Origin of the sequence: Rhizobium sp. 2MFCol3.1, from assembly GCF_000377565.1 — a bacterium.
Lineage (GTDB): Bacteria > Pseudomonadota > Alphaproteobacteria > Rhizobiales > Rhizobiaceae > Rhizobium.
Genome location: NZ_KB898357.1, coordinates 112,041 through 166,669, shown reverse-complemented (window position 1 = coordinate 166,669; position 54,629 = coordinate 112,041). Strand labels below are relative to the sequence as shown.

Here is a 54,629-nt window from a genome sequence, read left to right as displayed (position 1 = left end):
CCAGCCATGGCCGGCGGCGTCGAGCCGGGCGATCGCCTGCACGGCCTCGCGCGCCTGATAGCGCTGACGATCTGCCGGGCTTGGCGAGGGGTAGCTGACATTGATCGTCTTGCGGCCGAGCTTCTCGCCGGCAAGCTGGCCGTAGAAGGTGGTCGGATAGCCCGCGGCCTTGGCGTAGAACTCGGCGGCCTTGCCGGCGCCGCCAGCCTCGGCCGAGCGTCCCATCCAGTAGTAGGCGCGCGATACGGAAATCGGGCCGTTGGAGAAGTCGAGGATCTTGCGGAAATGCGTCTGGGCCGTTGTCGGGTCCTGCAGCCCGCGCAGCGCGTACCAGCCGGCATGGAATTCTGCCTCGACGATGTCGGTCGGCGTCGTCGCGGCGTATTTCGAGACGATGCCATATGCAATCTTGAACTGTCCCTGATCGACCAGCCCACGGCTGACGATCCGCTGCTCATTCCACCATTCGCCGGCGTTGACGAGTTCCTCTCGGTCGCGCGGCATCTGCTGCAGAAGCTTGGCGGCCTCCGGATACTTCTCCTGCTTGCGCAGATATTCGATGCGCGCGAAGAGATAGCCGGGATCGCCGTTCCACTTGCCATCGACACCGGCAAGAAGCGCGCCCGCGTTCGCCGCCTTGTTGGCGACGGCTTCCCACGCCTTGTAGAGCGATTGCGCCTGCCCGAGATCGCCGAAGCGCTTGGCCTGCGCCGTGCGGTTGCGATACATCAGGTATTCCATGCGCGCCTTGTGGTCGGCAACGGTGAGCAAGCCTGCGAACTCGGCAAGGATCTTGTCTTCCGTCGCCTTGTCCAGCGTCTCGCCGCGCCAGACCTTGCGCATATATTTCGCCGCCTGCTGCTGCTTGCCGGTGGCGACAAGCGCGCGCGACAGGATCATCGCGCCTGACGTCGTTTCCGGCGCGGTTTCGCCGAAGGCCGCGAGAACGGCCGAGGGCGAGGGGTTTTCGTCATAGAGCGCACGTTCGGAGTATATCCTGAGCTTTGCGAGCCCGGGCCAGCCCTTCAATTCCTGGGCAGCGGTAGCGATCTCGACCGAGGGTACGCCCTTTTGTCCGGAGACGGCGATCGCCCAGGTCAGAATGTGCCGGTCGAGCGTGCCCTGCGCCATGCCGTCGCGGATCGAAATCGCCTGCATCGGGTCCTTGGCGGAAAGCGCATCGAGGCCGCTCTTCAGGTCGCTGTTGACGGGGGCGATTGCCTGGCTTCGCGGTATCGCGCCTGTCGTCATCGATTCCGGCAGCGAGGTTTGCGGCATGTAGCCGATCGGCCGGACGTCGGGAACGGGCGCGTCTTCGCCTGGGAGCTGCGCGGCAAATGTGCCCCATGCGGCGGCCGTCAGGCCGAGCGCGGACAGGATCAGAACAGCTCTCTTCATCAGGGATACTCGCAATGGAAACGCGTCCCTACATTTGCTGGGACGCATATTAACGAAACCTTACCGAAGCCCTTCAATTTCATTCACATTTGCGATCGGAATTTGTTGCAACGAAGCTCTGTACGCTTGTCGGACCCTTTTTGCCGCACTATGGTGCGCTCCTTCGTATTCAAGGAATGCGGCCGAAGCATGGATTGCGGTCGTAAGGAGTTCTGCATGTTCCAGGGATCCATTCCCGCACTCGTCACGCCTTTCACCGATGCTGGCCTTGTGGATGAAGCGGCCTTCGCCGCCCATGTCGACTGGCAGATCAAGGAAGGCAGCAGCGGTCTCGTTCCAGTCGGAACGACCGGCGAATCCCCGACCCTGTCGCATGCCGAACACAAACGCGTGGTCGAACTCTGTATCGAGGCGGCCGCCAAGCGCGTTCCCGTCATGGCAGGTGCCGGCTCCAACAACACCCGCGAAGCCGTCGAACTCGCTCAGCACGCCGAAAAGGCCGGTGCCGACGCGGTTCTCGTCGTCACGCCCTATTACAACAAGCCGACGCAGAAGGGCCTCTACGCCCATTTTGCAGCGGTCGCGGAAGCCATCAAGCTGCCGATCTACATCTACAATATCCCGGGCCGTTCGGTCATCGACATGTCGCCGGAAACCATGGGCGCCCTTGCGAAGACATACGGCAACATCGTCGGCGTCAAGGATGCCACCGGCAAAATCGAGCGCGTATCCGAGCAGCGCATCACCTGCGGCAAGGATTTCCGCCAGCTCTCCGGCGAAGACGCAACGGCGCTCGGCTTCAATGCCCATGGCGGCGTCGGCTGCATTTCGGTGACCGCCAATGTCGCCCCGCGCCTCTGTGCCGAGTTCCAGGCCGCGACGCTGGCTGGCGATTTCGCGAAAGCGCTCGAATGTCAGGACCGCCTGATGCCGCTGCACAAGGCGATCTTCCTGGAGCCGGGCCTCTGTGGCGCCAAGTACGGCCTCTCGAAGATCCGCGGCATGAACCGCGCGGTCCGCTCGCCGTTGGTCTCCTCGCTGGAGGCAAGCACGGAAGCGGCACTCGACGCGGCGCTGCGCCACGCCGGCCTTCTGAACTGATCGCCTGCTGAACCGATAAAACGCGCGGCCTTCACAAAGATGGGCCGCGCCTCTACATAGAGCCGAGAAGTGCGGGCGCGGATATCGCGCCCCCGAGCAATTGGAATTTGTCATGGCCCCCAAAGGCAGCCAGCGCGTCGTCAAGAAGATCGTCGCCGAAAACCGCAAGGCGCGCTACAACTACGAGATCGTCGATACCTACGAGGCTGGCTTGGTGCTGATGGGCACCGAGGTCAAGTCGCTGCGCGAGGGCAAGGCCAATATCGCCGAATCCTACGCATCGGACGAGGGCGGCGAGATCTGGCTGATCAATTCCTATCTTCCGGAATATCTGCAGGCCAACCGCTTCAACCACGAGCCGCGCCGCCGCCGCAAGCTCTTGCTTTCGGGCCGCGAGATCAACCGCCTGCGCGCAGGCATCAATCGCGAAGGCATGACGCTCATCCCGTTGAAGATCTATTTCAACGATCGCGGCCGCGCGAAGATGGAACTGGCGCTCGCCAAGGGCAAGAAGCTTCACGACAAGCGCGAGTCTGAAAAAGAGCGCGATTGGAATCGGCAGAAGAGCCGGCTTCTCAAGGATAATGGCTGATCAAATAGCGGCCTGAATCAAAACCGCGGCAAATGCCGCGGTTTTCTTTTGGAGCTTTGGTTGCTCGCGTCAGCTTTCGAAGTCGCTGGATGCCGCAGGCTCGACCGGACGGGCAGGGCGCTCGGATGGGTCGCGGCCGATTTCGCTCTTCAGGGACAAGAGGTCGATGAAGTGATCCGCCTGGCGGCGCAGATCGTCGGCGATCATTGGCGGCTGTGTCGCCATCGTCGAGATGATCGAGACCTTCCGGCCCTTGCGCTGCAGTGCCTCGACCAGCGTCGTGAAATCGCCGTCGCCGGAGAAGATCACCAGGTGATCGACGGTTTCCGATTGCTCCATGGCATCGATCGCGAGCTCGATATCCATGTTGCCCTTGATCTTGCGGCGGCCCATGGAGTCGGTGAATTCCTTGGCCGGCTTGGTCACGACCTTGTAGCCGTTGTAATCCAGCCAGTCGATCAGCGGGCGGATCGAGGAATATTCCTGGTCCTCGATCAGGGCCGTGTAATAATAGGCGCGCAGCAGATATCCGCGCTTCTGGAAGGCTTTCAGAAGTTTTCTGTAGTCGATATCAAAGCCGAGACTCTTGGACGCCGCGTAGAGATTGGCGCCATCAATGAAAAGTGCAATTTTTTCTCGCGGGTCGAACATCGCGTACCAATCCACTTTGAGTAATCTAATATGCGGCTGCAGATAGCCCATGAAAACAATGGGTTATCTGAAAAATTCAGAACAATTCTTACTTTATGAACTATTCATATAAGTCAGATTTAGGGCAGGATTCGGCATATTCCAAGCAACTTTTAGTGGAAACCTCTAAAATTAGAAAGTTCCCACAGGCTCGAACGGCTCCTTCACTAAAAACTTGAATTCGCCTGCTTTTAATTGTATCGCCGTGCTAATCCCGAGATCCCGACCGTAAAGGACAGGCAATGGCCCGTGTCACAGTAGAAGATTGCATTGACAAAGTTGAGAACCGCTTCGAGCTGGTTCTGCTTGCCAGCCACCGTGCCCGGCTGATTTCCCAGGGCGCCTCGATCACCATCGATCGCGACAACGACAAGAACCCGGTCGTCGCCCTTCGCGAGATCGCCGACGAGATGCTGTCTCCCGACGACCTGAAGGAAGACCTGATCCATTCGCTGCAGAAGCACGTCGAAGTCGACGAGCCCGAGCCCGATCCGGCAAGCCTCATCACCACCGCGGCTGCTGCCGATGGCGAAGAGCAGGAAGACGCTCCAGAGACGATCACCTTCGACCAGATGTCGGAAGAAGAGCTTCTGGCCGGTATCGAGGGCCTCGTGCCGCCGGAAAAGAGCGACGATTACTAATCGTCAATCTTGCGCCATTATTGCTTCGGCATATGATTGAGTATCACGTGCGCCAATCTGTGATTGGCGCGCTTTTCTTTTGTGATGGAGTGGTTTCGGCATGATGCGGCAGTACGAGCTCGTGGAGCGGGTTCAGAAATACAAGCCCGACGCCAACGAAGCCCTGCTCAACAAAGCCTATGTCTATGCCATGCAGAAGCATGGGCAGCAGAAGCGGGCAAGCGGCGATCCCTATATCTCCCACCCGCTCGAAGTCGCCGCCATCCTCACGGACATGCATCTCGACGAGTCGACGATCGCCGTCGCTCTGTTGCATGACACCATAGAAGACACGACCGCGACCCGCGCCGAGATCGATGAACTCTTCGGCGAAGACATCGGCCGCCTGGTCGAGGGTCTCACGAAGATCAAGAAGCTCGATCTCGTCACCAAGAAGGCCAAGCAGGCCGAAAACCTGCGCAAGCTGCTGCTTGCCATCTCCGACGATGTGCGCGTCCTCTTGGTCAAGCTGGCCGACCGCCTGCACAACATGCGCACCCTCGACCACATGTCGCCGGAAAAGCGCGCCCGCATTTCCGAAGAGACGATGGATATCTACGCGCCGCTCGCCGGCCGCATGGGTATGCAGGATATGCGCGAGGAGCTGGAGGACCTGTCCTTCCGCCACATCAACCCCGAGGCCTACGACACGGTCACCAAGCGGCTCGAGGAGCTGTCTCGGCGCAATGAGGGCCTGGTCAAGAAGATCGAGACCGAGCTGCGCGACCTGCTTGTCGCCAACGGCCTGACCAACGCCTACGTCAAGGGGCGCCAGAAGAAGCCTTATTCCGTCTTTCGCAAGATGCAGTCGAAGTCGCTCTCCTTCGAGCAGCTGTCGGATGTCTATGGCTTCCGCATCATCGTCGACGATATTCCGTCCTGCTACCGTGGTCTCGGCATCGTCCATACCCGCTGGCGCGTCGTCCCCGGCCGCTTCAAGGATTATATCTCGACGCCAAAGCAGAACGATTATCGTTCGCTTCATACCACCATCGTCGGCCCGTCGAGCCAGCGCATCGAGCTGCAGATCCGCACCAAGCGCATGCACGAGATCGCCGAGTTCGGTATCGCCGCCCACACGCTTTACAAGGACGGCGCCACCAATGCCGATGGCGACATTCTCTCGCGCGAATCCAACGCCTATTCCTGGCTCCGCCACACGATCGAGGCGCTGGCCGAAGGTGATAGCCCGGAAGAGTTTCTGGAGCACACCAAGCTCGAGCTGTTCCAAGACCAGGTCTTCTGCTTCACGCCGAAAGGAAAGCTGATTGCGCTTCCGCGCGGCGCGACCCCGATCGACTTCGCCTATGCGGTGCACACAAACATCGGCGACACCACGGTTGGCGCCAAGATCAACGGCCGCATCATGCCGCTCGTCACCCGCCTTGCGAATGGCGACGAGGTCGAGATCATCCGCTCCGGCGTGCAGGTGCCGCCGGCGGCCTGGGAAGAGATCGTTGTGACCGGCAAGGCGCGCGCCGCCATCCGCCGCGCCACCCGCATGGCCATCCGCAAGCAATATGCCGGCCTCGGCCACCGCATTCTCGAGCGCACCTTCGATCGCGCCGGCAAGGTTTTCTCCCGCGAGGCGATGAAGCCGGCGCTGCACCGCCTCGGCCAGAAGGATGTCGAGGACGCGATTGCCTCGGTCGGCCGCGGCGAAATGTCGTCGCTCGACGTACTGCGCGCCGTCTATCCCGATCACCAGGAAGAGCGCATCACCTCTAAGCCCTCGGGCGATGATGGTTGGTTCAATGTTCGCAGCGCCACCGGCATGATCTTCAAGATTCCGGATAAGGGCAAGGCAACCGAGCATGCGCCAAATGGACTTGAGGCGCTCGGCGATGCCGAGGCCGTGCCGATCCGTGGTATCTCGAGCAATATCGACGTGCAGTTCGCGCCGACAGGCGCTGTGCCCGGCGACCGCATCGTCGGTATCACCAACACGACGGAGAACGCCAAGGGCATCACGATCTATCCGATCCAGTCGCCCGTGCTGCAGCGGTTCGACGAGCAGCCCGATCGCTGGATCGACGTGCGTTGGGATCTCGATGAGGCCAACAAGTCGCGCTTCATGGCCCGCATACTGGTGAATGCGCTGAACGAACCCGGCACGCTCGCAAAGCTCGCCCGCACCGTGGCCGATGTCGACGTCAACATCCGCGTCTTCAACACGGTTCGCGTCGCGACCGACTTCACGGAGATGGCGCTTGATGTCGAGGTTTGGGATCTTCGCCAGTTGAATCAATTGCTTGCGCAGCTGAATGAGCTGGATTGCGTTGCGACCGTGCGTCGGCTTTACGAGTAAAGCGGGCGCATCTGCACCTGGTTTGCACAATATGTGATCGTTTTATGGTCAAATTGTCGCAGATGAGGGGCTAGATATGCGTTCGGCGCATGGCTGACTGAGAGTTAGAGCGTTGGTAAAAACGCGCAGCACCGCCTATCTTCTGGTCATCAACAAGTGACCGAAAGAAAGAGGCATCCAAATGTTTACACCGATCAAGAAGTTCGCTCGTGCCCTGCGCGCTCCGAGCGCTGAAGAACGCGAAACCGCATACCTGAACGGCTCGTTCGACCGTATCGATCTCGAATACCGCCAGCGTCAGGTTGACCGTGGTCTCTTCCGTAGCCGTTAATCGGTTACTGGATTTGCAAGTGGGAAGGGGCGTTTGAGTTACGCCCCGGTAGATACTCAGTCGGCGCACATCAAATAGCGACTGAGGAGGTCTGGCGCTCTTGTCAGGCCTGTGCGGCATGCACTACATACGCGCCATGTTATTTCGTCGTCGGAAACCCGCTGGATTTCGTGAAAAGCTGCGTGAGCTGCTTTGGCCGCGAAAGGGATTCTTGAGGCCGCCGCGCTATCTCGTGATGCGCGTGCTTCGCCTTAGGGCATCGCCACATGCGGTGGCTGTTGGCGTCGCGGCCGGGATTTTCGTGTCCTGGACCCCGTTCATCGGCGTCCATTTCATCATGGCCTTCGTCATCACCTATCTGTTGTCAGGCAATATGGTCGCCGCCGCTCTTGGCTGCGCGGCCTTCGGCAATCCGCTGACCTATCCTTTCATCTGGGGAACGACCTGGGAAATCGGGCACCTGCTCCTTAGCCGCAAGGACACGATGCAGGGCAATGCGGTCGATCTTCCCGCACTTTTCCACGAACTGCACTTCAGCGAGCTTTGGCGCCCGGTGTTGGAGCCGATGCTGATCGGTTCACTGCCGCCGGCAGCCGTCACCGCCGTGGCCATCTATTTCGCGACATTCTACACGGTGAGGGGCTTCCAGGGGCGCCGCCGTGCCCGTCTGCTGGAGCGTGCCCGTCTGCGTGTCGCTGAGCCCGTTTCGCTTGAGGAAACAGTATGATCATCGGTATCGGCAGCGATCTCATCGATATCAGGCGCGTGGAGAAGTCGCTGGAGCGATTTGGCGAGCGCTTCACCAATCGCTGCTTCACCGAGATCGAACAGCAGAAATCCGACCGCCGCGCCAACCGCGCTGCCTCCTACGCCAAGCGCTTCGCTGCCAAGGAGGCCTGCTCCAAGGCTTTGGGAACGGGTATCGCCCAGGGTGTCTTCTGGAGGGACATGGGCGTCGTCAATCTCCCGAGCGGCAAGCCGACGATGAAACTGACCGGCGGCGCCGATGAGATTTTGCAGAAGATGTTGCCCTCAGGGCACCGCGCCGCCATCCATTTGACAATTACAGATGATTATCCCTTGGCTCAGGCCTTCGTCATCATCGAGGCCCTGCCGCTGAGCGACTGACCGCTGAGCAACAGACTGTTACATGTCCCGCTTTTAATGTTGGTGGCATTGCCGCAATCAGCCGAAGCCGCTACACAGAACCGATTAAAGACTTGCGCCCTTTTGGCGCTCTGAAGGAATAGAACTGCGTGTCCGAAAAAGTTCAAGCCAAGCCGAACGCCCTCTGGGAGAACATCAAGGTCATCGTCCAGGCACTCGTCTTGGCGATGGTCATCCGCACGATCCTGTTCCAGCCATTCACCATTCCCTCGGGCTCGATGATGCCGACGCTGCTCGTCGGCGACTATATCTTCGTCAACAAGTTCGCTTACGGCTATTCGAAATACTCGCTGCCGTTCTCGCCGAACCTGTTCAGCGGCCGCATCTTCGCCAGCGAGCCGAAGCGCGGCGACGTCGTCGTCTTCCGCTTCCCGCCGAATCCTGAGGTCGATTACATCAAGCGCCTCGTCGGTCTCCCGGGCGACCACATCCAGGTGACGGACGGCGTGCTCTACGTGAACGGCAAGGCTGTTCCGAAGGTGCCGGATGGTACGTTCAACTCCGATTACGCGCAGGATCCGGGCCAGGACGTTCCGGTGTTCCGCGAAACCCTCGACAACGGCGTGACCTACGACACGCTAGACCAGTCTCCGGTATCGCGCGGCGACAACACCCGCGAGTTCATCGTTCCGGAAGGTCATTACTTCATGATGGGCGACAATCGCGACAACTCGCTCGACAGCCGCTTCGACGTCGGTTTCGTGCCGGCCGAAAATCTGGTTGGCCGCGCCAGCGTCATCTTCTTCTCGCTCGGCAACGACACCTCCTTCCGCGAAATCTGGAAGTGGCCTTCCAACATGCGTTGGGATCGACTGTTCAAGGGCGTTGAATGACCAAGTCGCCGACGCTTTCGGCGGCTGACCGAACAAAGCTCGAGGCGCTGATCGGCCATGTCTTTGCCGAGAAGGAGCGCCTCGACCGTGCACTGACGCATGCAAGCGCCCGCACTCAGAAGGGTGCGAATTATGAACGGCTTGAGTTTCTTGGCGACCGGGTGCTTGGCCTGTGTGTCGCCGAGATGCTTTTCAGGACCTTCGGCACTGCCACGGAAGGCGAACTCTCTGTCCGCCTGAACCAGCTGGTCAGCGCCGATACCTGCGCCGAAGTCGCCGACGAGCTTGGCCTGCATCTCTACATTCGCACCGGTGCCGACGTTAAGAAGCTTACCGGCAAGCGCATGATGAATGTTCGCGCCGACGTCGTCGAAAGCCTGATCGCCGCAATCTATCTCGACGCCGGCCTTGAGGTCGCGCGCCACTTCATCGTGAAGTATTGGGAGAAGCGGGCGGTGCGCGCCGATGGCGCGAGGCGCGACGCCAAGACCGAACTGCAGGAATGGTCGCATGCCAAATTCGGCGTGACGCCAAACTACCGGGTTGAAGAACGCACCGGACCGGATCATGATCCGCGCTTCACGGTGACGGTCGAAGTCGCCGGCGTGAAGCCGGAAACGGGCGTCGAGCGCTCCAAGCGAGCCGCCGAGCAGGTGGCTGCAACGAAAATGCTCGAACGCGAAGGCATTTGGCAGAAATCGTCTGCCGGAAATTGACGGGAACAATGACCGAAGAACACGACATCGCGGATAGCGCCGCTGAACCCGCTGGCCCGACGCATTCCGGCTTCGTCGCCCTGATCGGGCCGACCAATGCCGGCAAGTCGACCTTGCTGAACCGCCTGGTTGGCGCCAAGGTCTCGATCGTCAGCCACAAGGTGCAGACGACGCGCGCGGTCATTCGTGGCATCGCCACCCACGACAACGCGCAGATCGTCTTCATGGACACGCCTGGCATCTTCAAGCCGCGCCGCCGGCTCGATCGCGCCATGGTGACCTCCGCCTGGGGCGGCGCCAAGGATGCCGACATCATCATGCTCCTGATCGACAGCGAGCGTGGCCTGCGCGGCGATGCCGAGAAGATCCTCGAGAGCCTGAAGGATGTGCCGCAGCGCAAGATCCTCGCTCTCAACAAGATCGACCGCGTCAAGCGCGAGGATCTGCTGGCGCTGGCCTCTGCAGCCAACGAATACGTCGCTTTCGACCAGACCTTCATGATCTCGGCTGAAAACGGTTCGGGCTGTGACGACGTCATGGATTATCTCGCCAAGACGCTGCCCGAGGGCCCCTGGTATTATCCGGAAGACCAGATTTCCGATCTGCCCATGCGTCAGCTGGCGGCCGAAATCACCCGCGAGAAGCTTTTCCTGCGCCTGCATCAGGAGCTTCCCTACGCCTCGCACGTCGAGACGGAGAAGTGGGAAGAGCGCAAGGATGGCTCCGTTCGCATCGAACAGGTGATCTACGTCGAGCGCGATAGCCAGAAGAAGATCGCTCTCGGCAAGAATGGCGAAGCGATCAAGGCGATCTCCACCGCATCGCGCAAGGAACTGTCGGAAATCCTCGAGCAGACCGTGCACCTCTTCCTCTTTGTGAAGGTGCGCGAGAACTGGGGCGACGATCCCGAGCGCTTCCGCGAAATGGGCTTGGAATTCCCGCGCCAGTAAGCGGCCCCAATTATGGCGCAAGTCCTTCGTTTCCTTGGAAAAATTCAAGGGTCGACGGAACAAAGTTGCAAGTGATGAGTTCTTAGAAAGCGGCGTCTCGATTTCGGGGCGCCGCTTTTTCTGGATTATGGGATCCGCATGGCGACATCACGGCCGACGCATTCGTTCAAGACACCCTGCGAACAGTGTCCCTTGCGGCCGCTGCCGCATTTCCGCGAATTCACCGGCGACGAGCTGGGCTTCATTTCCAAGTTCAAGAAGGGCGAGTTGGCGGCCGATGCAGGCGCCACGATCCTGGTCGAAGGCGCCCACAGCGCCCACCTATTCACGGTGCTGTCCGGCTGGGGCTTTCGCTACAAGACGCTGGAAGACGGCCGGCGCCAGATCCTGAACTACATCATGCCCGGCGATCTGATCGGCCTTCAGGGCACCATCATGGGCGAGATGCAGCATTCGATCGAGGCGCTGTCGCCGGTTTCGCTCTGCGTCTTCGAGCGCGACAAGCTGATGACGCTCTACAACAAGCATCCATCGTTGGCCTTCGACATCACCTGGATGGCGGCGCAGGAAGAGCGGATCCTCGACGAACACCTCTTGAGCATCGGCCGCCGAACGGCGCTGGAGCGCGCCGCCTACCTGATCGCCTTCCTCTATCAGCGCGGCAAGCAGCTCAATCTCTTCAACGGTCACAGCGCCATCCCAATCACCCAGCAGCACATCGCCGACACGCTCGGCCTTTCGATCGTGCACACCAACAAGACCTTGAAAAAGCTCGCTTCGCGCAATCTCATCCGCTGGCAGGAACGCGCCTGCGAGGTGCTGGATGGCGAAACGCTCGCCAAAATTGCTGCGTGGGATGGGCTCGACGAAAGGGTGCGCCCCTTCCTCTAAGGCGTTCTATCTATGTCTTTTTTAAATGCAAATTCCAGGGCCGGACCCTAATGTCCAGCACGAGCCATTCTTGTGTCGAGATTCGCTAATATCGACCGGGACTGAAAAAGCGGCTATGCAAGCATAGGCGGCGTGAAATTCTCGGCTGAGGCCGTAGGTTGTCAGGGGTAGAAATGCGATTTTGGGATACATGGTGCGTCGATAGCGGCGCCCGGAAGAGGGCTTTCTGATCATGGTCGCAAGACGTGTTCTGGTTCTCGAGGATAGCTTGATCATCGCGATGGAGGCGGAAGACATTCTGCGTGCCGTCGGCGTCGAGACCATCGATATTTGCAACAGCGTCGAGCAGGCCAATGAGGCGATCCAGGCCGATAGCTATGATTTCGCCCTGCTTGACGTCAATCTCGGCGAGGTCATGAGCTTCGATTTCGCCCGCCGGCTGGTCGCCGCCGAAATCCCCTTCGGCTTCGTCAGCGGCTACTCCGACACGCTGGATTTCCCCGAAGACCTGCAAAACAGGCCGCTCCTCGTCAAGCCGTTCGACGAAGACGCGATGCGGGACTTCCTGCGCCGACTTTTCCCCTCCGAGGCTTGATCGGCTTTCATGACAGGGCTTGCGCCATGCGCTAGGATAACGCGTGGTCGGAAGGTCGATTTGTAATGCAGTGGCAAGGTCGTGCAATCATTCTAGGCGTTCGGCGCCATGGCGAGACAAGCGTGATCACCGAGGTGATGACGCCGGATCGCGGCCGTCACCTGGGCATGGTGCGATCTGGGCGTTCGCGCGCCATGCAGCCGGTGCTGCAGCCCGGCAATGAGGTCGAGGTCACCTGGCGTGCGCGTCTTGATGAGCATATGGGTGAGTTCAAGATCGAGCCCCTCACGCTGCGCGCCGCCCGGCTGATGGAAACGGCGACCGCGGTTTATGGCGTGCAGGCCATGGGCGCCTTGCTCAGGCTTCTGCCGGAGCGCGATCCGCATCCGCATCTCTTCGAAGCCCTGGAAGTTATTCTCGACAATCTCGATAACCCGGCCGATGCGGGCGAATTGTTCGTTCGCTTCGAACTCGCCGTGCTCAACGATCTCGGCTTCGGTCTCGACCTCAACGAATGCGCAGCAACCGGCACCCGCGCCGATCTTGCCTATGTCTCGCCGAAATCAGGTCGCGCGGTCAGTCGCGACGCCGGTGCGCCTTGGGCGGACAGAATGTTCGCCTTGCCGTCATTTCTATCCGTGGAAAAGCGACAGGCCGCCGATTTCGACAGCCTGTCCGAGGCATTTCGCCTGACGGCCTTCTTCCTGCATCGCCACGTCTACGAGCCGCGTGGCCTGGAACCGTCTACGGCCCGCGAGGGCTTCGTGCAGGCCGCGCTAAAGGCGCTGAAGCCCGCCGCTGCTTAGCTCACCGTTCAGGCGCGCTTGCGCAGCTTGAATGCCCATCCATCAGGCCGTTCGTCGAGCACCTTCACCGTATCGCCGATCGCGATAGCGCCAGCCGCGCGTGGCGTGACGTTCCAGCCGAACAGCGGGCCGGGGACACGCCGGTCTGCCGACATGCGGATGCGGCCCATCGCCGGCATCGGGTTCGCGACCTCGCGCGATCCCGTCTGCTGGTCCTGCGTGGTCATGATGCAACGCGCGCACGGCTTCACCAGATCGAAGCGGATGCCGCCGATCTCGATGGCCGCCCAGCGATCTTCCGGCCAGGCTTCGTCCGTGTCGATGACGATGTTCGGCCGGAACCGCTCCATCCCGACGCTGCCTTCGCCATGCGCCTCGATATCGGCGTTGAGCGCCTTCAGCGATCCCGTCGTGGTCACCAGGATCTGGTATCCGTCGGCAAATGTCACTGGCGTAGCGTCGCCCGCCCATTCCGGACTCGCGATGCGATTGGCGTCCCCGTCGAAGAACACGAATTTCAGGTCCCGGCCGAACCAGCGCGAGAGCACCTGATTGGAATGGTCGTCGGCGATCGCGGCGTTGACGATAGACTTCCAGATCGAGACATCGATGCGCTTGTTACCATCGGGCAGGGGGACGAACAGGGTCTCCCCGTTCATGCCGAGATGAAAGCCCGTGGCTTCCTGTCGGACGTCGAGCCGCGCCAGATCCGTCATTTCGCGCTGGGTGATGAAGCTCCCATCCGGATTGATAAGCATCGCGCGCCGGTCGCCAGGCAGGCCGAAGGCGTTGATCTCGGTGCTTTGAAGCGCGATGCCACGGGCGCTCTTGAGCGGATAGATGAAGAGATCGCTGACGCGCATGTAAGTCCTCCTAGATTTCGTCCATGAAGGCGTTGAGAAAATCCCGCAGCCTCTTGTCGCGCTCCGCCGCGAGCGCCCTGCCAGCGGCCGTCTTGAACCCATCGGCCAGCTTGAACAGTTTCGTCTGGAAATGGTCGATGACATAACGCCGGTCGTCAAGCGGTCGATCGTTTCCAGCCGGGTCGAGCGGGTCGTAGAGCGATGACGCCATGCGCCCGCCGATGTAAAAGCAGCGGCCCGCGCCGACCATGCCGATCGCATCCAGCCGGTCTGCATCCTGCAGGATCTTCGCTTCCAGTGTCTCGGGCTCGATGTTGGCCGAGAAGCTGTGCGTCAGGATCGCATGGGCGACGGCGGCGATATCGTCCTTCAACCATCCAAGGTCTGCCAGCACCCCAGAGGCTTTGTCCGCCGCAAGCGCGGATGCTTGGGCTCTGAGCGGCGAGCTCTTCTCCACGGCCACGCAATCATGCAGCAAGACCGCGGCGGCAAGAATACGGCCATCTCCGCCTTCGCTCGCCTGGATGCGCATGGCGTTCTTGAACACGCGCAGGATATGCGCGAGATCATGCGAACCATCGTCGCCCTCGTGCGAATGCGGAATAAGCGCTTCAGCAAGCGTTTCGTATGGACGGAAGGCCTGAGCCTCTCTCATGTGCGCACCAGCAGTAGACGAAGACCGCCTCTCTTAGAGCGGGCGGTGATGAGTCGCAATGCGCCGTCACACCGCCTGGGCTTTGCCGTCACGCTGCACCCGTGCAAGCAGCGCCGGCACATCGAAGGCAGGGCGGGGCGCACTGATGTGATAGCCCTGGATTTCGTCGCAGGCCTCTTGCGCCAGCAGATCGTGCTGCTCTTCCGACTCCACGCCTTCCACGGTGACGCGCATGCCCAGCGCGTCACCAAGCAGAATGATCGCACGCATGATCGCGAAGGCTTCCTTGTTGTCCACGATGTCGTTGACGAAAGACTTGTCGATCTTGATCTTGTCGAACGGAAAGCTGCTCAGATAGCTGAGCGACGAATAGCCGGTCCCGAAGTCATCCATGGAGATGCGGATGCCGCGCTGCCTCAAAGCATGCAGGATCGGAAGTGCGGCGTCGCGGTTTTCCATCAGAACGCTCTCGGTGATCTCGATCTCCAATCGTCCAGGAGCGAGCTGCGAGAACTCAAGCGCCGCGGACACGTCGTCTTCGAGATCGCCCGAGATGAACTGGATGGCCGAGACGTTGACCGCGACCTTGATATCGGTGGGCCATGTCGCGGCGTCCATGCAGGCGCGTTTCAGCACCCATCGGCCGATATCGACGATAAGCCCGACTTCCTCGGCCAGCGGAATGAACTCAAGTGGCGCGATGCGGCCGCGCGTCGGATGGTTCCAGCGAAGCAGGGCCTCGAAGCCGCAGATGCGCTGTTCGGTCATGTCGTAGAGCGGCTGGTAGTGGACCTCGAACTCCTCGTTGTGGACGGCCCTGCGCAGATCTGCCTCGAGGGCGTGGCGCGCTTCGAGCTGCGCTTCCATCTCCGAGGTGAAGAAGCGCTCGCCGCGCCGCCCGCCGCTCTTGGCATGCGACAGCGCCACGCCGGCATGTTTGAGAAGCAGTTCCGTCTCGGTGCCATCCTTGGGGCAGATGGCGATGCCCATGGAGACGCTGAGCTCGACCGCCTTGTCGCCGCGGAAGAAGGGTTCCGAGAGTTCGCGTCTGATCTGGTCGGCAAGCGCCATGACATTCCACGGCTGCTCTCGCCCGCATTGCAGAATGGCGAACTCGTCCGATCCCAGGCGCGCCAAAATATTGCTGCTGCCTGCCAGGGCGCGCAAGCGATCCGCCACCTGCCGCAGGATCTTGTCTCCGGCCGAAACACCGAGCGTGTTGTTGACCGACTTGAAGCGATCGAGATTGAGGTGGATGAGCGCGATCTGGTCGTCGGCCTTGCGCGCGGCAAGCGCGGTGTCCAGCTGGTCCCGGAAGCGGATGCGGTTGGGCAGGCCGGTGAGGGGATCGTGATGGGCCAGGAAGGCGATGCGCTCGGCTGCTTTCCGGTCATCGGTGATGTCGGCGTGAATGGAGATATTGCTGCCGTCGGGAAGAACGGTAACGACGCTTTGAATGATGCGCCCGTCGTTCATCACCCACTCGCGGCGCCTTATACGCCCGCCATCCGATCGCGTCTCGCGGGTGGCGGCTTTGACGTCTGGCTTCTCCATCCCGTCGATCTTCGCGATCAGTGAGCCGATCGATGTCCCCGCACGCGTGTCGTCCGCATCCAGCCCGAACAATTCCTGAAAGCGGATATTTGAGACGATGAGCCTCTGGTCGGTATCGAAAACGCAAAGGCCGAGCGGCAGGTGATTGAGGACGATTTCAAGAAGGCGGCTCTGTTCGGCAAGGCCTCGGTGCGCCTGGTTGAGGACGACCTGAAGCGCCTCGTTTTCCTCAATCGCCAGATTGGCGTGGCGCTCCAGGCTGCTGATACTGCCGGCCTGCTCGCGGTAGGTATCCAGAACGAGCTTGATCAGGCGCTGCCCGTCGGCCGAGCCGTCCTCATTCAGGGATGCCGCGCACTGGCGCCTGAAGAGCGCTTCAGCTTCCATGGCCGCTGTTCTCCGTCACGCAAGAACGCGGGAACAGGCTGAAGCGAACCGAGTGTCTGGATGTTGAGATCCCGTGCAGCACACGCGACATGCGAAGACATTCCTGAGCTGTTTAAAGCAAAATGAAAAATGCAATCAAAGATTGATTTTGCGTGATATATCTAACCAACATAATCCTTTGGTCGCATTAATATTTGGTTGTCTCGAAAAAAGATATATGGATCGCGCTATATTTATCGGCGCTTTCTGTCCTGTAAACGACACGGCGCGGGTGTTTTGGCCACGCCAAAATCGCGAGCAGCCAAAAAGGTCACATTTTGTCAATGATGGTTAATGCGGCATTAACAAGTTATTGACCGGCCTGGCAAATCAGTTTATCCACCGGCTTAGTTCTGATTTTTCCCTATTCGTATTGCGTACAAACAATCATCGGTAATGCGGTGAACGGAGGTTTGTATGAACCGTATTTCGTCTGCAGTTGATACGTCCTATGCGTATCTCGGTACTCTTTCGAGATTAGATTCCAATGGTGACGGCGTGTTGAGCCGTAGCGAGCGTGCGGCTGATGAAAAGCCGGGGATTTTGTCCGTTGCAAGCCAGTCTCATGGCGCCCAGGAAGCCCCCAAGCTGTCGAATGGCGTGCTTGCATTCATGATGAGCGCACGTCAGACCGGCGCTTTGAGCTCCGGTCTCGACGGTCAGGCAAATTCGGCCAACGTTCTCTACAAGAACACCTATGGCCAGTACGATCTCGACATCGCGTCCTGATCGCTCGCTCATGAATTGATCAAAGAAGAAGCCGGCCGGTTGGTCGGCTTTTTCTTTGCGCTCTATGCTGGGAACACCGGCACGCCGCACGCGTTTCTGAAAGAGGGCTCAGAGGAGGGAAACAGCATGAAACGGCTTTTATCTCTAGCATTCGCGACCGTCGCGGCCTTGGCGACCGTTGCCGTCGCGCAGGACAAACAGACCGCGCAGGCGAATTTCGTCGGCGCCGATGGCAAGGACGATGGCCGCGCCACATTGACGGCCGCGGCTGCCGGTGGCGTCTTGATCGAGCTTGAAGTGTCCGGCCTGCCGGCCAACAAGTGGGTCGCATTCCACGTCCACGAAACCGGCAAATGCGACGCCGCCAGCCATCACGAATCGGCCGGGAAACACTTCAACCCAACCAAGGCCGAGCACGGTCTGCTCGCCGCCAAGGGTCCGCATGCCGGCGATATGCCGAACCAGTATGTCGGGCAGGACGGTGTGCTGAGAGCGCAGGTCTTCGATGGGATGGTGACGCTGGATGGCAAGGAGAACGGCATACGCGGCCGCGCCCTGATGATCCACGAAAATTCCGATGACTACCGCAGCCAGCCCGCCGGCGATGCCGGCGCTAGGCTTGCCTGCGCCGTCATCAAGTAGCACTCACCCTGCGATGGCAGAGTTAGAGGTGGTCGCCAACCTGGCGGCGCCTCTTAAAGAATCGGCAGGCCCTTCTCGTCGAAGCTCGCCTTCACCCGGCCGAGAATCTCGCGGCGCGCATCGTCCCATTCGCCGGTCTTCGCCCAGTAGCGCAGCGTCAGCGTGATCTTGTCCGACGTCACCGCGTCGATATAGGTCTTCGGCTGCGGTGACGTCTCCACCCGCGAATCGGCCTTGGCGATATCCGTCAGCACCTTCATCGCCAGATCGACATCGTCGCCGGCCCGCACATTGATGGTAAGGTCGTTCTTGCGCGTCTTCTCGCGGCTGTAATTGGTGATCGGCGTATTCCAGAGCGTCGAATTCGGCGCCAGCAGATAAAGCCCGTCGGCGGTGCGGAACTCGGTCGCGAACAGCCCGATCTCACGCACCGTACCGGCGACGCTGCCGGTCGCGATATATTCGCCCACCCGGAAAGGCCGAAGGATCAAAAGCATGATGCCGGCTGCGATATTCTGCAGCGTACCCTGCAATGCCAAACCAATAGCCAAGCCTGCAGCACCAAGAGCCGCGATGATCGAGGCCGTCTGCACGCCGAACTGCCCGAGCACGGTGATGAAGACAAGAATCAGCAGCGCGTAGTGCAGGACATTGGTGAAGAAGCGCGCCAGCGTCTCGTCGATCCCACGCACTCGCGAAATCCCCTCGAACGCCCAGCGGCTGACGAAGCTCGCCATCAACCAGCCCAAGACCAGCAGGATCAGCGCGCCGAGGATGGAGAAAGAATATTGGACCGCAAGCGCGCTCGCCTGGCTCAGAGCCGTTCGGGTTGCCACGATTACGTCGGTTGCCTGTTGTTCCATGATCTCGCCAAATATCTGAAATGATTATCGGTTGACCTGCGTAGATGGGACAGAAGGCAGGCGCGTCAACCGTTTAAGTCAGTCACGCTTCGTCAAGCGCAAGCACGAACGGCGCGTTTCCATCGGCATCGGCGCCACGGCCGATCGCTTTGATCGCCTTGACCAGCCGTCCATCACGGCCAAGCAGTTGGTCACCGATCTCGATGATCCGCATGTTCGGCGTGGCATAGGGGGATGCCGTACGCAGCCGTTGCGCCAATACCTCTTCGCTCTGGTCCGGCCTCAGCGACAGGGCCGCGATCACCGCCGCAGCCGGCGAGCGCGAGACGCCCATCCAGCAGTGAACGATGAGCGGCGCCGTCTGATCCCACTCAGCGGCGAAGTCGATAATCTCCCGGACATGCGTGTCATCGGGCGCCACGAGATTGCCCGTGCCCTTGAAGGCGATGTCGTTCATGTAGAGCAGCAGATGCCGGTGCGCCTGGATGACCGCCGGGCGATGGAAGCTCTGCTCCTTCGCCATCAGGCTGATCATCTCGCGGGCGCGGTGCCGCACGGCCATTTCGGCGATGCGCGCAAGCGGGGTCACGACAATCGATGTCATGGCTTGCCCCGCAGGCCGTCGATCACGGCGAAGCGCTCGCAAAACAGCCGCTGCGCCTCGATCGCCGGCAGCGGTGTCAGCAAGAGCATATCCTTGGTGATTCCGCGCGGCTGGCCGAAAAGTTTTTGCGCCTCGCTGGTGCTGAAGCCGGCAAGCTGCGAAGCCTCGAAATAGGCCGCGATCGTATCGGCCTTCTTGATGTTGTCCTTGAGATCGCGGGACGCATGCGGCGGCAGGCCGAACCGCAGGTGGATCGCCGCTTCGAGCCGCTTCTCGACGGTCTTGTAGCCGCCGCCGACCACGGATTTGAAAGGCGAGATCATGTCGCCGATGACGTATTCGGGCGCATCATGAAGCAGCGCCATCAGGCACTGGTCCGGCGTCGCCTCGTTCAGCCGCCGAAAGATGTCCTCGACAACGAGACTGTGCTGTGCGACCGAAAAGGCGTGATCGCCCGATGTCTGCCCGTTCCAGCGGGCAACGCGCGCCAGGCCGTGGGCGATATCGCTCACCTCGACATCGAGCGGCGAGGGGTCGAGCAGATCGAGCCTGCGCCCGGAAAGCATGCGCTGCCAGGCGCGGGGAGCCTTCGTCGTCAAGCGCTGGCCTCATCGGACGCGGCCGGAAAGACGAGGGCGGACCATGCGGGCAGCGCAACCGTCACGGTGACGTCGCCGGCAAGCAGCGGCGTGCCACAAGACATTGCCTCACCGGCGCGATCGATTCGGACGATAGCCAGTCCGCTATGTCCTGTGACCGAGCCGAGCGTACCAACAGGCTTGCCGTTGGCGGTGATGTCCGTGCCGGAGGCGGGGAGCGGCTCCGTGCTGCTGACGGTTACGACGCGACGACGCGCCGTTCCCCGGTGCTGCATGCGCGAAACCACCTCCTGGCCGACATAGCATCCCTTCTTGAACGAGAGCCCGCCGTTCAGGTCCATCAGCACGTCATGCGGAAAAGCATCCTGAAGCGCGTAGTCTGATCCGGAAACGGCAACACCGTGGGTTACGCGCAGCGCGTCGTAAAGCGCGACATCGTCGCTGCCGTGCTCGCCCGGGCGGCGGAAAACGTCGATGCCCGCCTTGGCGAATCGGCTGTCCCTGAAGCCCTCACTCGAAGCGTCATCCCAGGAGACGGTCACGCCATTGCCCTCGGCTGCAAGCGCAACGGCCGCGCGCAGCTTGTACATCGTCAGCCGCTTCGTCAGTGCCTCGCGCTGGCTCTCGTCGGTCTCGATGATGAAGTCGTCGCCATCACGCCAGATCATGAAATCGAACAGGATCTTGCCCTGTGGCGTCAGCAATGCGCCGGGGCGTGCCTCGGCTGCATCCAGCGACACGATATCGGTGGTGATCAGGTTCTGCAGAAAGGATTGAGCCTCGGCGCCGCTCACCCGGATGAGCGCGCGGTCTTTCAGAAATACGGCTGGCATGGCGCACCTGTCGCGTTGTTATCGCTCAGAAGTATGTCGTCGGAGCGGGGATCGCAAGCATCAGTCGCCGGCGGTGAAGAACTTCCATTTGCCGTCGGCGGTGATGCCGAGGCGATAGAAATTGTAGCCGCCGAATTCCTGCATGTCGGCGAGATCGCCGGCGGTGACGATGCGCAAGAGCTCGACGCGCTCTGGCGGCGTCAGCTTCTTCAGGTCTTTCTCGGCGAAATACGGCCAGACATACATCTCATCTGGGGTGCCTTGTCCGACATGGACGAAGCCCGTCGAGATGATGTCGAGAATGATCGCCAGGATTTCGTCGCCATCGGGGTCGCCGGAGAGATCCTTGAGCGCGCCGATCGGATCGTCGGTTGCCTCGCCGACGCTCACCTGCGTCTGTGTCGCGCCAGTGCCGAACAGCGGCCGCAGCCGCTCCAGATCGCCGGAGGCGGCGGCTTCGACGATCTGCTCGCGCATGTGGCGAACCGGTTCCGGCACCTTGCTGATGTCGTAGAGAACCTCGACCGGCTTCGAGCTATCCTGCGCGCCAGGCGTCGTATCCGGGCTCTGGCCAGCCGGCTTGCTGATGACGGGGCCCGGCGCGGGCACGCCTGACGATGCGTCGGGCGCGCTCGGTGGCTTGTCGGTTGATGTGCCGTCGGAAGCGGTGGGGGTCTTTTGCAGCTCTGACAGCGCAAACGCCGATGGGGCGCTCATCAGGCTGCTGGCACCGAGGCTGATTGCAAGCAAAAGCGGCGCGATCGCGGGCCGCGAAGCATTGTTCATATCGGTGCGCATGGAACTCTCTGTGTTATTGCAGGGTGCGGGTCGGAGAAAACTCACCGGCCAGCATGCGTTCTCGCAACGATTCCAGCAAGGCTTCCGCGTTCTTTTCGCCGTGCAGGCGAATGGTTTCGCGAAGCGCGTGAATGATCGCCGTGTCGGCGATGATCTCGGGTTCGATACCGTCGGCCATGCCGTCGGCCCAGGCTTCGTTATGGTACTCCAGCGCCGCCTGCATCTTTTCGTGGACGATCATGTCGTCGATGTCGTTGAGGCTCGGTTCCATTAGCTTTTCCTCGAACTGCATGCCTTACTGTCTGGTTAACAACACTATCAGCCTTTTCCCAAAACGACACGTCCCCCTGTAAAAAGAGGTTAATTTATCGTTAATTTCCAAAGCGCGACGTAATTTCCGTGGCGAGTGTTGCGCCTTCGTTACGGTAGCGTTCTTCTGCCATGATCGCCGCCGGTGTGCAATCAGTATAAACGGAGGCAAAGGCGCGGTATCCGCGATTGAACGCCGCCGTCAGTTTCTCTTTCCTTGAGGGCTCATCTTTCGCTTCAGAATCAAGGAGTTGCTGCATTCGCGCCCGCCATTCCTCGCCGTTCTGAGCCTTGCAGAGCGTTCTCAGATAATGCACCGACCCGAGCACCTCGGCCAACCGGCCAAGCTTGTCGTCATAGGGAACGGTAACATCCTTCGGCGCGACCGGTTCATCCGGCGCAACCGCTGTCGGCCCCTGCGCCGAGACAAATGTCGGTATCGCCGTGGAGACGCCAAGAACAACACACAACAAAACGCAGCGAAGGGGAATCATGTGCGTATTGGACACCCTGAAGGTGACGGGGACAAGGTGCGGGGTTACCTTTCCCCTTGCTTATTCCCCTTCCTCATGTGCGGGCTGCTGCCAGCCGTTCGGCGCACTCAAGCACACTTTGCGGCGTCGGCAGCCGGCGAATCTCGTTGACCGTGAACCAGCCGACTGCTGCCGCATCGTCGGCCGCCGCGGCAACCGAATCGCCATCGGCCTCGACGCGGAAAACCGAGAGAAAGAAGTGGCTGGTCAGCCGTCCGTCGGCGCCATGCTGTTTCAGATCATAGGTGGCGAAGATCTCAGGGTTGCGGGCACGGATACCCGTCTCCTCCTCGAACTCGCGCAGCGCGGTCTGATCCGGCGTTTCCCCAAGCTCCGCCCTGCCGCCGGGAAAGGCGTACATATCCGCCGATGGCGGGTTGCGCCGGAGCACCAGCAGAAACCGTCCGTCGCGCTCGAGAATCGCGGAAGATGCAGCTGTCGGATTGGAAGTCATCAGAAATGCCGTTTGTTGCTTGCCGGTGATCGCCGTCGCGTGCCTATCTCACTCAGGAAAACAATCTGATCCAAGCGATTCGAAGGCACGTGCCGTGACTTATATCATCTACGCCGCCGCGGCCCTCTTCGAGATTGCCGGTTGCTTCGCTTTCTGGGCGTGGCTGCGCATGGCAAAGCCGATCTGGTGGCTGGCGCCCGGCATGGTGTCGCTGGCGCTGTTCGCCTGGCTTTTGACGCTGGTGCCGAGCGAAGCGGCGGGCCGCACCTTCGCGGCCTATGGCGGCATCTACATCGTTGCCTCGCTGATCTGGCTCTGGCTTGTCGAACACCGCGTGCCTGACAGATGGGACATCAGCGGCGCTATTGTCTGCCTCGCCGGCACTGCGATCATCCTCTTCGCGCCGAGAGGCTGATCCGACGGTCGCCATGCTTGGCCGATCCCTTGACCCTGAAAGGGCAGGGTGCAAATAGATTGGCATGTGTGGACGCTATGCCCTGACCATATCCCCCGAGGAGCTGAAGGAAGTTCTGGGTATCCTCGACCTCGAGGATTTCCCCGCGCGCTTCAACATCGCGCCGACGCAGCCGATTCTGGTGGTCGTCTCGGGTGATGGACAGGAAAGGGGAAGCAACCTGCCGGACCGACGCGCGCTCCTCGTGCGCTGGGGCTTCACGCCGGGCTGGGTGAAAGACCCCAAGGCGTTTCCGCTTCTCATCAACGCCCGCTCGGAAACGGCGATCGGCAAGGCATCGTTCCGCGCCGCCATGCGCCATCGCCGCGTGCTCATTCCCGCCTCCGGCTTCTACGAATGGCATCGCCCTACGAAGCAGAGCGGCGAGAAATCGCAGGCCTATTGGATCAAGCCGCGTCACGGCGGCGTGGTCGCCTTTGCCGGGTTGATGGAAACATGGTCCTCGGCCGATGGCTCGGAAGTGGATACCGGCGCGATCCTCACGACATCAGCCAACGCCGCGATCTCCCCGATCCACGACCGCATGCCCGTGGTGATCAAGCCCGAGGACTTCGCCCGCTGGCTGGATTGCAAAACGCAGGAGCCGCGCGAGGTGGCCGATCTCATGCGGCCGGTCGAGGAGGATTTCTTCGAGGCAATACCGGTCTCCGACAAGGTGAACAAGGTGGCCAATATGGGCGAGGACCTGCAGACCCCGGTGCCGCTGGAAAAGCCGCTGCCGCCCGCTGACAAGAAAAAGCCGGATGACGGCCAGCTCAGCTTCTTCTGATTCTGTAATCCCACCGCAGTCACATCCGGAAAATCACATGTTCTCCATTTCGGCCGCGCTCTCCGGCCTCTTCCTCGGCGCTTCCCTCATCATCGCCATCGGCGCCCAGAACGCCTTCATTCTGCGGCAGGGGCTGCTGCGCTCGCATGTTTTTGTCCTGTGCCTTATCTGCGCCCTGTCGGATGCGCTGCTGATTGCCGCAGGCGTCGCCGGTCTCGGCACGCTCGTCTCGCAATCGCCGACACTGATCACCGCCGTCAGCCTCGGCGGCATGCTGTTTCTCGGCACTTACTCGTTCATGGCATTCCGGCGCGCGCTTCATCCCGGCGCGATCGAGGCGGGAACGCCGGAGCCGTTGGGGCTGAAGGCAGCGGTGGCCACGTGCCTGGCCTTCACTTTCCTCAACCCGCACGTCTATCTCGACACGGTCGTGCTGCTCGGCAGCCTGTCGGCCGCCTATCACGGCGCGGATCGCCTGGCTTACGGCCTCGGGGCCGCGGCTGCGTCATTCATCTGGTTTTTCGGTCTGGGCTACGGTGCGCGTCTGCTGCAACCGGTCTTTGCCAAACCCGCCGCATGGCGGGTTCTCGACGTGCTCATCGGCATCGTCATGGCGCTTCTGGCCATCAGCCTCGGCGCCCGTGTCCTGACGTCCTGATCAGGCGATCTTCTTGGCGAGTGCTGGCTTCTTCAGCATCAGCGCTGCAGCCAGAACGGCCTTCAGGCCGAGCGGGCGGTAGTGCGCGCTGAGATCGGTCTTTGCAGGCTGTTCCACATTCGTCTTCTTCGGGGTCACGTTACTCTCCTTAACTTCTGTCCCTAGACTCTTATATTTATTGCTCTTTTGCCCGAAATAGCGACAAAATGGAGGCAAGACACATCATGATTTGTGTCGCCAAACCATAATTCGCGAGGCTTGAGAGGGGCAGGATAGATTAGGATTGTCTGGAAAACTCAGATGTGACGGCCGATATCGTCTTCGCCGACACCCGGCTCTTCGATCGTCAGCGTCCCGTACTTGCGCTTCCATTTGCGGGCGCCGAACGGCAGCGTGCAGAGGTAGACCACGGCGGTGAGCGACATGACTTCCCAGGTGAAGCTAGACAGCATGGCGACATAAAGCACCACGCCTAGCATCATAGGCAGCACCAGATCGCGCCGAAGCTTGGTGCCCTCGGACTTGCCCGACCAGACCGGCAGGCGGCTGATCAGAAGAAAGGCGATGAGTACCGTGTAGGCGGCCGAGAGATAGCCGAAGGTCTTGTCCGTGGTCATCCCGAGGAAGCCGAGATAGACGGGCAGAAGCACCAGCATGGCGCCGGCAGGCGCGGGCACGCCGACGAAATATTCCGACTGCCAGCTCGCCTTGTTCTCGCGCTCCGACATCACATTGAAGCGCGCCAGTCGCAGGCCGGCAGCGATCGCATAGATCAACGCCGCGATCCAGCCGAGCGAACGCGCCTGATCCAGCGCGAAGACATAGACGACAAGCGCCGGCGCCACACCGAAATTGACGATGTCGGCCAGCGAATCCATCTGCGCGCCGAACTTCGACGTCGCTTTCATCAGCCGCGCGACGCGACCGTCGATGCCATCGAGGAAGGCGGCGACCAGAACCATGCCGACGGCAAGCTCGTAGCGGTTCTCGAAGGCAAGCCGAATGCCGGTCAGGCCGGCGCAGATCGCGAGGATAGTGATCAGGTTGGGAACGACCAGCCGCAACGGAATCTCGCGAAGCCGTGGACCGCGACCCGAATCATCGGGTGGGCCATTGGGTTCGAAAGGCGGGAAGGGCGTTTCCATGATCGCGCTCCTAATGGTTCTCAGGCGCGGCGGCTGACGACAGGGCCCTTGGCGGAGCCGAATTCGGCCAGCACCGTTTCGCCTGCGATCGCCGTCTGGCCGAGCGTGACGCGCGGCTGCGCGCCCTCGGGAAGGAAGACGTCAAGGCGCGAGCCGAAGCGGATCAGGCCGAAGCGCTCGCCGGCATCCAGCGGCTCGTTGGCATTGGCCCAGCAGAGAATACGGCGCGCCACGAGGCCGGCGATCTGCACGACGCCGATCTGGCCATGGGCGGTCTCGATGACGAGGCCGTTGCGCTCATTGTCTTCGCTGGCCTTGTCGAGCTCGGCGTTGACGAAGCTTCCCGAGCGGTAATTGACGCTGACGATGCGGCCGCGCATCGGGGCGCGGTTCACATGGCAGTTGAAGACGTTCATGAAGACGGAGATGCGCAGCATCGGTGCCGAGCCGAGGTTCAACTCCGCCGGCGGCACGACCAACTGAACGGACGATACCTTGCCGTCGGCGGGCGAGATCACCAGATCGTCGTCCTGCGGCGTCATACGCTCCGGATCACGGAAGAAATAGGCGCACCACAGCGTCAGGATCAGGCCGATCCAGAACAGCGGCTTGAAGATCCAGCCGAGAATGAGGGAGGCCACGAAGAAGGCCGCGATGAAGGGATAACCTTCCTTGTGCACCGGAACGATCGTGTTGCGTACCGTATTGAACAAGCTCATGTATGCCGCTCTCCTAGCGTTTTCGTCTCCGCTGGTTACAGGGAAACACTCCTGGGGGCAATGCCGATGCCCTCTCATGCACATCTATGCGGGGTTCCGGCCTAGGAAACGGCGGGTAGCCGCACGTGTCAGGTGGCAGGCGCCAGCCGGTTGACCACGCCGAGATCGTCGTTCTCGCGCACCTGCTTCAGATGTTCCTCGGCCTGTGTGGCCTCGCGCTGGCGGCTCCACATCGAGGCGTAGAGGCCGTTCTTCAACAACAGTTCCGCATGCGTGCCGCGCTCGGCGATCTCGCCGGCCTTCAAGACGATGATCTCGTCGGCGCCGATCACGGTCGAAAGACGGTGCGCGATGACCAGCGTCGTGCGGTTCTTTGAGACGACGTCGAGCGCGGTCTGGATTTCGCGTTCCGTGGTCGTGTCGAGCGCCGACGTCGCCTCGTCGAGGATGAGGATCGGCGGGGCCTTCAGGATGGTGCGCGCAATCGCCACGCGCTGCTTCTCACCACCCGAAAGCTTCAACCCACGCTCGCCGACCATCGTGTTGAACCCTTCCGGCAGAAGGTCGATGAAGTGGGCGATCTGCGCGATCTCAGCTGCGGTCTTGACCTCGGCTTCGGTGGCCGATGGCCGGCCGTAGCGGATGTTGTAGGCAACCGTGTCGTTGAAGAGCACGGTATCCTGCGGCACCATGCCGATCGCGGTGCGCAGGCTCTTCTGCGTGACCCCACGCACATCCTGGCCATCGACGGTGATCGAGCCGCTCTGGATGTCGTAGAAGCGATAGAGCAGTCGCGACATGGTCGACTTGCCGGCCCCTGACGGCCCGACAATCGCCACCGTCTTGCCGGCCGGCACGTCGAAGGAGATGCCCTTCAGGATCGGGCGGGCCGGGTCGTAGGCGAAGTGCACGTCCTTGAACGAGATGGCGCCCTGCTCGATGTTCAGCGGCTTGGCATCGGGTGCATCCTTCACTTCGGCCTGTACTTCGAGCAGGTCGAACATCTGTTCGATATCGGTCAGGCCCTGGCGGATTTCGCGGTAGACGAAGCCGATGAAGTTGAGCGGCACCGAAAGCTGCAGCAACATCGCGTTGACGAAGACGAAGTCGCCTACGGTCTGCTCGCCGCGCTGCACGGCCAGCGCCGAGAGAATGAGCATCACGGTCGTGCCGAGGCCGAAGATCACGCCCTGGCCGAAGTTCAGCCATCCGAGCGACGTCCAGACGCTGGTCGCAGCCTTCTCGTAACGCTCCATCGAGGTATCGAAGCGCTTGGCTTCCATATCCTCGTTGCCGAAATATTTGACCGTCTCGAAGTTCAGAAGCGAATCGATCGCCTTGGTGTTGGCGTCCGTATCGCTGTCGTTCATGGTCTTGCGGATGGAGATGCGCCAGTCGCTGGCCCGGATGGTGAACCAGATATAGGCCCATACGGTGAAGGCCGTGACCGCGAGGTAGGAGAAGCCGTAGCCCCACCAGAAGATGATTGCGGTCAGCAAGAACTCGATCAGCGTCGGCACGGAGTTCAGGATCGTGAAGCGCACGATCGTCTCGATGCCCTTCGTCCCGCGCTCGATGATCCGCGACAGGCCGCCCGTCTTGCGCTCCAGATGAAAGCGCAGCGACAACTCGTGCATGTGTACGAAGGTCTTGTAGGCAAGCTGGCGCACCGCATACTGGCCGACGCTGGCAAACAGCGCGTCGCGCAGCTGGTTCAGGCCGAGCTGGATCAGCCGCGTCAAGTTGTAGGCGATAACAAGCGCGATGGCGCCAACGAGGAGATCCGGCACCTTGCCCGCAAGGTCAGACTTGCCGTTCAGCGCATCCGTCGACCACTTGAAGAAATAGGGCACGAGCAGCAGCACGAACTTCGATATGAGCAGATAGACCGATGCCCACACGACCCGCATCTTCAGATCGCCGCGCCCCGTCGGCCACATGTAGGGCCAGAGGTTGAAGAGGGTCCGCAACAGATTGGAGTCTGAAACTGTCTTGCCGTTTGCCATGTATGTCTCCGGCCCGCGTCAGGCCCTGGAAGTGTCGTGTTGTCGGCAAAGAGGGGAAGGGCGAGCGTAGAGGCCGCCGCCTGACATGATCGCCGTCAACGCCAAATAGGGTTGCGGGCGGAGCAATACAACATAAGAAGATCAAAGGAAAAGAGAGGCCGGCAATCATATCGACGCCGGCCCCGGGTATTATTGTCTGTCCTAGAGATGCTCGCCTGACATGCGCTTGCGGTGCATCTCTTCCGCGTTGGGCAAAGCGTCCTTCGGAAGGCCGAAGACCTGACCCGGCAGAATGCGGTCGGGATTGACGATCTTGTCCTCGTTGGCGACGTAGATCGTTGTGTAGCGAACGCCCGCACCATAGATGCGGCGCGAGATCTGCCACAGCGTATCGCCACGGCGGATGATCACGGTTTCCTTGCTTTCCTGCAGCGGCGCCTGCTCGATGGTCGCGGGGCCAGCGTCGCCGCTCGCAACCTCGTTTGCGGGGGCAGCCGGTGCCGCGGGTGCAGCCGGAGGCGCCGTCAGATCGGCCACCATCTGGCCGAGCTTGGCGAGTGCGGCGCCGACCGAGCTGGCGTCGCGCGGCAGCGATTGCAGCAGCTTCAGCGCATCGCTGGCCTTCATCGAAGCCGTGGTGACACGCTCCTTGAAGTCGGCCGTCGCATCGGCGGCGGCCCGGAAATCGACGATCGACTTCAGCGCGAACTCGTTGGCCGAGCGGGCGGCCGCGAGCTGCTCGCTGCCGGGCACCTTGCCGTCGCTGAACAGGCCGCTCAGAAGCGCGAATGCCTTGGCCGCATCGTTCTTAAGCTTGCCGAGCGCGCCCTCGTCGAGCGAGATCATCGGCGTCGCCGCGTTGCCCGTGGGCGTGCCGGACTGCGCTGCTACCGTGACCTGGTTGCCCTCGGGGCGGTTGAAGTTGACCGAAGCGCGAACCAGAACCTTGCCGGCCGCATCGACGACATCGACGCGGATCTTGTGGTCGCCGACGGCGAGCGGCATCACGCCGTCGATGACGAAGTGGCCATCCGCGCCGGCCTTGGCCTTGCCGATCAGCTTGTCGTCGGCATAGCCGAACACGTTGGCCTGAGGCTTCGCGGTGCCGGCGACGAAAATCTTGTCGCCTTCGATTTCGACGGCATTGACCCGGACGTCAGCAGGTGCGGCTGCCATAGCCGGCGCGGTCGCCGTCTCCGATGTCGCGGGAGCCTGTGCCTGTGGCGCTGCCGAGGCCTGGTCGGTCGGGGTGGCGTTGTTGGCTGCTGCCGGTGGCGTTACACCGGGAGCGGTTATGATGCGGCTGGCGGCGCCCGGCTTGGAGACCATGGCGAGCAGCTGCGATGCATTGCCGTCCTTGGGGATCGAGATCGTGGCGATCTCTTCCGAGGTCGTGACCTTGCCGTCCTTGGCGGTCGCGCGCAGCTGCAGCTGGTGGTCGCCGGCGGCAAGCGGATTGTCGAGAACCGCGACGAAATCGCCATTGTCGCCGACGTCGGTACCCATCAGCACCTTGTCGCCGTCGAGGATTTCAAGCTTGCTGTTCGGCTCGGCGGAACCGGCGATGACGGTGGAGCCGTCTGGCTCGACACGCAGGACGTCGAATGTCGGCAGCTTCGGGCCTTCGGCAACAGGTGCGGCGTTGTCTTGCGTCTGCGGTGCTGCGGGCTCCGGCGCGCCCGTAAGGGCCGCTTCGGCACGTGCAATCGCGGCGGCTGCGTCGGCGATGTTTTCGGGCAGCGCCTGGATAATTGAGAGCGCCTTGGTGGCACCGGCCTTGGCCTTGTCGATCGCGGCCGTGGTGATCGGGTTGGTGCCCTCGGGCGTCACGAAATCGGCGAGTGCCTGAAGCGCGCCGATCGCCTTCGTCTTGGCGGATGCGAAAACATCGTCGGTCGGGCCCTTGCCGTCGGCAAACAGCGCCTTAAGTTCGCCAAGTGCCTGTCCGGCTGCCGTCGTCAGGCCGCCGAGCTTCTGCGCGGTCGCGGCATCGTCGGGCGCCGACGGACGCGAGGTCTTGGCGGATTCGGTTACGGTTTTCTTGACCTCGGAGCTTGCCTGATTGATTGCGTCACCAACCTTGCCGGCATCGCCACCGATACGGGGCATGACGACAAAGACCATCAACAGAATTGCGATTACAAGCACTGCAAGGGCCAGCAAGCCGGCACGGTTTTTCATCATCAGGTCTCCCCAAGCGGCAATCTTGCCAGACTTCCTGAAATTGCTAGCGATTCCCGTTGCTTTGCACAAGCAGTCAAAGTAGCCGGGCAAATGTAAGATGTATGTTTTCCGTCATTTTTCTTGACTGGACCCAGAGAGAATAGTTGTTTGCTCCCATGACAGATCAATCTCATTCCATTCGCTCCATCTGTGTCTATTGCGGTTCGCGCCCCGGCAGCGACCCGAGCCACATGGCCGCCGGCCGTGCGCTGGGCAAGGAAATCGCCGATTACGGCCTGCGCCTGATCTATGGCGGCGGCACCAAGGGGATCATGGGGGCGGTTGCGAGCGGTACGCTCTCGAACGGCGGTCAGGTGACCGGCATCATTCCCGAATTCCTGATCGACATGGAGGCGACCCGCCACTCCCTCGGCCAGCTCAACGAGTTGATTGTAACGCCTGACATGCATGCGCGCAAACACACGATGTTCGAGCGCTCGGATGCCTTCGTCGCACTCCCCGGCGGCATCGGCACGCTGGAGGAAATCATCGAGATCATGACCTGGGCGCAGCTCGGTCGTCACGAAAAGCCGATGATCTTCGCCAACATCAACGGCTTCTGGGATCCGATGATGGAGCTCCTACGCCACATGACGGACGAGGGCTTCATCCACACCGCCCACCGGGTGCAGCCGCTGGTCATCGACTCTATCGAAGAGATCATCCCGGCGATCATGGCACAGGCCGCCGAAGTCGCAAGCGACCGCGACGGCGAGGAAGCCGTTATCTCGAAATTGTAATAAACGGGGGCTTATCGCCCCCGACTGCCTCTCAGCATCGACCATGTGTAGAGGAAAAGCCCCGCCCAGATCAGCGGGAAGGCAATCATGCGCGCGGTGCCGAGCGGCTCCTTGAAGATGAAGACGGCGATGAGAAAGATCATCGTCGGCGCGATATACTGCATGATGCCTATCGTCGACAGCTTCAGGAGCTTGGCGCCGTTGGCATAGATCATCAGCGGGACAGCAGTGATCAAACCGCAGCCGAGCAGCAAGGCGGTATCGGCCCAGCCCGTGCGGTAGAAATGGCCGGCTCCGCTGCCGAATTCCAGGTAGAGGACGTAGAAGAGGGCCGGGACGCTGAGGATCAGCACCTCGAGGAAGAACCCCTGGTTCGGCCCGAGCGGCAAGGTCTTGCGAAACAGCGCGTAGAGGCCCCAGGAGATCGTCAGCGTCAGCGAAACCCATGGAATGCCACCGCTATCGACCGCGAGCACGACGACGGCGAGGCCCGCGAGCACAATCGCGCCGATCTGCGCCGGACGCAGCTTCTCCTTCAGCACCACGGCGCCGAGGAAGATGCTGAAGAGCGGATTGATGAAATAGCCGAGTGCTGCGTCCAGCGAATGCCCAGCACCGATCGCCCAGACATAAGTCCCCCAGTTGACCGTGATCAGCGATGCGGTGAGCGCCGCCATCGCCAGCATGCGCGGCGAGCGCAACGCGATGCGGATATCCTGCGTGCGGCCGAGCACGATGAGCACGATACCGGCAAGCGGCAGCGACCACAGGATGCGATGCGCGATCACCTCGGCCGGCGAAATATGCGCGACCGCCTTCATGTAGATCGGCAGGAAGCCCCAGAGCAGATAGGCCGTAAGCGCGAAGGCGAAGCCACGCGGACTGTCCTCGTTTTTCACGAGGGGAATGCTTGCATCGGCGGACATTGGGTGTTTCCATTGGTTCTTATGATTGGCACCCGATTAGCGCAAAGGCCGTGAATAGGCCAATTCATTTCATTGAAGCGATATTCGCTATTGCTGAATTATCAGGATCAGACCGTGGATGAAGCCGAGCTGAAAATCTGCCGCCGTGCATACGCCGTGCAAATGCTGGCCAAGGCAGGCGTCGATCGGGATGATGAATTGCTGAACGCGTTCTCCACCGTGCCTCGCGAGGACTTTCTGGGGCCGCCGCCTTGGAAGATGCGGGACTGGAAGCGTTACGTCGAGGTGCCCTCAAGCGATCCCGTCGTTCTCTACCAGGATCTGCTCTTCGCGCTGCAGGCCGATCGCCAGGTCAACAATGGCAGCCCGAGCCTGCATGCGGGCGCCTTGCACCGGTTGCAGCTGCGCAAGGGCGAGAGGGTCTGCCACATCGGCGCCGGCAGCGGCTATTATACCGCCATCATCGCCGAAATCGTCGGCGAGACTGGCCATGTTGTGGCTGTCGAGTTCGATGCGGAACTGGCGCGACAGGCCAGGCGCAATCTCGAGCGCTACGCAAATGTCGAAGTCGTCCACGGGGACGGTCTCGAATGGCCCCGCGAGCCGGAGGATGCCATCTACGTGAACTTCGCTCTCCATCACCCGGCCGAACCCTGGATCGACAGCCTCGCGACCGGCGGGCGCCTGCTGTTTCCGCTGGGCACGCCCGCCATGGGCGCCGACGGACGGCTGCTTGGGGTGACCTCGCAGGCCGCCTTCTTCCTCATCGGTCGGGAGGGGGATGAGTTAAGCGCGCGCTTCCTGCAGCCGGTCAATTTCGTCTGGGGCGAGGGGATCTCGGGCGACCTCTCCACCTACGCCGCGCTTGATCGCGCCTTCCACGCAGGAGGACTCAACCGCATTCACGCGCTGCGCTGGAATGCGGTCAAGACGGAGCAGGAGTGGTACTCGCAGGAGCGCTGGGGCCTCGTCACGGCCGCGCTCCATTGAGCCTTGCTATTCGGCCGCGATCTTTCCCGCCAGCTGCCGGTTTTTCATCAGCTTGTAGATGACGGAATCCATCAGCGCCTGGAACGAGGCGTCGATGATGTTCTCCGACACGCCGACCGTCCACCAGCGCACGCCGTCGCTATCGGTGGATTCGATCAGGACGCGGGTGATCGCTTCCGTGCCGCCGTTGAGGATACGTACTTTGAAGTCGGCCAGAACCAGGTCGTCGATCTCGTGCTGGTACTTGCCGAAATCCTTGCGCAGCGCGAGGTCGAGTGCGTTGACCGGACCATCGCCTTCCGCCACCGACATGATGGTTTGGCCATCGACGCTAAGCTTCACCACTGCCTCGGAAACGATCTTCACCTTGCCGTGCGAATCGAAGCGGCGCTCGACCATCACCCGGAAGCCTTCGACCGAGAAGAATTCGGGGATCGTGCCAAGCGTGCGCCGCGCCAACAGCTCGAAGCTGGCATCCGCACCCTCATAGGCATAGCCGGAGGCCTCGCGCTCCTTGACCAGCGAGATCAGCCGATCGAGCTTTGGATCATCCTTCCCAACCTCGATACCGCGGCGCTTCAGCGCGTTGATGAAGTTCGCCTTGCCGCCCTGATCCGACACCATGACCTTGCGGAAGTTGCCGACGCTCTCGGGCGTGACATGCTCGTAGGTACGCGGGTCCTTCAGGAGCGCCGAGGCATGGATGCCGGCCTTGGTCGCGAAGGCGGATGCGCCGACATAGGGCATCTGGTGATCCGGCGAGCGGTTCAACAGCTCGTCGAAGGCGTGCGAGAGCCGCGTCAGATTGAGGAGACGCTCGGGGTCGATGGCGGTCGTGAAGCGCGAGGAATAAGTCTCCTTCAGCGCCAGCGTCGGGATCAGCGTCACCAGATTGGCGTTGCCGCAACGCTCGCCGATACCGTTGAGCGTGCCTTGGATCTGCCGCACGCCGGCCTCGACGGCGGCAAGCGAATTGGCGACCGCCTGGCCGGTGTCGTTGTGCGCATGGATGCCAAGACAGTGCCCGGGAACGCCCGACGCGATCACCGCCTCGACGATCTCACGGATCTCGGGCGGCTGCGTGCCGCCATTGGTGTCGCAAAGCACGACCCACCGCGCCCCGCCATCATGGGCAGCCCTGGCGCAGGCCAGCGCATACTCAGGATTGGCCTTGTAGCCGTCGAAGAAGTGCTCGCAATCGACCATCGCCTCCTTGCCCGCCGCGACCACGGCCTTGACGCTCTCCGAGATGCTCTCGAGGTTCTCCTCGTTGGAACAGCCGAGCGCGACCTTGACGTGATAGTCCCAGCTCTTGGCGACGAGACAGACCGCGTCGCTCTTTGCCTGCAGCAGGCTGGTGAGCCCCGGATCGTTGGAGGCCGAAACACCGGCGCGCTTGGTCATCCCGAAGGCGACGAAGGAAGCGTTGCGGGTGCGCTTCTCGTTGAAGAAAGCCGTATCCGTCGGGTTCGCACCCGGATAGCCGCCCTCGATGTAATCCAGCCCGAAATCGTCCAGCATGGTGGCGATGGCGATCTTGTCCTCGACGGAAAAATCGATGCCCGGCGTCTGCTGTCCGTCGCGCAGCGTAGTGTCGAAGAGATAGATACGGTCTTTCATTGCCAAGCCTCCCAGGCCTCGAATGCTTTCATGTGGGGCCACCCCCCTCTGTCCTGCCGGACATCTCCCCCACAAGGGGAGAGATCGATTTGTGGCGAGCGGGTGCGCCCAGCCAATCTCCCCACCTGTGGGGGAGATGCCCGGCAGGGCAGAGGGGGGCGTCCACCCACCAGCGCCAGCTCACTCGCTCCGAATTACCTTACTTCCCCGCAAACATATCCGTCGCCCGGATCAGCCTGTCGAGGATTCCCGGCTCCGAATAGGCATGTCCCGCACCCTCGATCAGGTGGAAATCCGCCTTCGGCCAGGCCTTGTGCAGCGCCCAGGCATATTTGGCCGGGCAGGGCATGTCGTAGCGACCGTGGACGATGAGGCCGGGAATGTCCTTCAGCTTGTGGGCGTCACGCAAAAGCTGACCTTCCTCCATCCAGCCGGCATTGACGAAGAAGTGGTTCTCGATGCGCGCGAAGGCATAGGCGAACTCGGCCTCCTCGAACTTGTCGCTGGTCGAAGGCTCCGGCATCAGCGTAATTGTCTCGCCTTCCCAGATGCTCCAGGCCTTGGCGGCTTCCAGCCGCACCGCCTTGTCCTCATGGGTCAGCCGGCGATGATAGGCGTGCATCATCTCATGCCGCTCGTTCTCAGGGATCGGCGCGATGAAGCGCTCCCACTTGTCGGGAAACATCTCGGAGACGCCGAACTGATAGTACCAGTCGAGCTCGGCCTTCGTCAGCGTGTAGATCCCGCGCACTATCAGCTCCGATACGCGCTCCGGATACTTCTCGGCATAGGCGAGCGCCAGCGTCGAGCCCCAGGAGCCGCCGAAGACCTGCCACTTGTCGGCGCCGGCCATCTCGCGCAGCCGCTCGATGTCGGCAACGAGATGCCAGGTGGTGTTGGCGTTGAGATCGGCATGCGGCGTCGAGCGGCCGCAGCCGCGCTGGTCGAACAGCGTCACGTCATAGAGTTCCGGATCGAACAGCCGGCGATGGCTCGGCGCGATGCCGCCGCCGGGGCCGCCATGCAGGAATACGGCGGGCTTGGCGCCCGGTGTGCCCGAACGTTCCCAGTAGATCACATGCCCGTCGCCGACATCGAGATGGCCCGATGCATAGGGTTCGATTTCGGGATAGAGCGTTCGGAGAACTTCGGTCATATTTTCACGCCTTGGGCTGGCCAGATATTGGTGTCGTGATCGGGATGCTGGAAGGAGATGATCGCCTCCTGCCGCGCGTAGAAATCGGGGTCGGTATGAACAGGCTGGTCGAAGATCGTCTCGACCCAGGGGATGCGCGCCTCGTAGTTGACCTGGACCTGCGGCGCGAGATCGCTGCGGTCGTCGAAGGTGCCGATCGCAAGCTCGAGCCCGCCGGGATGCCGGTAGATCATCGGCGTGCCGCAATCCTTGCAGAACCCGCGCTCGATGTTGACGGACGACTGGAAATAGCTCGGCGCGCCCCGCGTCCACTCCATGCCTTCCTCCGGCGTCGTCACCAGCGCCGAGAAGAACCCGCCGAACTGCTTCTGGCACATCCGGCAATGGCAGATCGACGGCCGCCCGAGCTTGCCCGAGATACGAAAACGCACTGCGCCGCATTGGCATCCGCCGGTTCGGATGGGTTCGCTCATGATGATGCTCCAGAAGGCCATTCGGCCGTGTCGTGGTCGGGGTGTTGATGATTGCTCGCGGCGATCGCATCTTCACGATCGGGCGTCTCTTCGTCGGGTTCGATGGGCAGGCTGTCGAGGTCGTGAAACCAGCGCATCTTGCGCCGGGTATTCGATTGCGCCACCGGTTTGACCGCCTGCGGATCGTCGAGCGTGCCGAGAACGAGGTTGATGGTATCGGCTTCGGGTGTGTCGTAAAACAGCGGCGTCCCGCATGCCGCGCAAAAGCCGCGCCGTACGAGATCGGAGGATTGGAACCACGCCGGCTCCCCGCGCGTCAGCGTAAACTCGGATCGTTTCGCGGCCGCCAGCGGCATGAAGTAGTTCCCAGAGGCCTTCTGGCACATGCGGCAATGGCACAGATGCGGATAGCCGAGTTCGCCTGCCGCGCGATAACGAACCGCGCCGCACTGGCATCCCCCACCGATCGCCGCTGTTGTCGTCACGAGCGCGTTCCCTCGGGCCAGGTTGCGGTGTCGTGGTCGGGGTGCTGGTAGGAAACGAGATCGAGCACGAAGGGTGCCGCCTCGGCATCGTCTTCGGTTACGCGGGACGGCAGTTCGTGCAGGTGGTCGACAAAATCGATCTTGCGCTCGGTGCCGAACTGGATCACCGGCGGCAGCGCCGAGGGATCGTCGAAGGCACCCGCTGCAATCGCGATCCCATCCGGCGCCTCATAGGTCAGCGGCGTGCCGCAATCAGCACAAAAGCCGCGCTCGACGAGGTTCGACGACTGAAACCGCTTCCGCTCACCTCGCGTCCATTCAAGCTCGGCGCCACGCACTGATACCAGCGGTGCATAATAGGCGCCGAACGCCTTCTGGCACATGCGGCAATGACAGATCGAGGAGTCCTTGAGCGTCCCCCGGACCCGGAAGCGGATCGCGCCGCACTGGCAGCCGCCGGTGTAGGTCGTCATTCGCAAATCCTCCTTTGCGTGGGGTGCAAAGACCCCTCCCGACCCTCCCCACAAGGGGGAGGGCTAACCCGGGGCGAGGCCTCGCTCCGAGAGATCGCATGCACGGTGATTAGGTTGAGGCGGGCGGTCGCGGCGCTGTAGCCCCGCCCCCTTGTGGGGAGGGGTTGGGGAGGGGCATTCGCCACAACCTCCGACGCCGAGACCTCCGCTGTCACCGCTTAACCTCCCACGTCGTAACCCGCTCGCCGGTCGCCGCATCCTTGCCGTCCTTCAGCTGCACGCCCTCGGCCAGCAGCGTGTCGCGGATCTTGTCGGCCTCGGCGAAGTTCTTGGCCTTCAGCAGTTCCAGTCGCGCCTTCACGCGCCGGTCGATCTCGATCGCCACCGCCTCGTCGATCTCCGCCATCTCTGGCAGAAGACCGAGCAGGGCGGCACTGGCGGCGTAGGTCGGCAGCAGCGATTTGTCGGCGTTGGCTTCCTGGGCCAGCGCATGCAGCGCCTGCACGGCAGCCACCGTGTTGAGATCGTCGCGGAGCGCGCCGAGGACCGCCTCAGACGGTGCGGCGTCGCCGGCGCCCGCCGCCGGCCACTTTGCCAGCAGGCGTTCGGCCTCTTCCAGACGCTTGACGGAGAAATCGATCGGCTCGCGGTAATGCGTCATCAGCATCGCGAGACGCAGCACGGCGCCCGGCCATTTGCGACCGCCGAATTTCTCAGTTGCCAGCAATTCATTGATGGTGATGAAGTTGCCTTCCGACTTCGACATCTTGCGGCCTTCGACCTGCACGAAGCCGTTGTGCATCCACACATTCGCCATCACCTCGGTACCATGAGCACAGCGCGACTGAGCGATCTCGTTTTCATGGTGCGGGAAGATCAGGTCGAGCCCGCCGCCATGGATATCGAAGACGTCGCCGAGATAGCGCTGGCTCATCGCCGAGCACTCGATATGCCAGCCCGGACGGCCGCGTCCCCATGGGCTTTCCCAGCCGGGTTCGCTGTCGCTGGAAGCCTTCCAGAGAACGAAGTCGCCGGGGTTCTTCTTGTGCGCGTCGACCGCGATGCGGGCGCCCGCCTGCTGCTCGTCGAGCGGGCGCTTGGAAAGCTGCCCGTAGCCGGCCATCGACTTGGTGTCGAACAACACCTCGCCCTCGGCCTCATAGGCGTGCCCACGCACAATCAGCCGCCCGATGATCTCGATCATCTGCGCGATATTGTCGGTCGCGCGCGGCTCCACCGATGGCTCCAGGCAGCCGAGTGCCGCCACATCCTCGTGAAACTGCCGCGCCGTCTTTTCGGTCACCGCATGGATCGCGTCGTTGAGCGAAAGGCTCGGATGATCGCGCAGCGCCCGCGCGTTGATCTTGTCGTCAACGTCGGTGATGTTGCGCGCATAGGTGACGTGGTCGTCGCCATAGACGTGCTTCAGCAGCCGAAACAGAACGTCGAAGACGATGACGGGGCGGGCGTTGCCGATATGGGCGAAGTCATAGACGGTGGGGCCGCAGACATACATGCGCACGTTGTCGGTGTCGATCGGTGCGAAGACCGTCCGTTCGCGCGTCAGCGTGTTGTACAGCTTGAGTTCCGGCGTCTTCGATCCCGACTGGCCGTCCATGTCTATTCTCCCAAAATGCCATAATCCGAAAAACAACGTGTCGCCACCGGCGGGCCGGGGCGTTTGTCATCTTGGCGTATTGGGAGACGAAAACGGCCAGGCCAGCGAGCGCGCTAGCGAATAATCTTCCGGCAGATGATGCAGGTAACCGTCTTCATGGCGGGTTTTATGGCCCGGCTTCGGGCGTTGGTCAAGGGGGGTGAGACGCGGTCGGGCTGAGCGCGAGCAATCGATCCAGTGAATCGATTGCAGCGTCGAACGCCCGGAACGCAAGCGAAGGGCCGGACGGTCACGACATCGCTCAAGCCCACCCTATATTCGGCAACGACGAAGGGCAAAGCGGAGCTAACATTGAAGCGAATACATCAGGCATTGCTTGTCGCCATCCTTCTGGCTGTCGCTTCAGCCGCCTATCTGGCATACGATCGCGCCATGGCCCCTTTCTCACCTCCCTCGCTCACCGATTATCCGATCCAGGGCATCGACATCAGCCACCATCAGGGCGCTATCGATTGGAGCGCGGTGGCGGCGCAGCCGAATGTCCGCTTTGCCATCATGAAGGCGACCGAAGGAGGGGATCACCGCGACACCCGCTTTGCGGAGAACTGGCAGGCGGCAAAGAATGCAGGCATCGTCAGGGGCGCCTATCACTTCTTCACCTTCTGCCGTCCTGGGCGCGATCAGGCGCGGAACGTGCTGGCGACGGTGCCTTCCGAACAGGGAACGTTGCCGCTTGCCATCGATCTCGAATTCACCGGCAATTGCGGCCAGGTGCCGACCCGCGAGGAACTGAGCGCCGAGCTCCAGGCTTTCTTCGATGAGCTGAACGGCGCCTATCCCGGCAAACCGATCTTCTACGTCGATCAGCCCTTTTTCGATCAATATCTGAAAGGGCACGAGGAGATGTTTCCCGCGCACCATCTCTGGCTGCGAAGCATCGCTGAGGAGCCGTCGGTGGGCGATTGTGGGAGATGGTCGATCTGGCAGTTCGCCGATACCGGCAGCATTGCCGGCATCCAGGGCCCTGTCGATCTCAACGCGCTCTGCCCAACCGAGCCCGACCTATCGAGCCTCTTCCGGGCAGCAGCGCAAGTGTCGCGGTAGCCGAACCGGCTTAGCCGGGCATCTGGTAGCCGACGAGCTTGTTCTCGCGCACGATGAACAGCTTGCCAGTCTCGGTGTAGTCGGGGGTCAGAAGCGGCATCATCGCCTTTGCAACCTCGGAAGGATGCGGCAGCGTTTCGGGATCTTCGCCCGGTACCGCCTGTGCGCGCATCGCGGTGCGCGTGGCGCCCGGATCGACGCTGGTGACGCGAAGCGCCGTGCTCTGCGTTTCGCCGGCCCAGGTGCGCGCCAAAGCCTCGACCGCAGCCTTCGACGCCGAATAGGCGCCCCAGAACGGGCGGCAGCGATGGGCGGCAGCGGAGGAGAGGATAACGGCGCGTCCGGCTTCCGAACGTGTCAGCAGCGGATCGACCGAGCGGATCAGCCGCCACGTCGCCGTGACGTTGATGGTCATCACCTTCTCGAACACCTTCGCCTCGATATGGCCGATCGGCGAGATCACGCCAAGCACGCCGGCATTGGCGACGAGAATGTCGAGCTTGCCCCAGCGTTCGAAGATCGAAGCGCCGAGCGCGTCGATGGCGTTCATGTCCGAGAGGTCGAAGGGCACGAGCGTCGCCGAGCCACCGACGGCCTTGATCGCATCATCGAGATCCTCGAGGCCGCCGACCGTGCGGGCGCAGGCGACGACATGCGCACCGGCCTTGGCCAATTCGAGTGCGGTGAAATAGCCGATCCCGCGCGATGCGCCGGTGACGAGTGCGACCTTGCCGGTGAGATTGACGCTCATTGTAGCCTTATCCGTATGCGCGGGGAGGCGAGGGGCGCGATCGGCCCCTCGGTCGAAAGGTCAGTCGAGATCAGCCGTTGCTGGCCATGACGGCGAGCTTGCGGACATTGCTGGTGCTGTCGTTGTCGAGCAGGCGCGTCGGGTAATCACCGGTGAAGTAGTGATCGGTGAACTGCGGATTGCTCGCATCGCGGCTCTCGCCACCGACGGCGCGGTAGAGGCCGTCGATCGACAGGAACTCGAGCGAGTCGGCGCCGATATAGTCGCACATCGCCTGCAGGCTCGAGTACTGGTTGGCGAGCAGCTTGTCGGCATCGGGCGTATCGATGCCGTAGAAATCGGGGAAGTAGATCATCGGGCTGGCGACGCGGATATGCACTTCCTTGGCGCCGGCATCGCGGATCATCTGCACGATCTTCAACGAAGTCGTGCCGCGAACGATCGAATCGTCGACCAGGACGACGCGCTTGCCTTCGATCATCGCGCGGTTGGCCGAATGCTTCAGCTTCACGCCGAAGGCGCGAATCTGCTGCGTCGGCTCGATGAAGGTGCGGCCGACATAATGGTTGCGGATGATGCCGTATTCGAACGGAATGCCGCTCGCCTGCGCAAAGCCGAGGGCTGCCGGCGTGCCGCCATCGGGCACCGGCACGACGACGTCGGCCTCTACGGGGGCTTCCTTGGCAAGGTTGATGCCCATGTTCTTGCGCGCGGTGTAGACGCTGCGGCCGCCGACGACGGAATCGGGACGGGCGAAGTAGACATATTCGAACAGGCAGAGGCGTTCCGGCTTCGGCTGATCGGCCTTGCGGCTGTCCATGGTGATCGAGCCGTCGGGCTGGATTTCGCAGATGATGACTTCGCCGTTCTCGACGTCGCGAATGTATTTCGCGCCGATGATGTCGAGCGCACAGGTCTCGGAACAGAAGATCGGCTTGCCGTCGAGCTCGCCCATCACGAGCGGGCGGATACCGATCGGGTCACGCGCGGCGATAAGCTTTGTGCGGGTCATCGCCAGCATCGAGTAGCCGCCTTCCATCTGGCGAATGGCGTCGATGAAGCGGTCAGAAGACGAGGTCTGCTTGGAGCGGGCGATCAGGTGCAGCACCACTTCGGTGTCCGACGTCGCCTGGAAGATGGCGCCATCGGCGATCAGCATGCGCCGCATCGTCAGGCCGTTGGTGAAGTTGCCGTTATGGGCAACCGCAATGCCGCCGACCTCGAGTTCGGCGAACAGCGGCTGCACGTTGCGCAGCGCCACTTCGCCCGTCGTGGAGTAGCGCGTGTGGCCGATCGAGATGAAGCCCGGCAGCTTTGCCAGCGTTGCCGGATCGGTATAGTGGTCGCCGACGAGGCCCATGCGCTTTTCGGTATGAAACTGCTTGCCGTCGAAAGTGACGATACCGGCCGCTTCCTGTCCACGATGCTGCAGGGCATGCAGCCCAAGCGCTGTCAGCGTTGCGCCATCGGGATGGCCGAGAACGCCGAAGACACCGCATTCCTCATGCAGCGTATCGCCATCGAGTTCGTCGTTGAGCGTGGAGGAATGGGACTGGTTCATTGCTGCGGGCCTTTGCTCTCACAAGAATGGTATGGCACTTCCGAAAACGGCGTAAGCCCGGCGGAGCGTGTGCCCGGCCGGACCTTTATTCGCGTCCCCCTCAAATGGCAACTGCCATAGGCTGGGTCAAGCTGTTGAACACTGCGTCAATTAGACGGCTGCTGTGCACCATTGGCAGGAGCGGGCGCGGCATCCTCGGCCGGCGCCTGATCGGAAGCCGGCGCATTGTCGCCTTCCGCATTGCCGCCCTGCGGCTGTAGTTTTTCCATCACGCTCGCGCGGATCACCTGGGCGAATTCAGCAGGCAGAACCGACTGCAGCTTCGTCACCATCGAATCCAGGAACGGCTTGGACTTGGCGTTGTTCACCCAGTTCGGGCGGTGATCGACATCGACGAGCCAGTTCCAGAAAGCGGTGGCGACGACGAGCAGAAGTATGCCTCTTGCGGCGCCAAACAGGAAGCCCAAAGTACGGTCGAGCGCGCCGATACGGCTGTCGATGATGAAATCGGCGATCTTCATGGTGATGAAGGAAATGACGATCAGCGCGATAAGAAACACGACTGCGGCCGAGCCGACGAGCGCGATGCGGTCATCATCGGTGTACTTCTTGGCGTAGGGCACGAGATAGGGGTAGAAATAATAGGCGGCGGCAGCCGAGCCGCCCCAGCTTGCGATCGAGAGCACTTCGCGGGAGAAGCCGCGCACCATGGCGAGCACGGCGGAAAAAAGCACGACGCCGATGACAATACCGTCGAAAATCGTAATGGGCATATAAATCCAACTCCAGGACGGCCGCCAATTCGCAGCTCAGTCGCGCCTCATTGCGTGCATCCTATATCATCACCTGTTGCGGCGATGAAAGGATCAAACCTCTTCTTCCACACGTCTCAAAGCGCCCTTCGAGCCGGCGATCCGGGCGACCAGATCCGGCAGGCTTTCGATCTCGCTCCAGCGCCCGCCCGTGCCCTTCGGCAGTTCGGCGGACCCCGATGGAAGCAGCGCTGCAGAAAATCCGAGCTTCTCGGCTTCCTTGAGGCGCTGGTTCGTGTGCGCAACCGGCCGGACGGCGCCCGACAGGCTGACTTCGCCGAAATAGACACAATCGGCGGGAAGGGCAATACCGGCAAGCGACGAAACCAGTGCGGACGCGACCGCCACATCCGCTGCCGGCTCTGAAATCCGGTAACCGCCGGCAATGTTGAGATAGACGTCGTGCTGGCCGAGCTTGACCCCGCAATGCGCCTCGAGCACGGCGAGGATCATCGATAGACGCGCCGAATCCCAGCCTACGATCGCGCGTCGCGGCGTACCCAGCGATGTCGGCGCCACCAGCGCCTGCACCTCGACGAGGATCGGCCGCGTGCCCTCGATGCCGGCGAAGACGGCGGCTCCAGGCGATTTCTCGTTGCGCTCGCCGAGGAAAAGTTCGGACGGGTTCGCCACTTCGCGCAAGCCCTTGTCCGACATCTCGAACACGCCGATCTCGTCCGTCGGCCCGAAGCGGTTCTTGACGGTGCGCAGAATCCGGTAGTGGTGACCGCGGTCGCCCTCGAAATAGAGAACGGCGTCGACCATGTGCTCGACCACGCGCGGACCGGCGATCTGCCCGTCCTTGGTGACGTGGCCGACGAGCACCATGGCCGCACCCGTCTGCTTGGCGAACTTGATCATCGCCTGCACACCGGTGCGCACCTGCGTGACAGTGCCTGGCGCGGATTCGGCTAGATCGCTCCACAGCGTCTGGATGGAATCGATGATGACGAGATCGGGCCGCTTGCCCTCGGCCAGCGTCGCCAGGATGTCCTCGACATTGGTTTCAGCTGCAAGCAGCACATCCGTATCCGCTGCCCCAAGGCGCTGCGCCCTGAGCCGCACCTGCGCGACCGCCTCTTCGCCCGAGACATAGATGATCCGATGCCCGCGCCGCGAAAGCGCCGCCGCCCCCTGCATGAGCAGGGTCGACTTGCCGATGCCGGGATCGCCGCCAATCAGGACGGCCGAACCGCGCACGAAGCCGCCGCCCAGCGCCCGATCAAGCTCCGAAATGCCGGTGTGGATGCGCGGTGCTTCCTCGATCTCGCCAGACAGAGCGGTCAGCGCAACCGGGCGGCCTTTCTTCGGCGTTTTCGCCGGTCCACCACCGATCCCGCCCATCGGGTCTTCCTCGACGATGGTGTTCCACGCGCCGCAACCCTCGCACTTGCCGGCCCAGCGGCTATGGATGGTGCCGCAGCCCTGGCAGATGAATTGTGTTCTTGCTTTTGCCATGAGGAAGGATCAGTCTTCTTGTTCTGTCTGATAAAAACGCAGGAAATGTGAGAGCTCGATCTTGTGCCATCCATGCACTACGCGCAGGACGGAAAGCGTCTCATCATCAATGAAGAAATAGATACAGCGATTACGATAAGGGAAAGCCCGCAACCCGGGAATGAACTCGCGCGGACTTCCGGCTATGCCGAGCTTTGCTATCCATTCGATCTTGCCGTTGATGTCATCGAGAAAACGGCGCGCAGCAAGCGCATCGAAGGCTGCAATATGATCATACATGCCGAGAAGATCATCCAGCGCCTCGAACGACATTTTCAGCTGACGCGGCCGCATTCTTCCGTTCCTCCGCCATCATGAGAATGTGCTTTGTCAGATCTTCGGCGCTTTCGAATGTGATGGCGCGTCCGGCATCGATGTCATCGATGCCCTGTTGGATAAGATGGCGCAGTTCCTGTATCTCGCCTTCTTCGCTGCCAAGCAGTCTCAACCCGGCCGCAATAACGTCTTCGGCGTTTCGATATCGTCCGTCTGCTATCTGCTCCTCGATGAAGGTGAGGTCTTGCTCGCTGAGATGGATCTCGGTCATTTCGATCTCCTTTTGTTCTCTTTTAGCACGAAGATTTCTGGCTTCCAAGAGGCGCAGACAGGGATTCCGGGCATGCGGTCAGTCGTCTTCGCTGAGATAACGCCGCTCATGGCGCAAACCCATGCTCGTCAGCACTTCGTAGCCGATCGTACCCGCCGCCCGTGCAACGTCGTCGACTGTGACGTTCTTCCCGAAAAGCTCGACATAATCGCCGGCGCTCACCGCGTTCTCGGGCAGGTCGGTGATGTCGAAAATCGTCAGATCCATGGTCACCCGACCGGCAATCGGCACCCTGCGTCCGGCGATGAAGCCGTGGCCACCTTGCGGCGCCACCTGACGCAGCGGCACGCCGCCGCTGGACTGGCTGCGCAGATAGCCATCGGCATAGCCCACCGAGGCGATGGCAAGCCGGCTGTCGCGGGTGAGTTCCAGCGCGCGACCATAGCCAACGCCCTGGCCGGCCTTGGCATCACGCACCTGAATGACACGCGCCTCCGCCGTGACCACCGGGCGCATCGAATTGGCCATCCCGCTCACCGCTTCCCCGCCGTAGAGAGCGATCCCGGGACGGGTCAGGTCGAAGTGATAATCGTTTCCGAGGAAGATGCCGGCGGAGGCTGAAAGGCTTGAATCGATACCTTCATAGGCGGCGCTAACCTTGCGGAATGATTCAAGCTGTTGTCGGTTCATCGCCGAGCTCGGCTCGTCGCCGCAGGCAAGGTGGCTCATGACCAGCACGGGCGCGAAACTCGCCGGACGGGACACGTCGTCGGCCAGCGCGATCGCTTCGTTCATATCGAGGCCAAGCCGGTTGAAGCCGGTATCGACATGCAGCGCGCAAGGATAGTCGCCGTAATCGGCCAGCACCGCCATCCAGAAGGCAAGCTGCTCCTCCGACGATATGACCGGTACGAGATCGTTCTCGAAAAAGCGCCGCTCGGTCCCCGGCCAGATGCCTGCCAGCACGAAGATGCGGGCATCGGGCGCATAGAGCCTGAGCGTCACGCCTTCATCGACGGTCGCCACGAAGAAATCCCGCGCGCCGGCCAGGTAAAGCGCCTCTCCGGCGTCCTCCATCCCGGTACCGTAAGCGTCGGCCTTGACCACGGCCGCCGTACGCGCCTTGCCGGAACGCCGTGCCATGTCACGCCAGTTATCGGTCAGCGCGGCAAGATCCACCGTCAGGCGCAAACCCGCGGAGGCAAAGCGGTCTTCTTCTTCGTAGTCGTCAGAAAAATCGGTCATGATTCACATCTGCAGTGAAGGCGGAGGGAGGTTTCCGCACATTGTAAGGGTCGGATGATTACAGGGAAGAGACGGCACTTTGCTCACGCAACGCTGCGAAGATCGAAATCGGCATGGATCACCTCATAGGGCACATGGATACGGCCTTCTTCGTTGACCTCGATCAGCCCCCATTCGATCAGCGCGGCGGCGTCCTCGTGGACTCGCTTGACGTCGCGGGACAGCGCGGTGGCCAAGCCGCGATAGGTCGAAGGACCGATCGCTTGCAGGCGCTCGATCAATGTCCAGCGTTTGGGCGTGAGCACCGAGAAGAGCTGTTCGGGCGATGAGAAGGTGAACAGGTGAGGTTGCGCTTCGCCGCTGTTCCAGGCTTTGGCGAACCCCTCGATCGCGTTGCCGATCGCAGCGTCATCGTTTCTTTGAATTCGGATCGTTGCGGTTGTCATCTGCGCCGGCTCCTTCTGATGTCCACGTCTCGTCGAAAGTCTTCGAGAAGTTTTTCGACGGTCGAGAACACATATGCCTCTTCATGGCCGTTAACGTGCTTGTGGTCGCCCTTGCCTCGCTCGTTGTCATATCCGACGACGCGTTGTCCGGGGTAGCCATAGAAGAGGCTGTATTTGTAGCCATGGGCGCTACCCGGCACCGGCCGCGCGACTTTCCAGATGACCAATTCCTGGATGGCCCCGTCCGACAACATGGACTTCGAGCGGTAAAGCAGTTGCGCCCTCATGTTGGCGATAATGCCAACGCGAGGGCGCGGTGTCAAATTGGGTTCAAGCCCTTACTGCTCTTCGTAATGCGTGAAGCTCGGCTCGGCCAGATCGGCGAAGCGGGTGAACTCCGACTGGAAGGCGAGCTTGACGGTGCCGGTCGGTCCGTGGCGCTGCTTGGCGATGATGACGTCGGCCGTGCCCTTCACCTTGTCGAACAGCGCCTCCCACTCCGGATATTTCGGATCGTGGATGTCGCGCGGCTCGAGGTTCTTCACGTAATACTCCTCGCGGAACACGAAGAGCACGACGTCGGCGTCCTGCTCGATCGAACCCGATTCACGAAGGTCGGAGAGCTGCGGGCGCTTGTCCTCGCGGCTTTCGACCTGACGCGACAGCTGCGACAGCGCGATGATCGGCACGTTCAGTTCCTTGCCGAGCGCCTTGAGGCCTGTCGTGATCTGGGTGATTTCCTGCACGCGGTTGTCGCCCTTGCCGGCGCCCGTCATCAGCTGGATGTAGTCCACTACCAGGCAATCGAGGCCGCGCTGGCGCTTCAGGCGGCGCGCGCGAGCGGATAGCTGGGCGATCGAGATACCACCGGTCTGGTCGATGTAGAGCGGGACCTTCTGCATCATCATCGAGCAGGCGACGAGCTTTTCGAAATCGGCATCGTTGATGTCGCCGCGGCGGATCTTCGACGACGAGACCTCGGTCTGCTCGGAGATGATACGGGTGGCCAGCTGTTCGGACGACATTTCGAGCGAGTAGAAGCCGACGACGCCGCCTTGCTTCGCCTTCATGCTGCCGTCGGACTGCACTTCGCCTTCGTAGGCGGCGGCGATGTTGTAGGCGATGTTGGTCGCAAGCGAGGTCTTGCCCATGCCCGGGCGTCCGGCAAGCACGATCAAGTCGGACCGCTGCAGGCCGCCCATCTTGCCGTCGAGCGACATGATGCCGGTCGAGATACCGGAAAGGCCGCCATCGCGCTCCTTGGCGACAGCCGCCATGTCGATCGCCAGCGCCACCGCGTCGTTGAACGCCTGGAAGCCACCGTCGTAGCGACCGTTTTCGGCAAGTTCGAACAGGCGGCGCTCGGTGTCTTCGATCTGCGCCTGCGGCGGCATGTCGAGCGGCGCGTCGTATGCGATGTTGACGACGTCCTCGCCGATGGTGATCAGCGCCCGGCGCAGCGCCAGATCGTAGATCGCGCGGCCATAGTCCTCGGCGTTGATGATGGTGACGGCTTCGCGGGCGAGGCGCGCGAGATATTCGGAGACCGTCATGTCGCCGACCTTCTCGTCGGCCTTCAGGAAGGTTTTGATCGTCACCGGATTGGCGATCTTGCCCATGCGGATGATATCGCCCGCGACCTCGAAGATCTTGCGGTGCAGCGGTTCGTAAAGATGCGGCGGCTTGAGGAAGTCCGACACCCGGTAATAGGCGTCGTTGTTCATCAGGATCGCGCCGAGAAGCGCCTGCTCGGCCTCGATGTTGTTGGGTGCTTCGCGGTAGTGCTGCTCCGGCTGGGCAACAGCGGCGATCTTTCGGGCGGCGTCGTTCATCTTGATCCGTTCTGTCTTATTCAGCTTCGGGTTTGCAATTCACCAACGGCAAAATCAAGTGCTGAACATGGCGAGCGGCCAAAACGCTTTGGCTTTGGCACGTTGTTCGACTTCTCCACAGCGCATCTTGCCATTACGCGAAAATACCGGCGGTGTAGCCTTCCGGACACGGTACAAAGCGACTCACGCGAATCAACGCGTTCGTGGTATTTTAGGCATTGATAGGGGAGTGTGCATTGAGACTCTCGTCATCACCGCTTGAAAAACGCGGAAAATGACTGTAGGTATAAAACAAATAATAAGCACGCTAATTAAATGGACTGATAAATATGACAAATGCGCCTCTCGGACGAGAGTTGATTGAAGATTTGGCGGCTTTCAACCGAAAGCTTAGAGCGGTTTTCGACAAGATCGTCCGGGAACGGAACATGACGCTGCCGCGAGCGCGGGTGTTTTTCACGCTGAACAAGAAGGACGGCATCAACCAGCGCGAGCTTGCCGATCGGCTGGAGCTGGAAACGCCGACATTGGTCCGTATCCTGGACGCGATGGAAGGGCAGGGATTCGTCGAGCGCCGTGTCGCAGGCTCCGATCGCCGCGCCAAGGAGATCTACATCACCGAGACAGGCAAGGTCGTCGCCGGCGAGATCGACGACATCGCCGTCAGCGTGCGTGCCCAGGTGATCGCAGGTATTCCCGAACGCGATCTGAGGACTACCTTGGATACGATACGGGCCATGCAGGCGAATTTGCAGGGCATTCGCGGAGTGTGAGGAAATAGCAATGAGCCTCGTCCAGGCGTCCAGCGACAGTGTTGCGCCAAAAGCCGCGGACGAGGCGGCGGCACATGAACCGCAGCCTGCGCCCCCGCCCGTCGTGGCAATGGCCGGCTGGAAGAAGCCGTTCTACATGGCCGCCTCGGTCCTGCTCTTCGTCACGCAGGGTCTCGGAATGAACCTCGTGAATGCCAATATCTACCAGCTCCAGGGGTCGTTTTCTGCGACGACCGCTGAGGTTTCGTGGCTATCGGCGGCCTACATGGCGCCATATGCCAGCCTGTCGATCGCGCTCTTCAAGATCCGCACGCAATATGGCCTGAGACGTTTCGCCGAGTTCAGCATCATCTGCTTCGTCTTTGCCGCGGTGCTGAACCTTCTCGTGACCGACCTGCACTCCGCCATCGTCGTCCGGGCGCTGAGCGGCATCGCGGCGGCCCCGATCTCCACGCTCGGCTTTCTCTACATGCTCGAACTGTTCCCACCGGAGCGCAAGCTGACGACGGGCATCAGCCTGGCGCTGATGTGCACGCTATTTGCCGCGCCGATCGCACGCATCATCTCGCCGCCTCTGCTTGATCTCGGCGGCTACCACGCGCTCTATACGCTGGAGATGGGGCTGGCGCTGCTGGCCTTCGCCATCATTTACACCATGCCTTTGACCTCTCCGCCGCGCGCGGTCGTCATCCAGCGCATGGACATTCTGAGTTATCTCCTGCTGGCCACCGGTTTCGGCTGTCTAGCGGTCGTCCTTACACTCGGGCGTCTCTACTGGTGGTTCGAAGCGCCGTGGATCGGCGTTCTGCTTGCGGTCGCTGCAGGCTGTCTGGCGCTCGTGGTGGCGATCGAGCTACCGCGCGAAAATCCGATGCTGGATATACGCTGGGTGCTGTCAGGCCCCAACCTCAGGATGGCGGGCGTGCTTCTGATGTTCCGCTTCGTCTCGTCCGAGCAATCGTCGACAGCCGCGAACTTCTATCAGCAACTTGGTCTGCTCAATGATCAGACGACCAAGCTCTACGCCATCGTTCTGGTCGCCTCGGTGCTCGGCGGATTGTTCTGCACGCTCTTGATGACCACGCGCTACGTCAGCACCGCGCACCTGATATCACTGGTGCTCATCGCGGCGGGCGCCTATCTCGACAGCCAGTCCACAAGCCTCACAAGGCCGGAGCAGATGTATCTCAGCCAGGCTCTGGTCTCTGCTGGCGCGGCGATGTTCCTGCCGCCGGTTATGGCGAGCGGCTTCAAGGCGGCCATGGCACGCGGTTTGCCGTTCATCGTCAACTTCCTGGCGATCTTCCTCTTCACCCAGAGTATCGGCTCGCTCTTCGGCTCGGCCATGCTCGGCACCTTCGTTACCATACGCGAGAAGTTCCACTCGAACGTGCTGGTCGAGCATATCCTGCTGCAGGATCCGCTGGTGGCCCAACGCGTCTCGCAGCTTTCCGCCGGCTACGGCAAGGTCATCACCGACCAGACGTTGCTCAATGCCGAAGGGCTGGCATTGCTGTCGCAGCAGGTCACGCGCGAAGCCTATACGCTTGCCTATAACGACACCTTCCTCGCAATTTGCGTGGCGTCTCTCCTCGGTCTCCTGGTCATGCTTCTTCATCAGGCATGGCTGCGCCTCTTCGAGCGCCGAGCCGCCGAGCCGAATGCTTCCGCAGCCGTTCAATCCTGATCACGAGTTTACCGCATGTCGAAATTCTTCCGGTCGCCCGCCAGTCTCATCGCCATTATCGCCGGTATCGCGGGCATCCTGCTCGTGCTTTACGCCTGGCGGCTGCCGCCCTTCGTCACATCGGTCGAAACGACTGATAATGCCTATATCAGGGGCTACGTGACGATCATGAGCCCGCAGGTCAACGGCTACATCGTCGACGTCCCGGTGAAGGACTACCAGCAGGTCAAGCAGAGCGACGTGCTGGCCAAGATCGACGACCGCATCTACACGCAGAAGCTCGCCCAGGCCCGCTCGGCACTTGAGGGGCAGAAGGCGTCACTTGAAAACTCCCGCCAGTCGGAGCTGTCGGCAAAGGCGACTATCGCCTCCAGCCAGGCGCAGATCGATAGCGCCAACGCCTCGCTGAAGCGCGCGCAGCTCGCCTGGGACCGTATCAGCAACCTCAACGACAGGGGCATCGCTTCGGCAAGCGAATCCGAGCAGGCGCAGGCGACGCTCGAGGAAGCGAAGGCCGCCTTGAACCAGGCGCAGTCGGCGCTGGAAGTGTCGAAGCAGAACCTGGCGACCATCATCGTCAATCGCTCGCTGCTGGAGGCCAACGTGGCAAGCGCGGAAGCGACCGTGCATCTGGCCGAGATCGATCTCCAGAACACGTCGATCCTGGCGCCGCGCGACGGCCATCTGGGCGAGATCGGCGTTCGCCTCGGCCAGTACGTGGCGGTGGGCACGCAATTGATGGCGGTGGTGCCTGAGGAGGTCTGGGTCGTCGCCAACTTCAAGGAGACGCAGCTTGAGGGCATGCAGGTCGGTCAGCCCGTCTCGATCGTGGTAGATGCCCTGGGCCGTCAGCGGCTCACCGGTCGCATCGAGCGCTTTTCGCCTGCTGCCGGCTCCGAATTCGCTGTCATCAAGGCCGACAACGCCACCGGCAATTTCGTTAAGATCGCCCAGCGCGTCGGCGTTCGCATCAGCATCGATCCGGATCAGCCGGCCGCCAAGAACCTCGGGCCGGGCCTGTCTGTTGTCGTCAGCGTCGACAAGAGCGCCGAGCCTGATCAGAAGACGGCGGCGAACTGATTGCCGTTGAATAGCGGACAGCAAAAAGCCGGGCGCAAGGCCCGGCTTTCGCATTCGGGAGATTGCTCTCCAGAACCTTATTCGTCTTCGGCGTTGCCGTCGGCTTCCGGATCGAAGAAGTCTTCCGGACGCAGAGCGTCTTCGTCGACGCCGTAGATGGCGTCAACCGACGTCAGGGTTTCGCCCTTGGCCTGGCGCTCAGCTTCGTCAGCCGAACGAGCAACGTTGAGCTCGATCTTGATTTCGACTTCAGCATGCAGCTGCAGTTCGACCTGGTGCAGACCGATCGTCTTGATCGGGGTGTTCAGGTGAACCTGGTTGCGGCCGATGTTGAAGCCTTCGGCAGCGAGGATTTCAACGACGTCGCGAGCAGCGACCGAGCCGTACATCTGGCCGGTTTCGCCAGCCGAACGAACGACGATGAAGGACTTGCCTTCGAGAGCGTCGGCAACGGTCTGTGCTTCCGACTTGCGCTCGAGGTTGCGGGCTTCGAGCGTTGCACGCTCGGATTCGAAGCGCTTCTTGTTGGCGTCGTTGGCGCGCAGAGCCTTGCCGAGCGGCAGCAGGTAGTTACGGGCAAAGCCGTCCTTGACCTTTACCACTTCGCCCATCTGGCCGAGCTTGGAGATGCGTTCGAGAAGAATGACGTCCATGTCAGTTTTCCTTTCGTGTTCCTAGAGTTTCGAATCTGTCTGTTTGGGGGCATCAGCATCCTTGTTCGGGGTGAGCGCGATCGCCTTGCGGGTATCGCTGAGCCCCAGAACGAGGATGAAAAAGGCTGGCAGCATCAACATGAGAGATGCCAGGTAGCAGAGGATAAGCGCCGGCAGGCGCCATTCCTTGCCGCGCGTGCGAAAATGCAGCGCGGCGAAACCGGAGAGAAGGAAGCCGGCACCGAACGTGCCGACGACGGTTGCTCCGACCATCGCCGGGATGCCGCCCAGAAAGGTTGCGGCAAGCCCGAGAAGGAAGATGAAGATCGTGTTGCGGTTCATCCGGAGCGAGGAGGGGATATCCTCGCGCGGACGAAGGCCGCCGCCGGATGCTGCAACGATGCGCGTCGCGATGTAATAGGCGGCAAACAGCATCACCACCCACATGCCGCCCTGAATGGCCGGCAGGAGCAGGAGAACGAGCGACTTGGTCTGCGCGATCACGGCCGCGTCTGGCGTGAAATCGGATTGCTGCTGCGCCACCGAGGTGAAGAGCACATCGACCAGACGGTCGATCAGTTCGGGGCCATAGCCGATCATGACGCCGACGACGATGACGGCGAATGTCACGAGGCCACAGAGATGCAGCAGGATGTCGGACAGCGGATACCACGCCATCAGGTGATCGGGACCGCCGAGTTCGGAAGCGGGGCGGGCAAGATTGGCGAGGTGGCTCAGCCAGCCTGCCGGCAGCAGCGTGACCAGCGTCATCATCAGCGCGAAGGACGGCGAGATGGCGATCGCGCCAACGACGGCGGCGGTAATGACGGCCGTGATCGCCGCCATGTTGCCCCAGCCGAGGCCGACAAGAAGAATGGGAAGCGCGGAAGCCGCGTAGAGAACGGCACTGAAAGACGACGGCTGCTGGCCGGCGACAAACACCAGCAGCGCGGCGGTCAACCCGGCGAGGGCTCCAACGCCCAGCATTTTTGCATTCAGTGGTTTCACGGTCGCTGTCCTGCTTCATCAAGCAGTTAGAGGGCGTTTCCTGAATCAGTTTCAGAAAGGCCTCAACATGGGTTTTAAGGGTTCCGATCCGCGCCCATCGCGAAAGGGAGAAGGGAAGGCATTGCTGCCTTCCCTCGATTTGGTCTCGTCAGCTGATTAAGCGACGACGTACGGCAGCAGGCCGAGGAAACGAGCGCGCTTGATCGCCTGAGCGAGTTCGCGCTGCTTCTTCTGCGA

61 protein-coding genes and 1 pseudogene (2 of these 62 cut by a window edge) are annotated in these 54,629 nt (G+C 61.6%); 24 read left to right on the top strand and 38 right to left on the bottom strand.

Features of this window, described 5'->3' with window-relative positions; translation table 11 throughout:
* Positions 1–1,398 carry the 5' portion of a lytic transglycosylase domain-containing protein gene (locus D460_RS0112155; protein WP_018898820.1) on the bottom strand. Its footprint begins 678 nt before the window's first position, so 1,398 of the gene's 2,076 nt are visible here — the first part of the coding sequence; the start codon lies at positions 1,396–1,398; the stop codon falls past the left edge of the window.
* A gap of 216 nt (positions 1,399–1,614) precedes the next feature.
* On the opposite strand from D460_RS0112155, the gene dapA reads away from it, so the two are divergent.
* Together dapA and smpB are read left to right on the top strand one after the other, a co-directional pair.
* Positions 1,615–2,499 carry a 4-hydroxy-tetrahydrodipicolinate synthase gene (gene dapA, locus D460_RS0112150; protein WP_018898819.1) on the top strand — a complete coding sequence of 295 codons (885 nt, stop codon included), beginning with the start codon at positions 1,615–1,617 and terminating at the stop codon, positions 2,497–2,499.
* A gap of 112 nt (positions 2,500–2,611) precedes the next feature.
* Positions 2,612–3,091 (top strand): SsrA-binding protein SmpB, encoded by a 480-nt coding sequence (gene smpB / locus D460_RS0112145; protein ID WP_018898818.1) that lies wholly within the window; start codon positions 2,612–2,614, stop codon positions 3,089–3,091.
* A gap of 69 nt (positions 3,092–3,160) precedes the next feature.
* On the opposite strand, the gene D460_RS0112140 is transcribed toward smpB, so the two are convergent.
* On the bottom strand, positions 3,161–3,742 hold the full coding sequence (locus tag D460_RS0112140; RefSeq protein WP_018898817.1) for an NYN domain-containing protein: 582 nt from the start codon (positions 3,740–3,742) through the stop codon (positions 3,161–3,163).
* 281 nt (positions 3,743–4,023) lie between these two features.
* On the opposite strand from D460_RS0112140, the gene rpoZ reads away from it, so the two are divergent.
* From rpoZ to recO, 11 genes are all read left to right on the top strand, one after another.
* Positions 4,024–4,422, top strand: a complete 399-nt coding sequence (rpoZ, locus tag D460_RS0112135; RefSeq protein ID WP_018898816.1) for a DNA-directed RNA polymerase subunit omega — start codon at positions 4,024–4,026, stop codon at positions 4,420–4,422.
* 100 nt (positions 4,423–4,522) lie between these two features.
* Positions 4,523–6,769, top strand: coding sequence for a bifunctional (p)ppGpp synthetase/guanosine-3',5'-bis(diphosphate) 3'-pyrophosphohydrolase (locus D460_RS0112130; RefSeq protein WP_018898815.1), 2,247 nt, complete (start codon positions 4,523–4,525; stop codon positions 6,767–6,769).
* A gap of 181 nt (positions 6,770–6,950) precedes the next feature.
* On the top strand, positions 6,951–7,100 hold the full coding sequence (locus tag D460_RS35040; RefSeq protein WP_018898814.1) for a DUF3563 family protein: 150 nt from the start codon (positions 6,951–6,953) through the stop codon (positions 7,098–7,100).
* A gap of 136 nt (positions 7,101–7,236) precedes the next feature.
* Positions 7,237–7,827: a DUF2062 domain-containing protein gene (locus D460_RS0112120; RefSeq protein WP_026283062.1), complete on the top strand. Its 591-nt coding sequence runs from the start codon at positions 7,237–7,239 to the stop codon at positions 7,825–7,827.
* Positions 7,824–8,228, top strand: a complete 405-nt coding sequence (acpS, locus tag D460_RS0112115) for a holo-ACP synthase (RefSeq protein ID WP_018898812.1) — start codon at positions 7,824–7,826, stop codon at positions 8,226–8,228. The genes D460_RS0112120 and acpS overlap by 4 nt, the downstream gene beginning before the upstream one ends.
* A gap of 128 nt (positions 8,229–8,356) precedes the next feature.
* A complete protein-coding gene (lepB, locus tag D460_RS0112110; protein ID WP_018898811.1) occupies positions 8,357–9,100 on the top strand; it encodes a signal peptidase I in 744 nt (247 codons plus the stop codon).
* The gene (gene rnc, locus D460_RS0112105) at positions 9,097–9,816 is read left to right on the top strand and encodes a ribonuclease III (RefSeq protein WP_018898810.1); all 720 of its coding nucleotides are present in this window, start codon (positions 9,097–9,099) and stop codon (positions 9,814–9,816) included. Before lepB ends, rnc begins: the two co-directional genes overlap by 4 nt.
* 8 nt (positions 9,817–9,824) lie before the next feature.
* A complete protein-coding gene (era, locus tag D460_RS0112100) occupies positions 9,825–10,766 on the top strand; it encodes a GTPase Era (protein WP_018898809.1) in 942 nt (313 codons plus the stop codon).
* Between the two features lie 138 nt (positions 10,767–10,904).
* Positions 10,905–11,657, top strand: a complete 753-nt coding sequence (locus D460_RS0112095) for a Crp/Fnr family transcriptional regulator (RefSeq protein WP_026283061.1) — start codon at positions 10,905–10,907, stop codon at positions 11,655–11,657.
* 232 nt (positions 11,658–11,889) lie between these two features.
* Positions 11,890–12,252, top strand: a complete 363-nt coding sequence (locus tag D460_RS0112090) for a response regulator (RefSeq protein WP_018898807.1) — start codon at positions 11,890–11,892, stop codon at positions 12,250–12,252.
* Positions 12,253–12,317: 65 nt separating this feature from the next.
* Positions 12,318–13,058, top strand: coding sequence for a DNA repair protein RecO (gene recO, locus D460_RS0112085; protein ID WP_018898806.1), 741 nt, complete (start codon positions 12,318–12,320; stop codon positions 13,056–13,058).
* Positions 13,059–13,066: 8 nt separating this feature from the next.
* Here recO and D460_RS0112080 read toward each other — a convergent pair whose 3' ends face one another.
* The 3 genes from D460_RS0112080 to D460_RS0112070 all read right to left on the bottom strand — a co-directional run bounded on the left by D460_RS0112080 (position 13,067) and on the right by D460_RS0112070 (position 16,517).
* A complete protein-coding gene (locus tag D460_RS0112080) occupies positions 13,067–13,921 on the bottom strand; it encodes an MOSC domain-containing protein (protein WP_018898805.1) in 855 nt (284 codons plus the stop codon).
* Between the two features lie 10 nt (positions 13,922–13,931).
* Positions 13,932–14,576 (bottom strand): HD domain-containing protein, encoded by a 645-nt coding sequence (locus D460_RS0112075; protein ID WP_018898804.1) that lies wholly within the window; start codon positions 14,574–14,576, stop codon positions 13,932–13,934.
* Positions 14,577–14,642: 66 nt separating this feature from the next.
* Complete coding sequence (locus D460_RS0112070; RefSeq protein ID WP_018898803.1) at positions 14,643–16,517, bottom strand: EAL domain-containing protein; 1,875 nt, start codon at positions 16,515–16,517, stop codon at positions 14,643–14,645.
* 456 nt (positions 16,518–16,973) lie between these two features.
* Between D460_RS0112070 and D460_RS0112065 the strand changes: the two genes are divergently transcribed.
* Positions 16,974–17,285, top strand: a complete 312-nt coding sequence (locus D460_RS0112065) for a hypothetical protein (RefSeq protein ID WP_026283060.1) — start codon at positions 16,974–16,976, stop codon at positions 17,283–17,285.
* Positions 17,286–17,411: 126 nt separating this feature from the next.
* A complete protein-coding gene (locus D460_RS0112060; protein ID WP_026283059.1) occupies positions 17,412–17,927 on the top strand; it encodes a superoxide dismutase family protein in 516 nt (171 codons plus the stop codon).
* A gap of 71 nt (positions 17,928–17,998) precedes the next feature.
* Here D460_RS0112060 and D460_RS32925 read toward each other — a convergent pair.
* From D460_RS32925 to D460_RS0112020, 8 genes and pseudogenes are all read right to left on the bottom strand, one after another.
* Positions 17,999–18,790, bottom strand: a pseudogene (locus tag D460_RS32925) (mechanosensitive ion channel domain-containing protein); the annotation flags it as partial.
* An 82-nt stretch (positions 18,791–18,872) separates the two neighbouring features.
* The gene (locus D460_RS0112050) at positions 18,873–19,394 is read right to left on the bottom strand and encodes a tyrosine phosphatase family protein (RefSeq protein ID WP_018898799.1); all 522 of its coding nucleotides are present in this window, start codon (positions 19,392–19,394) and stop codon (positions 18,873–18,875) included.
* Entirely contained in the window at positions 19,391–19,960 is a 570-nt protein-coding gene (locus tag D460_RS0112045) for an HD family hydrolase (RefSeq protein ID WP_051110794.1), read from the bottom strand. Before D460_RS0112045 ends, D460_RS0112050 begins: the two co-directional genes overlap by 4 nt.
* Before the next feature lie 29 nt (positions 19,961–19,989).
* Positions 19,990–20,826, bottom strand: coding sequence for a folate-binding protein YgfZ (locus D460_RS0112040; RefSeq protein WP_018898797.1), 837 nt, complete (start codon positions 20,824–20,826; stop codon positions 19,990–19,992).
* Positions 20,827–20,886: 60 nt separating this feature from the next.
* Positions 20,887–21,624: a hypothetical protein gene (locus D460_RS0112035; RefSeq protein WP_018898796.1), complete on the bottom strand. Its 738-nt coding sequence runs from the start codon at positions 21,622–21,624 to the stop codon at positions 20,887–20,889.
* Positions 21,625–21,637: 13 nt separating this feature from the next.
* A complete protein-coding gene (locus tag D460_RS0112030) occupies positions 21,638–21,895 on the bottom strand; it encodes a hypothetical protein (protein WP_018898795.1) in 258 nt (85 codons plus the stop codon).
* 100 nt (positions 21,896–21,995) lie between these two features.
* Positions 21,996–22,427, bottom strand: a complete 432-nt coding sequence (locus tag D460_RS0112025; protein WP_026283058.1) for a TIGR02301 family protein — start codon at positions 22,425–22,427, stop codon at positions 21,996–21,998.
* A gap of 73 nt (positions 22,428–22,500) precedes the next feature.
* A complete protein-coding gene (locus tag D460_RS0112020; RefSeq protein ID WP_018898793.1) occupies positions 22,501–22,920 on the bottom strand; it encodes an NUDIX domain-containing protein in 420 nt (139 codons plus the stop codon).
* A gap of 94 nt (positions 22,921–23,014) precedes the next feature.
* Between D460_RS0112020 and D460_RS0112015 the strand changes: the two genes are divergently transcribed.
* From D460_RS0112015 to D460_RS0112005, 3 genes are all read left to right on the top strand, one after another.
* Complete coding sequence (locus D460_RS0112015; protein WP_018898792.1) at positions 23,015–23,335, top strand: YnfA family protein; 321 nt, start codon at positions 23,015–23,017, stop codon at positions 23,333–23,335.
* Between the two features lie 64 nt (positions 23,336–23,399).
* Positions 23,400–24,164, top strand: a complete 765-nt coding sequence (locus tag D460_RS0112010; RefSeq protein ID WP_018898791.1) for an SOS response-associated peptidase — start codon at positions 23,400–23,402, stop codon at positions 24,162–24,164.
* 37 nt (positions 24,165–24,201) lie between these two features.
* Positions 24,202–24,822: a LysE/ArgO family amino acid transporter gene (locus tag D460_RS0112005; RefSeq protein ID WP_018898790.1), complete on the top strand. Its 621-nt coding sequence runs from the start codon at positions 24,202–24,204 to the stop codon at positions 24,820–24,822.
* Here D460_RS0112005 and D460_RS36400 read toward each other — a convergent pair whose 3' ends face one another.
* From D460_RS36400 to D460_RS0111980, 5 genes are all read right to left on the bottom strand, one after another.
* Entirely contained in the window at positions 24,823–24,960 is a 138-nt protein-coding gene (locus D460_RS36400) for a hypothetical protein (RefSeq protein WP_018898789.1), read from the bottom strand.
* Between the two features lie 158 nt (positions 24,961–25,118).
* Positions 25,119–25,967, bottom strand: coding sequence for a CDP-diacylglycerol--serine O-phosphatidyltransferase (gene pssA / locus D460_RS0111995; RefSeq protein WP_018898788.1), 849 nt, complete (start codon positions 25,965–25,967; stop codon positions 25,119–25,121).
* Between the two features lie 20 nt (positions 25,968–25,987).
* Positions 25,988–26,764, bottom strand: a complete 777-nt coding sequence (locus D460_RS0111990; RefSeq protein ID WP_280741329.1) for a phosphatidylserine decarboxylase — start codon at positions 26,762–26,764, stop codon at positions 25,988–25,990.
* 50 nt (positions 26,765–26,814) lie between these two features.
* Positions 26,815–28,692: an ABC transporter ATP-binding protein/permease gene (locus tag D460_RS0111985; RefSeq protein WP_018898786.1), complete on the bottom strand. Its 1,878-nt coding sequence runs from the start codon at positions 28,690–28,692 to the stop codon at positions 26,815–26,817.
* A 201-nt stretch (positions 28,693–28,893) separates the two neighbouring features.
* Positions 28,894–30,876 (bottom strand): Ig-like domain-containing protein, encoded by a 1,983-nt coding sequence (locus D460_RS0111980; RefSeq protein ID WP_018898785.1) that lies wholly within the window; start codon positions 30,874–30,876, stop codon positions 28,894–28,896.
* A 155-nt stretch (positions 30,877–31,031) separates the two neighbouring features.
* On the opposite strand from D460_RS0111980, the gene D460_RS0111975 reads away from it, so the two are divergent.
* Positions 31,032–31,655: a TIGR00730 family Rossman fold protein gene (locus tag D460_RS0111975; protein WP_026283057.1), complete on the top strand. Its 624-nt coding sequence runs from the start codon at positions 31,032–31,034 to the stop codon at positions 31,653–31,655.
* 11 nt (positions 31,656–31,666) lie between these two features.
* Here D460_RS0111975 and rarD read toward each other — a convergent pair whose 3' ends face one another.
* Entirely contained in the window at positions 31,667–32,581 is a 915-nt protein-coding gene (rarD, locus tag D460_RS0111970) for an EamA family transporter RarD (RefSeq protein WP_018898783.1), read from the bottom strand.
* Positions 32,582–32,695: 114 nt separating this feature from the next.
* On the opposite strand from rarD, the gene D460_RS0111965 reads away from it, so the two are divergent.
* On the top strand, positions 32,696–33,571 hold the full coding sequence (locus D460_RS0111965; RefSeq protein ID WP_051110793.1) for a protein-L-isoaspartate O-methyltransferase: 876 nt from the start codon (positions 32,696–32,698) through the stop codon (positions 33,569–33,571).
* A 6-nt stretch (positions 33,572–33,577) separates the two neighbouring features.
* On the opposite strand, the gene cimA is transcribed toward D460_RS0111965, so the two are convergent.
* The 6 genes from cimA to cysS form a co-directional block, all read right to left on the bottom strand.
* Positions 33,578–35,191, bottom strand: a complete 1,614-nt coding sequence (gene cimA, locus D460_RS0111960) for a citramalate synthase (RefSeq protein ID WP_018898781.1) — start codon at positions 35,189–35,191, stop codon at positions 33,578–33,580.
* Between the two features lie 199 nt (positions 35,192–35,390).
* The gene (gene pip / locus D460_RS0111955; RefSeq protein WP_018898780.1) at positions 35,391–36,347 is read right to left on the bottom strand and encodes a prolyl aminopeptidase; all 957 of its coding nucleotides are present in this window, start codon (positions 36,345–36,347) and stop codon (positions 35,391–35,393) included.
* Positions 36,344–36,820 carry a GFA family protein gene (locus tag D460_RS0111950; RefSeq protein WP_018898779.1) on the bottom strand — a complete coding sequence of 159 codons (477 nt, stop codon included), beginning with the start codon at positions 36,818–36,820 and terminating at the stop codon, positions 36,344–36,346. The genes pip and D460_RS0111950 overlap by 4 nt, the downstream gene beginning before the upstream one ends.
* On the bottom strand, positions 36,817–37,305 hold the full coding sequence (locus D460_RS0111945) for a GFA family protein (RefSeq protein WP_026283056.1): 489 nt from the start codon (positions 37,303–37,305) through the stop codon (positions 36,817–36,819). The genes D460_RS0111950 and D460_RS0111945 overlap by 4 nt, the downstream gene beginning before the upstream one ends.
* The gene (locus D460_RS0111940) at positions 37,302–37,778 is read right to left on the bottom strand and encodes a GFA family protein (protein WP_018898777.1); all 477 of its coding nucleotides are present in this window, start codon (positions 37,776–37,778) and stop codon (positions 37,302–37,304) included. Before D460_RS0111940 ends, D460_RS0111945 begins: the two co-directional genes overlap by 4 nt.
* Positions 37,779–37,989: 211 nt before the next feature.
* A complete protein-coding gene (cysS, locus tag D460_RS0111935; RefSeq protein ID WP_018898776.1) occupies positions 37,990–39,396 on the bottom strand; it encodes a cysteine--tRNA ligase in 1,407 nt (468 codons plus the stop codon).
* 351 nt (positions 39,397–39,747) lie between these two features.
* Between cysS and D460_RS0111925 the strand changes: the two genes are divergently transcribed.
* A complete protein-coding gene (locus D460_RS0111925) occupies positions 39,748–40,500 on the top strand; it encodes a GH25 family lysozyme (protein ID WP_026283055.1) in 753 nt (250 codons plus the stop codon).
* Positions 40,501–40,510: 10 nt separating this feature from the next.
* Here the strand turns inward: D460_RS0111925 and D460_RS0111920 are convergent, their stop codons facing one another.
* From D460_RS0111920 to D460_RS0111875, 10 genes are all read right to left on the bottom strand, one after another.
* Entirely contained in the window at positions 40,511–41,251 is a 741-nt protein-coding gene (locus tag D460_RS0111920; RefSeq protein WP_018898774.1) for an SDR family NAD(P)-dependent oxidoreductase, read from the bottom strand.
* Between the two features lie 70 nt (positions 41,252–41,321).
* Positions 41,322–42,812, bottom strand: a complete 1,491-nt coding sequence (gene purF, locus D460_RS0111915) for an amidophosphoribosyltransferase (protein WP_018898773.1) — start codon at positions 42,810–42,812, stop codon at positions 41,322–41,324.
* A gap of 146 nt (positions 42,813–42,958) precedes the next feature.
* Positions 42,959–43,585 carry a CvpA family protein gene (locus D460_RS0111910; RefSeq protein WP_018898772.1) on the bottom strand — a complete coding sequence of 209 codons (627 nt, stop codon included), beginning with the start codon at positions 43,583–43,585 and terminating at the stop codon, positions 42,959–42,961.
* 93 nt (positions 43,586–43,678) lie between these two features.
* Positions 43,679–45,082: a DNA repair protein RadA gene (radA, locus tag D460_RS0111905; protein ID WP_018898771.1), complete on the bottom strand. Its 1,404-nt coding sequence runs from the start codon at positions 45,080–45,082 to the stop codon at positions 43,679–43,681.
* A 9-nt stretch (positions 45,083–45,091) separates the two neighbouring features.
* The gene (locus D460_RS32920; RefSeq protein WP_245267734.1) at positions 45,092–45,415 is read right to left on the bottom strand and encodes a type II toxin-antitoxin system RelE/ParE family toxin; all 324 of its coding nucleotides are present in this window, start codon (positions 45,413–45,415) and stop codon (positions 45,092–45,094) included.
* On the bottom strand, positions 45,372–45,668 hold the full coding sequence (locus D460_RS0111895; protein ID WP_018898769.1) for a type II toxin-antitoxin system ParD family antitoxin: 297 nt from the start codon (positions 45,666–45,668) through the stop codon (positions 45,372–45,374). Before D460_RS0111895 ends, D460_RS32920 begins: the two co-directional genes overlap by 44 nt.
* A 78-nt stretch (positions 45,669–45,746) precedes the next feature.
* Positions 45,747–46,913, bottom strand: coding sequence for an alanine racemase (alr, locus tag D460_RS0111890; RefSeq protein WP_018898768.1), 1,167 nt, complete (start codon positions 46,911–46,913; stop codon positions 45,747–45,749).
* An 83-nt stretch (positions 46,914–46,996) separates the two neighbouring features.
* Positions 46,997–47,359: a transcriptional regulator gene (locus D460_RS0111885; protein WP_018898767.1), complete on the bottom strand. Its 363-nt coding sequence runs from the start codon at positions 47,357–47,359 to the stop codon at positions 46,997–46,999.
* The gene (locus tag D460_RS0111880; RefSeq protein ID WP_018898766.1) at positions 47,356–47,646 is read right to left on the bottom strand and encodes a DUF6516 family protein; all 291 of its coding nucleotides are present in this window, start codon (positions 47,644–47,646) and stop codon (positions 47,356–47,358) included. The genes D460_RS0111885 and D460_RS0111880 overlap by 4 nt, the downstream gene beginning before the upstream one ends.
* A 51-nt stretch (positions 47,647–47,697) precedes the next feature.
* Positions 47,698–49,191, bottom strand: a complete 1,494-nt coding sequence (locus tag D460_RS0111875; protein ID WP_018898765.1) for a replicative DNA helicase — start codon at positions 49,189–49,191, stop codon at positions 47,698–47,700.
* A 329-nt stretch (positions 49,192–49,520) separates the two neighbouring features.
* On the opposite strand from D460_RS0111875, the gene D460_RS0111870 reads away from it, so the two are divergent.
* Genes D460_RS0111870 through D460_RS0111860 form a run of 3 tightly spaced genes read left to right on the top strand, consistent with a single transcriptional unit; the run spans position 49,521 to position 52,731 of the window.
* Positions 49,521–49,964: a MarR family winged helix-turn-helix transcriptional regulator gene (locus tag D460_RS0111870; RefSeq protein ID WP_026283054.1), complete on the top strand. Its 444-nt coding sequence runs from the start codon at positions 49,521–49,523 to the stop codon at positions 49,962–49,964.
* Between the two features lie 10 nt (positions 49,965–49,974).
* Positions 49,975–51,651 (top strand): MFS transporter, encoded by a 1,677-nt coding sequence (locus D460_RS0111865; protein ID WP_018898763.1) that lies wholly within the window; start codon positions 49,975–49,977, stop codon positions 51,649–51,651.
* Positions 51,652–51,666: 15 nt separating this feature from the next.
* Positions 51,667–52,731 (top strand): HlyD family secretion protein, encoded by a 1,065-nt coding sequence (locus tag D460_RS0111860; protein WP_018898762.1) that lies wholly within the window; start codon positions 51,667–51,669, stop codon positions 52,729–52,731.
* Between the two features lie 77 nt (positions 52,732–52,808).
* On the opposite strand, the gene rplI is transcribed toward D460_RS0111860, so the two are convergent.
* The 3 genes from rplI to rpsR all read right to left on the bottom strand — a co-directional run.
* Positions 52,809–53,384, bottom strand: coding sequence for a 50S ribosomal protein L9 (gene rplI, locus D460_RS0111855; protein WP_018898761.1), 576 nt, complete (start codon positions 53,382–53,384; stop codon positions 52,809–52,811).
* Between the two features lie 21 nt (positions 53,385–53,405).
* Positions 53,406–54,392 (bottom strand): DUF2232 domain-containing protein, encoded by a 987-nt coding sequence (locus D460_RS0111850; protein ID WP_026283053.1) that lies wholly within the window; start codon positions 54,390–54,392, stop codon positions 53,406–53,408.
* A 156-nt stretch (positions 54,393–54,548) separates the two neighbouring features.
* Positions 54,549–54,629 carry the 3' portion of a 30S ribosomal protein S18 gene (gene rpsR, locus D460_RS0111845; RefSeq protein WP_007531286.1) on the bottom strand. It continues 168 nt past the right edge of the window, so the window shows 81 of its 249 coding nt (coding positions 169–249); its start codon lies off the right edge, out of view; its stop codon occupies positions 54,549–54,551.

What these genes read in the sequence shown, in the direction of transcription:
- dapA (WP_018898819.1), top strand. Translation starts at nt 1,615, where the DNA reads ATGTTCCAGGGATCCATTCCCGCACTCGTCACGCCTTTCACCGATGCT.
- smpB (WP_018898818.1), top strand. Translation starts at nt 2,612, where the DNA reads ATGGCCCCCAAAGGCAGCCAGCGCGTCGTCAAGAAGATCGTCGCCGAA.
- D460_RS0112140 (WP_018898817.1), bottom strand. Translation starts at nt 3,742, where the DNA reads ATGTTCGACCCGCGAGAAAAAATTGCACTTTTCATTGATGGCGCCAAT.
- rpoZ (WP_018898816.1), top strand. Translation starts at nt 4,024, where the DNA reads ATGGCCCGTGTCACAGTAGAAGATTGCATTGACAAAGTTGAGAACCGC.
- D460_RS0112130 (WP_018898815.1), top strand. Translation starts at nt 4,523, where the DNA reads ATGATGCGGCAGTACGAGCTCGTGGAGCGGGTTCAGAAATACAAGCCC.
- D460_RS35040 (WP_018898814.1), top strand. Translation starts at nt 6,951, where the DNA reads ATGTTTACACCGATCAAGAAGTTCGCTCGTGCCCTGCGCGCTCCGAGC.
- D460_RS0112120 (WP_026283062.1), top strand. Translation starts at nt 7,237, where the DNA reads ATGTTATTTCGTCGTCGGAAACCCGCTGGATTTCGTGAAAAGCTGCGT.
- acpS (WP_018898812.1), top strand. Translation starts at nt 7,824, where the DNA reads ATGATCATCGGTATCGGCAGCGATCTCATCGATATCAGGCGCGTGGAG.
- rnc (WP_018898810.1), top strand. Translation starts at nt 9,097, where the DNA reads ATGACCAAGTCGCCGACGCTTTCGGCGGCTGACCGAACAAAGCTCGAG.
- era (WP_018898809.1), top strand. Translation starts at nt 9,825, where the DNA reads ATGACCGAAGAACACGACATCGCGGATAGCGCCGCTGAACCCGCTGGC.
- D460_RS0112095 (WP_026283061.1), top strand. Translation starts at nt 10,905, where the DNA reads ATGGCGACATCACGGCCGACGCATTCGTTCAAGACACCCTGCGAACAG.
- D460_RS0112090 (WP_018898807.1), top strand. Translation starts at nt 11,890, where the DNA reads ATGGTCGCAAGACGTGTTCTGGTTCTCGAGGATAGCTTGATCATCGCG.
- recO (WP_018898806.1), top strand. Translation starts at nt 12,318, where the DNA reads ATGCAGTGGCAAGGTCGTGCAATCATTCTAGGCGTTCGGCGCCATGGC.
- D460_RS0112080 (WP_018898805.1), bottom strand. Translation starts at nt 13,921, where the DNA reads ATGCGCGTCAGCGATCTCTTCATCTATCCGCTCAAGAGCGCCCGTGGC.
- D460_RS0112075 (WP_018898804.1), bottom strand. Translation starts at nt 14,576, where the DNA reads ATGAGAGAGGCTCAGGCCTTCCGTCCATACGAAACGCTTGCTGAAGCG.
- D460_RS0112070 (WP_018898803.1), bottom strand. Translation starts at nt 16,517, where the DNA reads ATGGAAGCTGAAGCGCTCTTCAGGCGCCAGTGCGCGGCATCCCTGAAT.
- D460_RS0112065 (WP_026283060.1), top strand. Translation starts at nt 16,974, where the DNA reads ATGAACCGTATTTCGTCTGCAGTTGATACGTCCTATGCGTATCTCGGT.
- D460_RS0112060 (WP_026283059.1), top strand. Translation starts at nt 17,412, where the DNA reads ATGAAACGGCTTTTATCTCTAGCATTCGCGACCGTCGCGGCCTTGGCG.
- D460_RS0112050 (WP_018898799.1), bottom strand. Translation starts at nt 19,394, where the DNA reads ATGACATCGATTGTCGTGACCCCGCTTGCGCGCATCGCCGAAATGGCC.
- D460_RS0112045 (WP_051110794.1), bottom strand. Translation starts at nt 19,960, where the DNA reads ATGCTTTCCGGGCGCAGGCTCGATCTGCTCGACCCCTCGCCGCTCGAT.
- D460_RS0112040 (WP_018898797.1), bottom strand. Translation starts at nt 20,826, where the DNA reads ATGCCAGCCGTATTTCTGAAAGACCGCGCGCTCATCCGGGTGAGCGGC.
- D460_RS0112035 (WP_018898796.1), bottom strand. Translation starts at nt 21,624, where the DNA reads ATGCGCACCGATATGAACAATGCTTCGCGGCCCGCGATCGCGCCGCTT.
- D460_RS0112030 (WP_018898795.1), bottom strand. Translation starts at nt 21,895, where the DNA reads ATGGAACCGAGCCTCAACGACATCGACGACATGATCGTCCACGAAAAG.
- D460_RS0112025 (WP_026283058.1), bottom strand. Translation starts at nt 22,427, where the DNA reads ATGATTCCCCTTCGCTGCGTTTTGTTGTGTGTTGTTCTTGGCGTCTCC.
- D460_RS0112020 (WP_018898793.1), bottom strand. Translation starts at nt 22,920, where the DNA reads ATGACTTCCAATCCGACAGCTGCATCTTCCGCGATTCTCGAGCGCGAC.
- D460_RS0112010 (WP_018898791.1), top strand. Translation starts at nt 23,400, where the DNA reads ATGTGTGGACGCTATGCCCTGACCATATCCCCCGAGGAGCTGAAGGAA.
- D460_RS0112005 (WP_018898790.1), top strand. Translation starts at nt 24,202, where the DNA reads ATGTTCTCCATTTCGGCCGCGCTCTCCGGCCTCTTCCTCGGCGCTTCC.
- pssA (WP_018898788.1), bottom strand. Translation starts at nt 25,967, where the DNA reads ATGGAAACGCCCTTCCCGCCTTTCGAACCCAATGGCCCACCCGATGAT.
- D460_RS0111990 (WP_280741329.1), bottom strand. Translation starts at nt 26,764, where the DNA reads ATGAGAGGGCATCGGCATTGCCCCCAGGAGTGTTTCCCTGTAACCAGC.
- D460_RS0111985 (WP_018898786.1), bottom strand. Translation starts at nt 28,692, where the DNA reads ATGGCAAACGGCAAGACAGTTTCAGACTCCAATCTGTTGCGGACCCTC.
- D460_RS0111980 (WP_018898785.1), bottom strand. Translation starts at nt 30,876, where the DNA reads ATGATGAAAAACCGTGCCGGCTTGCTGGCCCTTGCAGTGCTTGTAATC.
- D460_RS0111975 (WP_026283057.1), top strand. Translation starts at nt 31,032, where the DNA reads ATGACAGATCAATCTCATTCCATTCGCTCCATCTGTGTCTATTGCGGT.
- rarD (WP_018898783.1), bottom strand. Translation starts at nt 32,581, where the DNA reads ATGTCCGCCGATGCAAGCATTCCCCTCGTGAAAAACGAGGACAGTCCG.
- cimA (WP_018898781.1), bottom strand. Translation starts at nt 35,191, where the DNA reads ATGAAAGACCGTATCTATCTCTTCGACACTACGCTGCGCGACGGACAG.
- pip (WP_018898780.1), bottom strand. Translation starts at nt 36,347, where the DNA reads ATGACCGAAGTTCTCCGAACGCTCTATCCCGAAATCGAACCCTATGCA.
- D460_RS0111950 (WP_018898779.1), bottom strand. Translation starts at nt 36,820, where the DNA reads ATGAGCGAACCCATCCGAACCGGCGGATGCCAATGCGGCGCAGTGCGT.
- D460_RS0111940 (WP_018898777.1), bottom strand. Translation starts at nt 37,778, where the DNA reads ATGACGACCTACACCGGCGGCTGCCAGTGCGGCGCGATCCGCTTCCGG.
- cysS (WP_018898776.1), bottom strand. Translation starts at nt 39,396, where the DNA reads ATGGACGGCCAGTCGGGATCGAAGACGCCGGAACTCAAGCTGTACAAC.
- D460_RS0111920 (WP_018898774.1), bottom strand. Translation starts at nt 41,251, where the DNA reads ATGAGCGTCAATCTCACCGGCAAGGTCGCACTCGTCACCGGCGCATCG.
- purF (WP_018898773.1), bottom strand. Translation starts at nt 42,812, where the DNA reads ATGAACCAGTCCCATTCCTCCACGCTCAACGACGAACTCGATGGCGAT.
- D460_RS0111910 (WP_018898772.1), bottom strand. Translation starts at nt 43,585, where the DNA reads ATGCCCATTACGATTTTCGACGGTATTGTCATCGGCGTCGTGCTTTTT.
- radA (WP_018898771.1), bottom strand. Translation starts at nt 45,082, where the DNA reads ATGGCAAAAGCAAGAACACAATTCATCTGCCAGGGCTGCGGCACCATC.
- D460_RS32920 (WP_245267734.1), bottom strand. Translation starts at nt 45,415, where the DNA reads ATGCGGCCGCGTCAGCTGAAAATGTCGTTCGAGGCGCTGGATGATCTT.
- D460_RS0111895 (WP_018898769.1), bottom strand. Translation starts at nt 45,668, where the DNA reads ATGACCGAGATCCATCTCAGCGAGCAAGACCTCACCTTCATCGAGGAG.
- alr (WP_018898768.1), bottom strand. Translation starts at nt 46,913, where the DNA reads ATGACCGATTTTTCTGACGACTACGAAGAAGAAGACCGCTTTGCCTCC.
- D460_RS0111885 (WP_018898767.1), bottom strand. Translation starts at nt 47,359, where the DNA reads ATGACAACCGCAACGATCCGAATTCAAAGAAACGATGACGCTGCGATC.
- D460_RS0111880 (WP_018898766.1), bottom strand. Translation starts at nt 47,646, where the DNA reads ATGAGGGCGCAACTGCTTTACCGCTCGAAGTCCATGTTGTCGGACGGG.
- D460_RS0111875 (WP_018898765.1), bottom strand. Translation starts at nt 49,191, where the DNA reads ATGAACGACGCCGCCCGAAAGATCGCCGCTGTTGCCCAGCCGGAGCAG.
- D460_RS0111870 (WP_026283054.1), top strand. Translation starts at nt 49,521, where the DNA reads ATGACAAATGCGCCTCTCGGACGAGAGTTGATTGAAGATTTGGCGGCT.
- D460_RS0111865 (WP_018898763.1), top strand. Translation starts at nt 49,975, where the DNA reads ATGAGCCTCGTCCAGGCGTCCAGCGACAGTGTTGCGCCAAAAGCCGCG.
- D460_RS0111860 (WP_018898762.1), top strand. Translation starts at nt 51,667, where the DNA reads ATGTCGAAATTCTTCCGGTCGCCCGCCAGTCTCATCGCCATTATCGCC.
- rplI (WP_018898761.1), bottom strand. Translation starts at nt 53,384, where the DNA reads ATGGACGTCATTCTTCTCGAACGCATCTCCAAGCTCGGCCAGATGGGC.